The organism is Puniceicoccus vermicola (assembly GCF_014230055.1).
GTDB classification, from domain to species: domain Bacteria; phylum Verrucomicrobiota; class Verrucomicrobiia; order Opitutales; family Puniceicoccaceae; genus Puniceicoccus; species Puniceicoccus vermicola.
Window position 1 is genome coordinate 1 of the sequence record NZ_JACHVA010000126.1, and the last position, 55,038, is coordinate 55,038.

At 54.6% G+C, this 55,038-nt stretch carries 61 protein-coding genes and 1 pseudogene (1 of these 62 only partly in view); 54 read left to right on the top strand and 8 right to left on the bottom strand.

Annotated features, from left to right (window positions below; genetic code table 11):
* The 29 genes and pseudogenes from H5P30_RS15905 to map all read left to right on the top strand — a co-directional run.
* On the top strand, positions 1 to 810 hold an 810-nt coding region (locus H5P30_RS15905), incomplete at its 5' end, for an IS256 family transposase (RefSeq protein ID WP_185690930.1).
* Positions 811 to 1,186: 376 nt separating this feature from the next.
* Positions 1,187 to 2,110 carry a hypothetical protein gene (locus tag H5P30_RS15910; RefSeq protein ID WP_185693899.1) on the top strand — a complete coding sequence of 308 codons (924 nt, stop codon included), beginning with the start codon at positions 1,187 to 1,189 and terminating at the stop codon, positions 2,108 to 2,110.
* 34 nt (positions 2,111 to 2,144) lie between these two features.
* The gene (locus H5P30_RS15915; protein WP_185693900.1) at positions 2,145 to 5,339 is read left to right on the top strand and encodes a hypothetical protein; all 3,195 of its coding nucleotides are present in this window, start codon (positions 2,145 to 2,147) and stop codon (positions 5,337 to 5,339) included.
* A gap of 416 nt (positions 5,340 to 5,755) precedes the next feature.
* The gene (gene rpsL, locus H5P30_RS15920) at positions 5,756 to 6,133 is read left to right on the top strand and encodes a 30S ribosomal protein S12 (protein ID WP_185693901.1); all 378 of its coding nucleotides are present in this window, start codon (positions 5,756 to 5,758) and stop codon (positions 6,131 to 6,133) included.
* A gap of 25 nt (positions 6,134 to 6,158) precedes the next feature.
* Positions 6,159 to 6,632, top strand: a complete 474-nt coding sequence (gene rpsG, locus H5P30_RS15925) for a 30S ribosomal protein S7 (protein ID WP_185693902.1) — start codon at positions 6,159 to 6,161, stop codon at positions 6,630 to 6,632.
* A 54-nt stretch (positions 6,633 to 6,686) separates the two neighbouring features.
* Positions 6,687 to 8,837, top strand: coding sequence for an elongation factor G (gene fusA / locus H5P30_RS15930; protein WP_185693903.1), 2,151 nt, complete (start codon positions 6,687 to 6,689; stop codon positions 8,835 to 8,837).
* A 12-nt stretch (positions 8,838 to 8,849) separates the two neighbouring features.
* Positions 8,850 to 9,158 (top strand): 30S ribosomal protein S10, encoded by a 309-nt coding sequence (rpsJ, locus tag H5P30_RS15935; RefSeq protein WP_185693904.1) that lies wholly within the window; start codon positions 8,850 to 8,852, stop codon positions 9,156 to 9,158.
* Positions 9,159 to 9,289: 131 nt separating this feature from the next.
* Entirely contained in the window at positions 9,290 to 9,940 is a 651-nt protein-coding gene (rplC, locus tag H5P30_RS15940; RefSeq protein WP_185693905.1) for a 50S ribosomal protein L3, read from the top strand.
* A gap of 26 nt (positions 9,941 to 9,966) precedes the next feature.
* Positions 9,967 to 10,602, top strand: a complete 636-nt coding sequence (gene rplD, locus H5P30_RS15945) for a 50S ribosomal protein L4 (protein ID WP_185693906.1) — start codon at positions 9,967 to 9,969, stop codon at positions 10,600 to 10,602.
* On the top strand, positions 10,599 to 10,889 hold the full coding sequence (gene rplW, locus H5P30_RS15950; RefSeq protein ID WP_185693907.1) for a 50S ribosomal protein L23: 291 nt from the start codon (positions 10,599 to 10,601) through the stop codon (positions 10,887 to 10,889). The genes rplD and rplW overlap by 4 nt, the downstream gene beginning before the upstream one ends.
* Positions 10,890 to 10,916: 27 nt before the next feature.
* Positions 10,917 to 11,762 (top strand): 50S ribosomal protein L2, encoded by an 846-nt coding sequence (rplB, locus tag H5P30_RS15955; protein ID WP_185693908.1) that lies wholly within the window; start codon positions 10,917 to 10,919, stop codon positions 11,760 to 11,762.
* Between the two features lie 23 nt (positions 11,763 to 11,785).
* On the top strand, positions 11,786 to 12,055 hold the full coding sequence (gene rpsS / locus H5P30_RS15960) for a 30S ribosomal protein S19 (protein WP_185693909.1): 270 nt from the start codon (positions 11,786 to 11,788) through the stop codon (positions 12,053 to 12,055).
* 9 nt (positions 12,056 to 12,064) lie between these two features.
* The gene (locus H5P30_RS15965; protein WP_185693910.1) at positions 12,065 to 12,436 is read left to right on the top strand and encodes a hypothetical protein; all 372 of its coding nucleotides are present in this window, start codon (positions 12,065 to 12,067) and stop codon (positions 12,434 to 12,436) included.
* 4 nt (positions 12,437 to 12,440) lie between these two features.
* Positions 12,441 to 12,776 (top strand): 50S ribosomal protein L22, encoded by a 336-nt coding sequence (gene rplV, locus H5P30_RS15970; RefSeq protein WP_185693911.1) that lies wholly within the window; start codon positions 12,441 to 12,443, stop codon positions 12,774 to 12,776.
* Positions 12,777 to 12,793: 17 nt separating this feature from the next.
* Positions 12,794 to 13,429, top strand: a complete 636-nt coding sequence (gene rpsC / locus H5P30_RS15975; RefSeq protein WP_185693912.1) for a 30S ribosomal protein S3 — start codon at positions 12,794 to 12,796, stop codon at positions 13,427 to 13,429.
* Between the two features lie 21 nt (positions 13,430 to 13,450).
* Positions 13,451 to 13,870, top strand: a complete 420-nt coding sequence (gene rplP, locus H5P30_RS15980) for a 50S ribosomal protein L16 (protein ID WP_185693913.1) — start codon at positions 13,451 to 13,453, stop codon at positions 13,868 to 13,870.
* A gap of 20 nt (positions 13,871 to 13,890) precedes the next feature.
* Positions 13,891 to 14,100, top strand: a complete 210-nt coding sequence (gene rpmC, locus H5P30_RS15985) for a 50S ribosomal protein L29 (RefSeq protein ID WP_185693914.1) — start codon at positions 13,891 to 13,893, stop codon at positions 14,098 to 14,100.
* Positions 14,101 to 14,119: 19 nt separating this feature from the next.
* Entirely contained in the window at positions 14,120 to 14,383 is a 264-nt protein-coding gene (gene rpsQ, locus H5P30_RS15990) for a 30S ribosomal protein S17 (protein WP_185693915.1), read from the top strand.
* A 26-nt stretch (positions 14,384 to 14,409) separates the two neighbouring features.
* Complete coding sequence (gene rplN / locus H5P30_RS15995; RefSeq protein WP_185693916.1) at positions 14,410 to 14,772, top strand: 50S ribosomal protein L14; 363 nt, start codon at positions 14,410 to 14,412, stop codon at positions 14,770 to 14,772.
* 1 nt (position 14,773) lies between these two features.
* Positions 14,774 to 14,986 (top strand): annotated as a pseudogene (gene rplX / locus H5P30_RS16000) (50S ribosomal protein L24); the annotation flags it as partial.
* 158 nt (positions 14,987 to 15,144) lie between these two features.
* A complete protein-coding gene (gene rplE, locus H5P30_RS16005) occupies positions 15,145 to 15,717 on the top strand; it encodes a 50S ribosomal protein L5 (protein ID WP_185693918.1) in 573 nt (190 codons plus the stop codon).
* Between the two features lie 21 nt (positions 15,718 to 15,738).
* Entirely contained in the window at positions 15,739 to 16,044 is a 306-nt protein-coding gene (gene rpsN / locus H5P30_RS16010; protein ID WP_185693919.1) for a 30S ribosomal protein S14, read from the top strand.
* A 22-nt stretch (positions 16,045 to 16,066) separates the two neighbouring features.
* On the top strand, positions 16,067 to 16,465 hold the full coding sequence (gene rpsH, locus H5P30_RS16015) for a 30S ribosomal protein S8 (RefSeq protein WP_185693920.1): 399 nt from the start codon (positions 16,067 to 16,069) through the stop codon (positions 16,463 to 16,465).
* Between the two features lie 24 nt (positions 16,466 to 16,489).
* The gene (rplF, locus tag H5P30_RS16020; RefSeq protein ID WP_185693921.1) at positions 16,490 to 17,026 is read left to right on the top strand and encodes a 50S ribosomal protein L6; all 537 of its coding nucleotides are present in this window, start codon (positions 16,490 to 16,492) and stop codon (positions 17,024 to 17,026) included.
* Positions 17,027 to 17,049: 23 nt separating this feature from the next.
* Positions 17,050 to 17,406: a 50S ribosomal protein L18 gene (rplR, locus tag H5P30_RS16025; RefSeq protein WP_185693922.1), complete on the top strand. Its 357-nt coding sequence runs from the start codon at positions 17,050 to 17,052 to the stop codon at positions 17,404 to 17,406.
* Between the two features lie 3 nt (positions 17,407 to 17,409).
* Positions 17,410 to 17,925: a 30S ribosomal protein S5 gene (gene rpsE, locus H5P30_RS16030; protein ID WP_185693923.1), complete on the top strand. Its 516-nt coding sequence runs from the start codon at positions 17,410 to 17,412 to the stop codon at positions 17,923 to 17,925.
* Positions 17,926 to 17,946: 21 nt separating this feature from the next.
* A complete protein-coding gene (gene rplO, locus H5P30_RS16035) occupies positions 17,947 to 18,393 on the top strand; it encodes a 50S ribosomal protein L15 (RefSeq protein ID WP_185693924.1) in 447 nt (148 codons plus the stop codon).
* Between the two features lie 47 nt (positions 18,394 to 18,440).
* Positions 18,441 to 19,952: a preprotein translocase subunit SecY gene (gene secY, locus H5P30_RS16040; protein WP_185693925.1), complete on the top strand. Its 1,512-nt coding sequence runs from the start codon at positions 18,441 to 18,443 to the stop codon at positions 19,950 to 19,952.
* A 13-nt stretch (positions 19,953 to 19,965) separates the two neighbouring features.
* Positions 19,966 to 20,718, top strand: coding sequence for a type I methionyl aminopeptidase (gene map / locus H5P30_RS16045; RefSeq protein ID WP_185693926.1), 753 nt, complete (start codon positions 19,966 to 19,968; stop codon positions 20,716 to 20,718).
* 109 nt (positions 20,719 to 20,827) lie between these two features.
* On the opposite strand, the gene H5P30_RS16050 is transcribed toward map, so the two are convergent.
* On the bottom strand, positions 20,828 to 21,622 hold the full coding sequence (locus H5P30_RS16050) for a hypothetical protein (protein WP_185693927.1): 795 nt from the start codon (positions 21,620 to 21,622) through the stop codon (positions 20,828 to 20,830).
* A gap of 124 nt (positions 21,623 to 21,746) precedes the next feature.
* Positions 21,747 to 23,450 (bottom strand): sulfatase-like hydrolase/transferase, encoded by a 1,704-nt coding sequence (locus H5P30_RS16055; RefSeq protein ID WP_185693928.1) that lies wholly within the window; start codon positions 23,448 to 23,450, stop codon positions 21,747 to 21,749.
* A 1,094-nt stretch (positions 23,451 to 24,544) separates the two neighbouring features.
* Between H5P30_RS16055 and rpsM the strand changes: the two genes are divergently transcribed.
* The 7 genes from rpsM to guaA all read left to right on the top strand — a co-directional run bounded on the left by rpsM (position 24,545) and on the right by guaA (position 30,103).
* On the top strand, positions 24,545 to 24,919 hold the full coding sequence (rpsM, locus tag H5P30_RS16060; RefSeq protein ID WP_185693929.1) for a 30S ribosomal protein S13: 375 nt from the start codon (positions 24,545 to 24,547) through the stop codon (positions 24,917 to 24,919).
* 21 nt (positions 24,920 to 24,940) lie between these two features.
* Entirely contained in the window at positions 24,941 to 25,453 is a 513-nt protein-coding gene (gene rpsK, locus H5P30_RS16065; RefSeq protein WP_185693930.1) for a 30S ribosomal protein S11, read from the top strand.
* 35 nt (positions 25,454 to 25,488) lie between these two features.
* Complete coding sequence (gene rpsD / locus H5P30_RS16070) at positions 25,489 to 26,097, top strand: 30S ribosomal protein S4 (RefSeq protein ID WP_185693931.1); 609 nt, start codon at positions 25,489 to 25,491, stop codon at positions 26,095 to 26,097.
* A 41-nt stretch (positions 26,098 to 26,138) separates the two neighbouring features.
* The gene (locus H5P30_RS16075) at positions 26,139 to 27,137 is read left to right on the top strand and encodes a DNA-directed RNA polymerase subunit alpha (RefSeq protein WP_185693932.1); all 999 of its coding nucleotides are present in this window, start codon (positions 26,139 to 26,141) and stop codon (positions 27,135 to 27,137) included.
* A 34-nt stretch (positions 27,138 to 27,171) separates the two neighbouring features.
* Positions 27,172 to 27,747, top strand: coding sequence for a 50S ribosomal protein L17 (gene rplQ / locus H5P30_RS16080; RefSeq protein ID WP_185693933.1), 576 nt, complete (start codon positions 27,172 to 27,174; stop codon positions 27,745 to 27,747).
* A 44-nt stretch (positions 27,748 to 27,791) separates the two neighbouring features.
* Positions 27,792 to 28,022: a hydrogenase nickel incorporation protein HypA gene (locus tag H5P30_RS16085; RefSeq protein ID WP_185693934.1), complete on the top strand. Its 231-nt coding sequence runs from the start codon at positions 27,792 to 27,794 to the stop codon at positions 28,020 to 28,022.
* A 539-nt stretch (positions 28,023 to 28,561) separates the two neighbouring features.
* Positions 28,562 to 30,103 (top strand): glutamine-hydrolyzing GMP synthase, encoded by a 1,542-nt coding sequence (gene guaA / locus H5P30_RS16090; protein WP_185693935.1) that lies wholly within the window; start codon positions 28,562 to 28,564, stop codon positions 30,101 to 30,103.
* Between the two features lie 366 nt (positions 30,104 to 30,469).
* Here the strand turns inward: guaA and H5P30_RS22755 are convergent, their stop codons facing one another.
* On the bottom strand, positions 30,470 to 30,760 hold the full coding sequence (locus H5P30_RS22755) for a helix-turn-helix domain-containing protein (RefSeq protein WP_185693936.1): 291 nt from the start codon (positions 30,758 to 30,760) through the stop codon (positions 30,470 to 30,472).
* Positions 30,761 to 30,949: 189 nt separating this feature from the next.
* On the opposite strand from H5P30_RS22755, the gene H5P30_RS16100 reads away from it, so the two are divergent.
* Genes H5P30_RS16100 through H5P30_RS16110 form a run of 3 tightly spaced genes read left to right on the top strand, consistent with a single transcriptional unit; the run spans position 30,950 to position 35,565 of the window.
* A complete protein-coding gene (locus tag H5P30_RS16100; protein ID WP_185693937.1) occupies positions 30,950 to 31,789 on the top strand; it encodes a hypothetical protein in 840 nt (279 codons plus the stop codon).
* Positions 31,790 to 31,802: 13 nt separating this feature from the next.
* The gene (locus tag H5P30_RS16105) at positions 31,803 to 34,742 is read left to right on the top strand and encodes a thrombospondin type 3 repeat-containing protein (RefSeq protein WP_185693938.1); all 2,940 of its coding nucleotides are present in this window, start codon (positions 31,803 to 31,805) and stop codon (positions 34,740 to 34,742) included.
* A gap of 22 nt (positions 34,743 to 34,764) precedes the next feature.
* Positions 34,765 to 35,565, top strand: a complete 801-nt coding sequence (locus H5P30_RS16110; protein ID WP_185693939.1) for a hypothetical protein — start codon at positions 34,765 to 34,767, stop codon at positions 35,563 to 35,565.
* A gap of 287 nt (positions 35,566 to 35,852) precedes the next feature.
* Here H5P30_RS16110 and H5P30_RS16115 read toward each other — a convergent pair whose 3' ends face one another.
* Genes H5P30_RS16115 through H5P30_RS16125 form a run of 3 tightly spaced genes read right to left on the bottom strand, consistent with a single transcriptional unit; the run spans position 35,853 to position 39,068 of the window.
* Positions 35,853 to 36,863 (bottom strand): glycosyltransferase family 9 protein, encoded by a 1,011-nt coding sequence (locus H5P30_RS16115; protein WP_185693940.1) that lies wholly within the window; start codon positions 36,861 to 36,863, stop codon positions 35,853 to 35,855.
* Positions 36,860 to 38,140 (bottom strand): glycosyltransferase, encoded by a 1,281-nt coding sequence (locus tag H5P30_RS16120; protein ID WP_185693941.1) that lies wholly within the window; start codon positions 38,138 to 38,140, stop codon positions 36,860 to 36,862. The genes H5P30_RS16115 and H5P30_RS16120 overlap by 4 nt, the downstream gene beginning before the upstream one ends.
* Before the next feature lie 28 nt (positions 38,141 to 38,168).
* Positions 38,169 to 39,068 carry an ApeI family dehydratase gene (locus H5P30_RS16125; protein WP_185693942.1) on the bottom strand — a complete coding sequence of 300 codons (900 nt, stop codon included), beginning with the start codon at positions 39,066 to 39,068 and terminating at the stop codon, positions 38,169 to 38,171.
* Positions 39,069 to 39,261: 193 nt separating this feature from the next.
* Here H5P30_RS16125 and trpS point away from each other — a divergent pair, with 193 nt between their 5' ends.
* The 11 genes from trpS to H5P30_RS16180 all read left to right on the top strand — a co-directional run bounded on the left by trpS (position 39,262) and on the right by H5P30_RS16180 (position 50,790).
* Entirely contained in the window at positions 39,262 to 40,344 is a 1,083-nt protein-coding gene (gene trpS / locus H5P30_RS16130) for a tryptophan--tRNA ligase (protein ID WP_185693943.1), read from the top strand.
* Between the two features lie 3 nt (positions 40,345 to 40,347).
* Entirely contained in the window at positions 40,348 to 40,950 is a 603-nt protein-coding gene (locus H5P30_RS16135; RefSeq protein ID WP_185693944.1) for a hypothetical protein, read from the top strand.
* A gap of 48 nt (positions 40,951 to 40,998) precedes the next feature.
* Positions 40,999 to 41,544 (top strand): dihydrofolate reductase, encoded by a 546-nt coding sequence (locus H5P30_RS16140; RefSeq protein ID WP_185693945.1) that lies wholly within the window; start codon positions 40,999 to 41,001, stop codon positions 41,542 to 41,544.
* Complete coding sequence (locus H5P30_RS16145) at positions 41,541 to 42,725, top strand: glycosyltransferase family 4 protein (RefSeq protein WP_185693946.1); 1,185 nt, start codon at positions 41,541 to 41,543, stop codon at positions 42,723 to 42,725. The genes H5P30_RS16140 and H5P30_RS16145 overlap by 4 nt, the downstream gene beginning before the upstream one ends.
* Positions 42,722 to 43,648 carry an SDR family oxidoreductase gene (locus H5P30_RS16150; protein ID WP_185693947.1) on the top strand — a complete coding sequence of 309 codons (927 nt, stop codon included), beginning with the start codon at positions 42,722 to 42,724 and terminating at the stop codon, positions 43,646 to 43,648. The genes H5P30_RS16145 and H5P30_RS16150 overlap by 4 nt, the downstream gene beginning before the upstream one ends.
* Before the next feature lie 978 nt (positions 43,649 to 44,626).
* Positions 44,627 to 45,112: a UvrB/UvrC motif-containing protein gene (locus H5P30_RS16155; RefSeq protein ID WP_185693948.1), complete on the top strand. Its 486-nt coding sequence runs from the start codon at positions 44,627 to 44,629 to the stop codon at positions 45,110 to 45,112.
* On the top strand, positions 45,109 to 45,831 hold the full coding sequence (locus H5P30_RS16160) for a VTT domain-containing protein (RefSeq protein ID WP_185693949.1): 723 nt from the start codon (positions 45,109 to 45,111) through the stop codon (positions 45,829 to 45,831). Before H5P30_RS16155 ends, H5P30_RS16160 begins: the two co-directional genes overlap by 4 nt.
* Entirely contained in the window at positions 45,828 to 47,177 is a 1,350-nt protein-coding gene (gene xseA / locus H5P30_RS16165; protein ID WP_185693950.1) for an exodeoxyribonuclease VII large subunit, read from the top strand. The genes H5P30_RS16160 and xseA overlap by 4 nt, the downstream gene beginning before the upstream one ends.
* Positions 47,178 to 47,240: 63 nt before the next feature.
* A complete protein-coding gene (locus H5P30_RS16170; RefSeq protein WP_185693951.1) occupies positions 47,241 to 48,665 on the top strand; it encodes a phytoene desaturase family protein in 1,425 nt (474 codons plus the stop codon).
* Between the two features lie 101 nt (positions 48,666 to 48,766).
* On the top strand, positions 48,767 to 49,729 hold the full coding sequence (locus tag H5P30_RS16175; protein ID WP_185693952.1) for a transposase: 963 nt from the start codon (positions 48,767 to 48,769) through the stop codon (positions 49,727 to 49,729).
* 92 nt (positions 49,730 to 49,821) lie between these two features.
* Complete coding sequence (locus tag H5P30_RS16180) at positions 49,822 to 50,790, top strand: RluA family pseudouridine synthase (RefSeq protein WP_185693953.1); 969 nt, start codon at positions 49,822 to 49,824, stop codon at positions 50,788 to 50,790.
* An 8-nt stretch (positions 50,791 to 50,798) separates the two neighbouring features.
* Here H5P30_RS16180 and H5P30_RS16185 read toward each other — a convergent pair whose 3' ends face one another.
* Positions 50,799 to 51,143: a phenylpyruvate tautomerase MIF-related protein gene (locus tag H5P30_RS16185; RefSeq protein WP_185693954.1), complete on the bottom strand. Its 345-nt coding sequence runs from the start codon at positions 51,141 to 51,143 to the stop codon at positions 50,799 to 50,801.
* 39 nt (positions 51,144 to 51,182) lie between these two features.
* Here H5P30_RS16185 and H5P30_RS16190 point away from each other — a divergent pair, with 39 nt between their 5' ends.
* The 3 genes from H5P30_RS16190 (at position 51,183) to H5P30_RS16200 (ending at position 53,407) form a co-directional block, all read left to right on the top strand.
* The gene (locus H5P30_RS16190) at positions 51,183 to 51,326 is read left to right on the top strand and encodes a hypothetical protein (RefSeq protein ID WP_185693955.1); all 144 of its coding nucleotides are present in this window, start codon (positions 51,183 to 51,185) and stop codon (positions 51,324 to 51,326) included.
* Positions 51,319 to 52,464, top strand: a complete 1,146-nt coding sequence (gene hemW / locus H5P30_RS16195; protein ID WP_185693956.1) for a radical SAM family heme chaperone HemW — start codon at positions 51,319 to 51,321, stop codon at positions 52,462 to 52,464. The genes H5P30_RS16190 and hemW overlap by 8 nt, the downstream gene beginning before the upstream one ends.
* A 178-nt stretch (positions 52,465 to 52,642) precedes the next feature.
* Positions 52,643 to 53,407: an IPT/TIG domain-containing protein gene (locus tag H5P30_RS16200; RefSeq protein ID WP_185693957.1), complete on the top strand. Its 765-nt coding sequence runs from the start codon at positions 52,643 to 52,645 to the stop codon at positions 53,405 to 53,407.
* A 99-nt stretch (positions 53,408 to 53,506) separates the two neighbouring features.
* On the opposite strand, the gene H5P30_RS16205 is transcribed toward H5P30_RS16200, so the two are convergent.
* Positions 53,507 to 53,788: an acylphosphatase gene (locus tag H5P30_RS16205; RefSeq protein WP_185693958.1), complete on the bottom strand. Its 282-nt coding sequence runs from the start codon at positions 53,786 to 53,788 to the stop codon at positions 53,507 to 53,509.
* A 279-nt stretch (positions 53,789 to 54,067) separates the two neighbouring features.
* Between H5P30_RS16205 and H5P30_RS16210 the strand changes: the two genes are divergently transcribed.
* Positions 54,068 to 55,038, top strand: partial view of a vitamin B12-dependent ribonucleotide reductase gene (locus tag H5P30_RS16210; RefSeq protein WP_185693959.1) — the 5' end (the start) only. Its footprint extends 1,924 nt past the window's final position; 971 of the gene's 2,895 nt are visible here — the first part of the coding sequence; the start codon lies at positions 54,068 to 54,070; the stop codon falls past the right edge of the window.

The window sequence follows — 55,038 nt, forward strand, 5'->3', positions numbered from 1 at the left end:
CGGGTAAGTCCCTCGACGGTCAGTAACCTCAACCAGAAGATTTACGAGCGTATTGAGGAGTGGCGGCAGAGGCCGCTCAGGAATCGCTACGTGTATACCTACCTGGACGGCCTTTGGCTCAAGCGGGCTTGGGGAGGCGAGGTCGAGAACGTCAGTATCCTCGTGGCCATCGGAGTGAACGAGATGGGATTCCGCGAGGTGCTCGGAGTGAGCGAGGGCATGAGCGAAGACAAGGAGAGCTGGAGGAACCTGCTTCGCAACCTATACGGGCGGGGACTGCGCCGGATCGATCTGGCGATCTCCGATAAGGCAGCCGGGTTGATCGAGGCCTTACCGGAGTTTTATCCGCAAGCCAAATGGCAACGATGTGTCTTCCACTTCCATAAAAACATCCTACACAAAGTGCCCAAACAAAAGCGCGAGGAGGTGATCCCTATGCTCAAGGCAATCCATGCCCAGGAAGATGCCCAAAGTGCCCGCGAAAAAGCAATCTCCGTGGCCGCCAAGCTCGAAGACTTGAAGCTCGGTCCTGCAGCCAGCATCCTGCTTCAGGGAATCGACGAATCGCTCACCTACTACCGTTTCCCCAGAGAGCACCACCGCAGCATCCGCACCAACAATATGCTCGAAAGGATCATGAAGGAGATACGTCGCAGAACCCGAGTGGTCGGAAGCTTCCCGGATGGGAAAAGCGCTCTCATGCTCGCCTGTGCCAGACTTAGATACATCGCCACCAAATCGTGGTCCGATACCCGAAAATATATGGATATGACCAAGCTTGAGGAAATCGAACTTCAACAAACTGCCTGAAAATCGCCAGCCCCCCATGGGGGGCTATTGACATCAACATCAACGAAACATCATAAACCAATCACCAACGCCTTGAGGCACTCAGACCTTTTTGCGAAAGATTTTGGACACTAACCGGCTCTCGCCGATCCTCTCCGCGGTGCTGGAGGGATTTGTGCATGACGGAAGTGTGGAGCGGAATGGCGAAAGCCATTTCGATGGGGCTTGGTTGAGAAATTCGAGATTTGGCCGCCTTTCCGTAGAAACGGCTCTCGCCGTTCCTCTCCGCTGGGTTGGGTAAGCGTTCTGGTCGAAGCCTCTCCCGGGTTGATCACTTTCTTTGGCTTGGAAGGATTTTCTGGATTGAGTGATCTTGATTCTGGAGCAAGATGGCGATGTGAAAACTCGCCCCTTTCTCTCGTTCTTTGTTTTATTGTTACTGGCTCCGGTCGCGCGAGCAGATGTCTCGGTGGCGGTCTTGGATTTCGGCTCGAGTGAGTCGGCTCGAGATCTTGCCGAGGATTTCGGGACGCTATTCGAGTTTGCGTTGGGAATGCAGGACGGAATTCTCCTTGTCGAGAGGGGCCAATTGGATTCGGCGTTGGACGAGTTGGCGAGAGGGTCCTCAGGAGTTGTCGGTCCAGAGTATGCGGGGAAAGTGGGTCAATTAACCGGAGCCCAGGTTTTGGTTTCCGGAAAGCTGCTGAAGGCTGGGGACGATTGGGTGGTTATTTCGAAAGTCATGGGAACCGAAACCATGCGGTTGTTTCCCGCGAAAGTGACTTTTTCTGACGAGGAGGAGATTGGTGATGCGGTAGAGTCTCTTGCGGTCCAAGTTGCTGCGGAGATCCGTGATCATCGCCACGAATTGTTGGCGGGTTCGGGTGAAGATAGTGGCAGCCTCAATGCTCTGATCGAGATGGCGGAGGGAGTTGAATTGCCGACTCTTCGCGTAATCATCCCGGAGGTGCATATCGGTACCCGTGTTCCCGATCCGGCGGCACAGACGGAGGTGATTCGGGTGCTGCGCGAGATAGGATTTACGGTGTTGGATGGAGGTTCCGAAGAGGAGGCTGAGGTCCTGGTCACCGGAGAGGCATTCAGCGAGGCCGGATTGAGGATCCGGGACTTGGTTTCCTGTCGGGCCCGAGTCGAGGTGAAAGCGGTCGAGGAAGCTTCGGGCAACATCGTGTTCAGTGATGCCGAGAACGCGGCAGCGGTCGATACGGCCGAGTTTATTGCTGGAAAGAGTGCTCTGCAAAGGGCCGGAGGCAAGGTGGCTCCAGAGCTTGCCGAAAAACTGATCGATCTTTCGCGGTAGTTGAATGTTTTACTTTCGTGAGAGAATAGGTCCGATGAGAATCTATTTTTCAGGACTCGCGTTATTTCTTCTGTGTGGGGCGGTCCTGGGAAACGGGAAAGAGTCGGAGGATGTCGTTCTGGCTATCATTTCTTCTGAAAAAGAGAGGAATGTCGCTGATATGCTTCTCGCGGATTTGTCGGGGAGGTCAGGGCTTGCGTTTGTCGAGCGCGATGAAATGGACCGAATTCGTGAGGAGCTCGAGATGCGCGATTGGTCTTTTTCGTCTGGGATCGACAGATCTCAGTTTGCCGGAGCGGATGTTCTGGTTCTCTTGAGGCGGCCAGTAGCGAAGGCTCCGCCTCTTTTGCGGTTGATTTCGACCCATACCGGGGGAGTTCTGGGAGCTACCGAGATCCCGGAGAAGGTTTCTCCCGAATGGTCCGAGCTCACCGCTGAGTGGATCGCGAAGCATTGCCGTCTGGATCGGGTGGAAGGCGTGCCTCTCGTCATGATGCAACTACAGTCGGCCCGAGGGGATTCCGCAAATGAGTTGCTTGTGAGCGCGAAACTGGGGCGCGAGTTGTATTTTCGGCCGGAGATTGCGGTTCTGGAGAGATGGAGGCTGAGGGATGCGGTTTTCGAGAAGTTGCTAAAAGACTCGGGAGAAAACTTTGATCGGGCGGGATGGATTCTGGAAGGAAGGATTTTCGATCAAACCGATCCGATGGTGGTCGAGATTGTTCTGCGACAAGCGGGGACCGATTCGCCCGTCCTCGAGAAAAAATTCGAGATCGATGAAGCGGGGAGGGTATTTAACAAGATCGCAGTCGAGATATCCGCTGGATTGAATGTTTCAGAAGGGGAGATCGAAGAATCGATCAACGACCGGGGTGAGGTCTCTGAGCAGCTTGATCGGGGGAAATGGGCGATGGAGTGGGGCGATTACGATCAGGCGATTCGTTCGTTTGAGAACGGGATCGCTCTAGCGCCTCGAACCTATGCCACATTCGAGGCATACTTGGCTGCCGCCTACTTCAAGAGAGGGTCATGGCAAACGGTGATTCACTCGGGGGTTAATGATGCAGACACATTTCAAAGCGGACTTCTCGATCTTTGCATGGCCTTCGCACTGCTCAGGAACGCAACGGACGATCCTCTCGAATTCGGTCCGAGAGTTCATGGGCTGGCCTGCGACATGTTGATTGGATTGAATCGTCCTTTGACTTCCGGAGCCGCGTTGGAAACCGATATTGCTGAGGTCCGCCGGTCTCTCGCCGAACTGCGTCGGAATGCGCGTCAGGTTTACCGCAAACTTCTCATCGTTGAAGACCTGGATCCGCGTTATTTCAAACAATTGGTGGAAGTGGATTGGATCAGCGGCAGTCCTGTCGGGCATGAGTATTTCACCTCGGTGATGGCTGGACTGACATCCGGAGGGTTGTGGGAGGAGACGCGGGAGGATGCGATTGAGACGTTGATCGAGGCCTCGAAACGGCTCGAACGGATGCCGGAAGAAGGACAGGCGGCGGTTTTTGAGGCATCGGTCGGGGCGCGGGGCTTCGACTTATCCTGGATTGGGCGTTGGCCGGGAGGATTCGATCTCCCCGGGGATATGGAACTCTGGTCGGACGAAGCGAGTGGAGAAGGGGGATTGGTCGAAATGATTCCTGCGTTGGCTGCTGTCTGGGCTGCAACTTCGGTCCAAGGTTCTCCTTTTAGCAAAAACGACCCAAACGCCTGGGAGTCTGCCGCTCGCGATCTGGCAGCGGTCATTCGGGATGAGATGGAAAATTTGCTCGACCAAGAGAATCCGGAGCTTTTGGCGCCGATCTCTGAGGTGATTGAGAGCTCCTGGCGAGTTTCGGTGTCCAGTGAATCCTACGCGGGGGCTCGAGAAGCCTTGGAGTCGGCTTGGCTGGCGGCGAACGAGGAGGTCCTCGATTCCGGCGATGACGTTCACTACATGGTTTACAACTTGTTCAATCGTCCGGAGATGGTCCCTCTCCGGGAGCGAAAGCAATTGGAGGCGCGGGTGCGCGACCTTCTGGACTCTGCGGAAGGGGGCGAACGATTTGCGTTGGAAAGAATGTTGGAAGGCTTGGCGTCTGTTCAGCCTCCCCCTCCGAGTCAGGGACTGCCCTCCAGCGGGTTCGCTTCTTGGCGTCCGCGTTTAGAGGTTCGTGAACCCATCCGTGAGGAATCGGAAAATCCAAGGCAGAATATCACCCATTCGGCCGATTTTGGGTTCAGTTTGAGCCCCGGGCCCGAAACGAAGATCATTGGAGAGGGGCGGGAGCCGTCGCGTTGGCTCTTCCGTGCGCGCGCCGACGAACTTCGACACCCGACTGTGGAGCACCGTATTGTGTATGGAGGAGGACGCATGTGGATTGCGTGGGCGTACCCGGGCCGACTGGTGGTGGAGCATTTCGACCTCGATGGCGATTCTTCCACGCTTTGGTATCCACCTTCCCCGCGCGACGAGGTCCATTTCGGGGTCAACCTCGCGGTCCTGGGCGGCAATCTTTTCATCTACAGTCAAAGGAGTCTGCTCTGGACACCGCTCGAGAAGGAGGATTGGCATCTGTGGAAGTTCGAGCCGGGGTTCCTTCAGCAGATGAAACTGTCTGGCGGGGAGCTGTATGTGGTGGGTGGGGACTCCATTCAGCGGATCGATCCCGAGTCCGAGTCCCTCTCGATCATTTGGTCGGAACGCCTTGGGATTGAGGAGGCGGATGCGCCGGGGGCAAACGGATTGAAGTTTATCGCTTTTCCGAAGGAAGGGACTCGTGCTCCCACCTATGAGCTGCAAATCAAAAGTTCGGAGGATCGTCAGGATATTTGGCAAATGGCCAAGCAGGGAGAGTTGAGGACAAACTTTGATCCTGCTGCAGCGTTCTGGGCCATTTATCAAATGCGGGGGCCCCAGATTCCCCCGGATCGATTCAATCGGTGGAGTTACGGATCGGCTATCGAAGGGCTTTCACCCATGGACGAAGAATCGGTCATCGCGGCGGGAGCGGACTCTGAGGCGATTTGGTTGCTTTATGGAGGTGGCGGTCGAGAGGATCAGCGCTATTTTCTGGGCATGGTTCCTTGGGACCGACGTGAGCCGGCGCGGGAATTGCCCATCCAAATGCCGGAATTTTCAGACACGCTTTTGGTCGCTCCCGACGCTGTGCTTGTATTCTATCAGGAATCTCTGCCGGTCGCTGTCTATTCAAAAGTGGATTGGGAGTCGGGGAACTGAGATAGAGTCCGCAAAGTTTCTATCGTTTTCGATCCCGGAGCGATGGATGGGGCTTGTCCGGATACTCAGAAACGGCTCTCGCCGTTCCTCTCCGCGGTGTTGGAGGGATTTGTGCATGACGGAATTGTGGAGCGGAATGGCGAGGGCCATTTCGATGGAGCTTGGTTGAGAAATTCGAGATTTGGCCGCCTTTCCGTAGAAACGGCTCTTGCCGATACTTCCCGCAGGGTTGGAGGGAAAGACCGCTTCGGGGGCTTGTGGGTTTGTCGACTTCTCGGCGAGATTCTCGCGCGCATTTTCACCCCGAATTCGGTGACAGAATTTTTTCCAAAAAATTAGGGAAATATTTCTTGCGTGGGGGACTCTCAGGGGTATTCTCCTCCGTTTTCGCTAAATCCGAACCATTTGAGAATTTCATGCCAACGATCAACCAGCTAGTCCGCAAGCCTCGCCAATTGGTGAAGGCGAAGACGAAGTCTCCTGCGCTGAAGAATAATCCCTTCCGTCGTGGAGTCTGCGTTCAGGTCATGACCCGTACCCCGAAAAAGCCGAACTCTGCCATCCGTAAGGTTGCCAAGGTGCGTCTCACCACCGGGATTGAAGTCATTGCCTACATCCCTGACGAAGGCCACAACCTCCAGGAGCACAGCATCGTGCTCGTGCGTGGTGGTCGTGTAAAGGACCTTCCAGGTGTCCGTTACCACATCGTTCGCGGAACTTTGGACTGCCGGGGAGTCGAAAAGCGTCGTCGGAGCCGCTCCAAGTATGGAGTGAAGCGTCCGAAGGAATCCTAATCAACTTCGAACCTATTTCCGAATCATGTCGCGTCGTCGCCAAGCCGAAAAACGGGAGTTCATTCCCGATCCCCGTTATCAAAGCCAGCTGGTCAGCCAACTGATCAACATGGTCATGAGCTGCGGCAAGAAGTCTCTTGCTCAGCGCATCGTTTACTCCGCTTTTGAGCGTGCCAGCGAAAAGCTGGAAAAGGGTGATCCAGTGGATCTCCTTCTCGGTGCTCTCGAAAACGCCCGCCCGAAGCTGGAGGTCAAGAGCCGCCGCGTCGGGGGTGCTACCTATCAGGTGCCGGTCGAGCTTAGCTACGAACGTCAGCAGGGCCTCGCCCTTCGCTGGATGGTAGCTTCTGCCCGTGCTCGTAAGGGAATTTCGATGGGGGAAGCCCTCGCTAACGAAATCATTGATGCCTACAACGGCACTGGAACGGTGGTCCGTAAAAAGGAAGAAACCCACCGCATGGCTCAGGCGAACCGCGCGTTTGCTCACCTTCGCTGGTAAGAGTTCTTTTCGAACCTTGTTCCTTTTATTGGAGTCCCCGTCATGTCCGCCGCAATGGAAATTCTCGATGTCAACGCCAAGGAGCGCCTGTGCCCCTTGGAGCGGACTCGGAATATCGGCATTGCTGCGCACATCGATGCGGGGAAGACCACCACGACCGAGCGCATGCTCTACTACACTGGCGTCGTTCATAAGATCGGCGAGGTGCATGAGGGTACTGCGGTAACGGATTGGATGGAACAAGAGCGCGAGCGGGGGATTACGATTACCTCGGCCGCGATTTCCTGTGAATGGACTGCCGAATGGGGCCCTTTCACCGGAGAAAAGCACCGGATCAACATTATCGATACTCCGGGGCACGTCGATTTCACCGCCGAGGTCGAACGTTCTTTGCGAGTCCTCGATGGGGCCGTCGGGGTGTTTTGCGCCGTCGCCGGTGTGCAGCCTCAGTCCGAAACGGTCTGGCGGCAGATGGATAAATACAGCGTCCCGCGGATCGCTTTCATCAATAAGATGGATCGCACCGGGGCCGATTTTCACGCTGCCATTGAGAGCATGCGCGACCGCCTTCGTGCCAATGCGCATCCGCTTTATTTGCCGATCGGTGCCGAGGAAAACTTTAAGGGTCTGATTGACCTCGTGGCCAACCAGGCCCTGATGTATGACGAAACCGACCCTCTCGGTGTCCGTTTCGATCTCATCGACATTCCTGCTGATTATCGCGAGGAAGCAGCCGAGTATCGCGAAAAGCTCATCGAAGCGCTCGCTGATTTCGACGACGAACTCGCCAATCGCTACTTGGAAGGGGAGGATCTCTCCGAAGATCTGCTTCGCCGGGCTGTCCGCAAAGCGACCCTTTCCCGCGAATTTGTCGGAGTCATTCCCGGTTCTGCATTCAAGAACAAAGGTGTGCAGCGTCTCCTCGACGCCATCATCGACTACCTGCCTTCTCCTGTTGACGTTCCCGCAATTCGCGGTGAGAGCGAAAAGGGGGAGGAAGTGACCGTTCACGCCGACGATCACAGTAAAGTGGCTGGCCTCGCATTTAAGCTGATGACCGACCCGTTTGTCGGGAAGCTTGTCTTTTTCCGCGTCTATTGTGGCCAGCTCCGTAAAGGGATGTCGGTTTACAACCCGCGCACCCGGAAGACCGAACGCATCAGTCGCCTCATGATTATGAAAGCGGATACCCGTGAAGACATCGACGTTGCCTTCTCTGGAGACATCTGTGCGATCATCGGGGCAAAAGACGTCGTCACTGGCGACACCCTTACTGACAAGGCTCTCGACATCCGTCTGGAGCCTCCGTCGTTCCCTGAGCCTGTGATTTCCATGTCGATCGAGCCGCACTCCCGCGCCGATTCGGAAAAAATGTCTCTCGGGCTCCAGCGCCTCGCTGAAGAGGATCCGACCTTCGTCGTTTCCTCCGATTCCGAAACCGGGCAGACATTGATCGCCGGAATGGGCGAGCTGCACCTCGAAATCATCCGTGACCGCCTTTTCCGCGAGTTCAAGGTTGAGGCCGATGCCGGGCGTCCGCAAATCGCTTACCGCGAAACCATCATCGGGACCTCCGAAGCCGAGGGCAAATTCATCCGCCAGTCGGGTGGACGTGGTCAGTATGGCCACTGCGTCATCCGCATCGAGCCGAATGAAAAAGGGAAGGGGATTGAGCTCATCAACGAGATTGTGGGCGGCACCATTCCCAAAGAATTTATCAAGCCGACTTTCGACGGGATTAAAGAAGCCTCAAATAATGGGGTCACTGCGGGATATCCTGTGATTGACTTCAAGGTTCATCTCGTGGACGGTTCTTTCCACGACGTCGATTCTTCGGAAATGGCCTTCAAAATGGCCGGGATCTTCGCTTTCAAGGAAGCGATGCGCACCGCCAGCCCGGTTCTTCTTGAGCCAATCATGAAGGTCGACGTTGAGTGTCCCGAAGAGTTCCAAGGGGATGTGGTGGGTGACTTGAACCGTCGCCGTGGCCAGATCCAGAGCATGACCACCCGCAATCAGCTCACCTCGGTTCATTCTTTCGTTCCACTCGAAACCATGTTTGGTTACGCGACCGATGTTCGCTCTTTGAGCAAAGGCCGCGCGACCTACACCATGGAGCCCTCTCATTTTGAGCAGGTTCCCAATAGTGTCCTCTCCAAAATTGTCGAAACCACTCCCCAAACCTTCCGCGGTGGGGATAACTAATTTTTGCCTACGATGACAAAGCCACGCATACGCATTAAACTGAAGGGCTTCGATTACCGAATCGTCGACCAGTCCACCAACGACATTGTCGACACGGCCAAGCGCTCCGGCGCACGGGTGTCCGGACCCATTCCGCTTCCTACGCGGATTGAGAAGTTCACCGTGAACCGTTCGCCGCACGTGGACAAGAAGGCCATGGACCAGTTCGAACTCCGTTCGCACTGCCGTCTGCTCGACATCATTGAGCCGACCGCGAATACCGTGGACGACCTCAAGAAACTAAATCTTCCCGCCGGGGTAGAGATCACGATCAACGTCTGATCTCACAACCCATTTCGCCCGCCAACTCTCTCGTTTTGAGATAAGCAAAAACCAGTAAACAATAAACGCTAACGCAGGGCCCTTAGGGTTCAATGGAGGAATCTTTCCAACAACCCCCCTGCCTCTTGCATATGAGCTTCTTACTGATCGGAAAAAAGATCGGCATGACACAGGTGTTTGATGAAAACAACCAGTTGTTGCCGGTAACTGTTTTGGAAGCTGGACCTTGTCCAGTAACCCAAGTAAAGACCGTCGAAAATGACGGCTATAACGCTGTGCAGATCGGATACGGCCCCCAAAAGGAAAGCCGTCTATCCAATCCACAACTCGGCCACCTCAAGAAGGCTGGCGTGGACGCAGTTCGCGTCCTCCAGGAGTTCCGCCTGAACGGCGATGAAACTTACGACCTGGGCCAAACCCTCACCGTCGAGAAATTCGAAGGTTGCGAAAAGGTTGACGTCATTGGCGTCAGCAAAGGGCAGGGCTTCCAAGGGGTTGTTAAACGCCACGGATTTAGCGGAGGTCCCGCCTCTCACGGTTCGATGACCCACCGTCGCGGGGGTTCTTACGGTTTCTGTCAGGATCCCGGTCACGTGATCAAGGGCAAGAAAATGCCGGGTCACATGGGGAGCCGTCGTCGTACGGTTCAAAACCTGAAAATCGTCAAGGTCGACACCGAGCGCAACCTGATCCTGGTCAAGGGAAGTCTTCCCGGCCCGAACGGTAGCCTCATCACGGTTCGCCCTGCGAAAAAGCAGCGCACCAAGAAGGCTGCCGCCTAAGACCCAGTAGTTGAAGGAGTAAAACGATGAATTTGAAATACTATTCCGCAGACGGAACCGGGGGTGACGAGCGCGAGTTCGCTGGCTTCCCCGTTTTCGAAGGCTCGAAGGGCCGGATGGCTCTTCGCCAAGCGATTATCGCCGTGCAGGCCAACCTGCGCCAAGGCAATGCCTCGACCAAAACTCGTGGTGAAGTGTCTGGTTCCGGTAAAAAGATGTTCCGCCAGAAGGGTACAGGCATGGCCCGCCGCGGTCCCAAGCGTACGCCTCTCCTCCGTGGAGGTGGTGTTGCCTTCGGCCCGAAGCCACGCAGCTACTCGCAGAAGGTCAACCGCAAGATGCGCCGTTTGGCACTTGCCCGCGCTCTCTTCGAGCAGGGTCAATCCGGTTCGATCAACGTGATCGAGAAGTGGGAAGCCGCCGAAGTGAAGACCAAGCCCTTCGACGCCCTCGTATCCAAGATCCAGCCGAACCGCCGGGTTCTGATCGTGGACGACGAGATTTCCACCAACGTCGCCCTTTCCGGACGTAACATCGCCCGCCTCCACTTTGCTGAAACCAGCAACGTGAACGCTTACGACATCGTCCGTTTCGACACCATTATTTTCAGCGAGCGAGCCATCGACACTCTTCTCGCCCGCGTCAACGGAGGAGAGTCATGATCGAACCATCGAAAGTTTTGAAAGAAAGCCGGGTAACGGAAAAGGCCACGAACCTGACCGCCAACCTGAACCAATACACCTTTGAAGTATTCCCCGACGCTACGCGGACTCAGGTCAAGCAAGCTGTCGAGCAAGTCTTCAAGGTCGATGTGGCCAAGGTGAATGTCCTCAACGTGAAACCCCGGGTTCGTCCGGACCGGATGCGCCGCAACCGCGCGGGTCGCGTCTCCGGAATGAAGAAGGCGATCGTTACCCTGAAAGAGGGTAGCTCGATCGAAATGATCTGAACGGCCGCCTAATCAGGAGATAAGAAAATGCCGAATATTGAATTTAATCCAACTACGCCAGGTCAACGCCACTACGTGCGTAACCACCAGGAGCTTTCCCGGAAGCGCCCGGAGCGTCGCCTGACCAACTCGAACCACAACCCGAAGGGTCGTAACGTTTACGGTCGTATCACTTCGCGTCGTCGGGGTGGGGGACACAAGCGCCTTTACCGTCAGATCGATTTCCGTCGTGATAAGCTCGACATCCCCGCAACCGTTCGGGAGATCGAGTACGATCCCAATCGTTCCGCACACCTCGCGCTGCTTTTCTACGCAGACGGCGAAAAGCGCTACATCCTTTGCCCGAACAAGGTGAATGTCGGCGACACCATCGTTTCCTCGATGAAGTCGGACGGCGAATTTCACCCCGGTCATTCCTACCCGCTGTCGGAGATCCCTCCTGCCACTCGCGTTCATTGCATTGAACTCGAACCCGGTAAAGGGGCTCAGATCGCTCGTGGTGCCGGAGCCGGTGCTCAGCTGATCTCCATCGACGGAGACCGCGCGACCTTGAAGATGCCCAGCGGAGAAATCCGCCTCGTGCATTCCCGCTGCCGGGCCACGATTGGCCAAGTCGGCAATCTGGGCCACTCCAACCAGTCGATCGGGAAAGCCGGTCGTAACCGTTGGAAGGGTCGTCGCCCCCGCGTCCGCGGTGTGGCTATGAACCCGGTCGACCACCCAATGGGTGGTGGTGAAGGCCGCACCTCCGGTGGTGGTCACCCGGTCTCTCCTTGGGGTCAATTGTCGAAGGGTTATCCGACCCGCCGCAAGTCCAAGCCGTCCAACTCGATGATTCTTGTCCGCCGTAACGGCCGGAAGATGAAGCGCTAACCCGTTAATTACTTTATCGCACCATGGCACGTTCCATTAAAAAAGGTTTCTTCGTCGACCCGAGCCTGATGAAAAAGATCGAGGAGGCTCAACGGGCAAGTTCCCGTAAGCCCATCCAGACTTGGTCACGTCGCTCGACGATCACTCCCGACTTCGTCGGTCTGAATCTCAACGTCCACAACGGCCGTTCCTTTGTTCCCGTGTATGTCACGGAAAACATGGTCGGTCACAAGCTGGGTGAGTTCGCACTGACCCGGGCGTTTAAAGCACACAATCCTCGCACCCAACGCTAATCCTTTTCGATGCACCTTCTTTCTTCCATTCGCGCTCTCGTGGCACTTCCGCTTTTTGCGGCAGTGGCTGTGGCAGTGCCGGCGGACAAGCCGTCCCGCCCTGGATTTGTCGACTCTTTGGAGCCGTCAAACCGGGCGCAGATCGCTCGTGTCGTCGTGGGGAGTGAAGCGGACCTCGTGGTCCTCTCCTCCGGATGGTTGGAAGGGTTTCGCACCGGAATGGCCTGCATTGTTTCCGAAGGTAACGTGCGGACAGGGGAGATCCTCCTCGTCGACGTACGCCTGAACCACGCGGTAGGCCTTATCCTCAACCGTCCCGATGATGCTGGTATCAATGCCGGCAATCTCGTTACCATCAAAACCTTTTCCGTTTCCAGCTAGAGCCATGCAAATCCAAGCTTACACGAAATACGCGAGAATGTCCCCGAAGAAGGTTCGGGAAGTCGCTCGCGAAATCCAGGGTCGCAACGCCGCAGAGGCGCTTGACCTCCTTAAATTCATCCCGCGCAAATCGGCGCGTCTCCTGCGCAAAACGCTGGAGTCGGCTATCGCCAATGCGGAAAACAACAACAATCTGGTTGCCGACAACCTCACCGTTGCCCGCGCCGTGATTGAAGAGGGGCCCGCCCTCAAGCGTTTCCGCCCGGCATCGCGCGGATCCGCACACCCTTACGCCAAGAGAACCAGTCACATCCGCATCGTCCTCAGCGACGAAGCTTGAACCACCTTCACTAAATCATGGGTCAAAAAGTAAATCCAATCGGTTTCCGTCTCTCCGTCCGCCGCAACTGGCGTGCGCGTTGGTATGCTCGGAAGAAAGAGTTCGCCCCGCAGCTGAAGGAGGACATCGATATCCGCACCTTTTTGGAAAAACGTCTGCGCACCGCTTCGGTGCCCCACGTTTTCATTGAGCGCGCATCCAACCGCATTCGTGTGACCATCTACACTGCCCGTCCAGGGATGGTGATCGGTCGCCGCGGGCAGGACCTCGAGCGCATGAAGGCCGACCTCAACAAGAAGATCGGCAAGGACATCATCCTCGAAGTGCAGGAAATCAAGAAGCCCGACCTCGTGGCCCGTCTCGTTGCCGAGAACGTCGCCCTCCAGCTCGAGCGTCGCATTTCTTTCCGCCGCGCCATGAAGCGCGCCGTCCAGACCACGATGGCAATGGGTGCCGAAGGCATTCGTATCCAGGTCAGCGGACGTCTCGGCGGTTCGGACATCGCCCGCACCGAGCAACAGCGCAACGGTCGTGTGCCTCTTCACACCCTTCGCGAAAACATTGATTACGGGTTCGCAGAAGCCCAAACCGTCTACGGTAAGATCGGCATCAAGTGCTGGCTCTGCCTCAAGGCGGAAGACATGCAGTTCTAACCAACTTAGGGAGACTCAAAAATGCCTCTTTTACCATCAAGAACCAAATACCGGAAGGTCCAGAAGGGCCGCGTCCGCGGGAAAGCCAAGGGTGGGGATTACCTCGCTTTCGGTGAATTCGGAATCCAAACCCTTGACCGGGGCCGGATGACCGCCCGTCAGATCGAAGCTGCTCGTGTGGCCATTAACCGCCACCTGAAGAGAAAAGGGAAGGTCTGGATTCGCGTATTTCCTCACCTGCCGGTAACCAAGAAGCCCGCCGAAACCCGTCAGGGTAAAGGGAAGGGTAGTGTTGAATACTGGGCTGCCGTTATTAAGCCGGGCACGATCCTCTTCGAGGTCTCCGGTTGCAGCATCTCTGCCGCTCGCGAAGCCTTCCGTAAGGCCGACGGCAAACTCCCATTCCGCTGCCGCTTTGTGAGCCGCGAAGTACTGGATTGATCCAAGGAGGTCCCACAGTCATGAAAAGCAAAGAAGCCCGAGAATTATCCGTCGCCGAGATCGAAAAGAAGATCCGCGACTCCCGCACCGAACTGGTTAACCTGCGTCTCCGCAAGCAGACCGGTCAGGTCGAAAAACCGCACCTGCTGCGGGAGATCCGTCGTGATCTCGCCCGTCTGCAGACCATCTTGAACGAAAAGAAGGCCGCTGAGTCCACCTCGGCCGCCTAAGTAGACAGAGGATTTCACAATGAGCGAACGCAACAGCCGTAAGGATTTGATTGGCATCGTCAGTTCCCGTTCCGGGGACAAGACGATCAAGGTCACCTATTTCTACAAGATCCCGCATCCTCTCTATAAGAAGGAAATTAAGCGGAAAACCGTGCTCCATGTGCACGACGATAAGAACGAATGTAAGGTCGGCGACAAAGTTGAGGTGATGGAAACCCGTCCCCTCAGCAAACTGAAGCGCTGGCGTGTCGTACGTGTCGTTGAGACGGCACCGACGATTTAACCAATTTTGAAACGGAGGATTCATCCATGATTCAAATGCAATCCAGAGTTGATGTTGCGGACAACAGCGGGGCGAAAGTCGCGCAAATGATCCGCCGCATTGGCCAGAGCAAAAAGACCGCGTCTGTCGGTGATATTATCATCTGCAACGTCAAGGAAAGTTCCACCGACGCTACGGTGAAAAAGGGCGAAGTGGTCCGTGCGGTTGTCGTGCGCACCAAGGCCCCGATTCGTCGTGCCGACGGTAGCTATCTTCGTTTCGACGGAAACGCGGTTGTCATCATTAACAAAGACGGAAACCCACGGGGAACCCGTATCTTCGGACCGGTTGCACGCGAATTGCGCGCCAAGTTCATGAAGATCATCTCATTGGCTCCGGAGGTACTCTAATATGGCAAAAAGTATTAAAAAGGGCGACGACGTCGTAATCATCGCGGGCGAGCACAAGGGTGCCCGCGGCAAGATTCTTCAGGTCATTCCGGCCAAGGATCGTGTACTCGTAGAGGGTGTGAACATGCGTAAGCGTCACGAAAAACGTACGCAGGACTCCGAAGGGGGAATCGTGGAGCGCGAAGCCGCTCTGCACATCTCCAACGTGATGCTCCAGGAAAAATGGGAGGCACGTTCCAAAAACTGATCCGTTTCGGACCAGTTGAGAAAACGGAATTTTAGGAATTTTCTTGCTTTAGGCGAATCTGCGGGCATTCTCGCCCGCTTTTTTCCAAGCAAGCTTTAACACCGGGTCGGAAATCCGGAAAAACCATGAGCAAACCAAAATTACAGTCTGTCTATCAGGAAACCATTCTCCCCGATTTGATGAAGGAGAAGGGTTACAAGAACACACTTCAGGCCCCACGCCTGACCAAGGTGGTCATTAACACTGGCGTGAGCGCAAGCCTGGATAAGGCCGCAGTCGAAGAGGCTGCTCGCGACGTCAGCTCGATCGCCGGTCAGAAGGCCGTCATCACCCGTGCTCGCAAGAGCATCTCGAACTTTAAGCTTCGGGAAGGCATGCCGATCGGGGCGAAGGTCACTCTCCGCGGTGCACGCATGTGGGAATTTGTTTACCGCTGCCTGAATATCGCTCTTCCGAACATTCGCGATTTCCGCGGAGTTCCCAACAAGCTGGACGGTTCCGGCAACTATACTCTCGGGGTGTCCGATCACACGATCTTCCCGGAAATCTCCACCGACGGCAGCCGCCGCAACATGGGGATGGACATCACCTTCGTGACTTCGGCCGACAACGACGCCGATGGTCACAATTTATTGAGCCGCCTCGGAATGCCGTTCCGTAAGAACCAATCGGCTGAATCCGACGCACAAGCAGCCTAACTCCAGCGAATTACCAGTACCATGGCAAAGAAGTCAGCTATCCAAAGAAATTTGAAACGCATCCGTCTCGTCGAGAAATACCAGAAGAAGCGGATCGAACTGAAAAAGAAGCTCCTCGACCCGGATCTTTCCGACGAAGAATTTTTCAAGGCGCAGAAGCAGCTCTCAAAGCTGCCGCGTAACTCCTCACCGGCCCGCGTTCGCAACCGCTGCTCGGTCACCGGTCGTCCACGCGCTTACCTGCGCAAGTTCGGTCTCTCCCGGATCACCTTCCGGGAACTCGCCAATGAAGGGAAAATCCCTGGCGTGACCAAGTCGTCCTGGTAAACCCTAGAAGGATCGAAACAACATGGCTATTCACGATACAATTGGAGATTTCCTGACCGCTATCCGCAACGGAAGCAGCGCTGGTCGCGAAACGATCGAAACCCCCTTTTCCAAGATGCGCCTCGCCATTGGTGAGATTCTCGTCAAGGAAGGCTACCTCGCAAAGTGCGAGAAGGTTGAAGCTCGTAAGAACGTTCCCGCGATTCGGATTGATTTGAAGTACGTTAACAACACTCCGGCGATTACCGACCTGCAACGGTTGAGCCGCCCCGGATGCCGTCGTTACACTTCTTCAACTGAAATGCCGAAGGTTCTCGGAGGATTGGGATTCTCCATCATTTCCACCCCTAAGGGTGTTCTTAAGGATTCCGAAGCCCGCCGACAGAAGGTCGGAGGCGAGGTTGTCTGCGAAGTCTGGTAATCCGCCGAATAAGAGGACACAGCAATGAGTAGAATTGGAAAACTTCCGGTAGCTATCCCGGAAAAAGTTAAAGCCGAGATCACCGACAATACGGTCAAGATCGAGGGCCCGAAGGGCTCCCTTTCGCAGACCTTTGATTCATCGGTCTCGATCGAGTTTGCCGACGGCGAAATCCGTGTTTCTCCGAATGGGGAAAACCGCCGCGCCCGTGCCATGTATGGCACTGCCCGTTCGATTATCTCGAATATGGTTGAAGGTGTGGTCAATGGTTTCAGCAAGAAGCTGTTCATCGAAGGTGTGGGTTTCCGCGCTTCGGTCAGTGGCACTAACCTGAACCTCGCCTTGGGGTATTCCCACCCGATCGACTTTACGATCCCGGAAGGCGTGACAGTTACCGTCGCCGATAACACCAAGGTCACCGTAGAAGGGGCTGACAAACAAGCCGTGGGCGCCTGCGCCGCTCGGATAAAGAGCTTTTATCCGGCCGAGCCTTACAAGGGCAAGGGTGTCCGGATCGAAGGTGAGTTTGTCCGCCGTAAGGAAGGGAAGAAGACTGCCTAAGGCAACGTCCGAGGAAACTAGTTATGAAACTTGCAAAGAAAAAGAAGCTCGCTCAGAACCGCCGCTGGAGAATCCGCAAAAAGATTCGTGGCACCGCCGAGCGCCCGCGCCTGACCGTCTGCTTTACCAACAAGCATGTCTATGCCCAGTGCATCGACGACGTCGCTGGCAACACACTCGTTTACGCCTCTTCCCTCGACAAAAATGGGGAAGGCACCAAGCCCAATGTTGAAGGGGCTACGGCTCTCGGTGGTAAGGTCGCAGACCTCGCCAAAGAGAAGGGCATCGAAACGGTCGTCTTCGACCGTGCCGGGCGTCTCTACCATGGCTGCGTGAAGGCTTTCGCCAACGCGGCCCGCGAAAACGGACTCAAATTTTAAGGCATGAGAAATCCATCCAACAACCGCTCCCCGGCACCTGAGCCGGAAGAATCAGAATTTGTCGAAAAGGTCGTCCACATTAACCGTTGCGCGAAAGTCGTAAAGGGTGGTCGCCGTTTCAGCTTTGCCGCTCTCGTCGTCGTTGGCGACCGTAAGGGCAAGGTCGGATTTGGTTATGGTAAGGCCAAGGAAGTTCCCGAAGCGATTCGCAAGGGCACTGAGCAGGCACATAAGCACATGCAACCGATCCAACTCAAGGGTGACACCATTCCTCATCCGGTCATGGGTGAAGCCGATGGAGGCCAAGTCCTCCTCCGCCCGGCCAGTGAGGGTACCGGTATTATCGCCGGTGGTGGGGTCCGCGCCGTTCTCGAAGCCTCTGGCATCAAGAATGTTCTTTCTAAATCACTCGGATCCAACAATCAGCTCGCCATGGTCAACGCGACCATGGAAGGTCTGCTTCGACTCCGCACGGCTGAAAGCCGTAAGGAACTGCACGAAGCACCGGCAGGAGTCTGATTCTAACGGAGACTACATATAATGCGACTGCACGAATTGATTAACAGCAACGGTTCCAACCGTCCGAAGCGCCGCCTGGGTAAGGGTGAGGGCAACGGTCATGGAAAAACTTGCGGACGTGGACACAAGGGAAGCAAATCCCGCTCCGGTTACAGCATTCAGCCCGGCTTCGAAGGTGGGCAGATGCCGATGTATCGCCGCCTCCCGCACCGTGGATTCAGCAATTTCAAGTTCCACAAGGGTTATGCGATCGTCAACCTTGGCGACCTCGAGCGCTTGGCCGACGACGTGAAGGAAGTAAATCGTGAGGTTCTGGTGAAGGCCGGTCTCGTTCGCGACAACTCTCTTCCGCTCAAGGTTCTTGGCAATGGCGAGATCAAGTCCGCTCTCAAGGTGAGCGCTGCGGCTTTCTCCGCTTCGGCCAAGTCCAAGATTGAGGCCGCCGGTGGTGAAGCTCTGACCGATTGATATTGAAAACCTCCGCTCGCTGAGCGGATTGGAAGGTCCCCTGGAACATGTTGTCAGCCTTTACTAATTGTTTAAAGATCCCGGAACTGCGCCAGAGGATTTTCTTCACTCTCGCGCTGCTTTTCATCGCCCGTGTCGGGGCCAATATCCCTCTGCCGGGTATTGACCCTGGGCCGATCAAAGCCTTCTTCGCAGACCAAGCGTCTGCGGGTGGAGGCTTGATTGGGTTCTACAACATGTTCACCGGGGGCGCGCTTCTCAATGGCGCGATCTTCGCGTTGGGAGTGATGCCTTACATTAGTGCCTCCATCATCATGCAGTTGATGGGGGCGGTTTTCCCGGCCTTGGCCCGCCTTCAGCAGGAAGGGGAGGTCGGTCGCCAGAAGATCAGTCAGTATACGCGCTACCTGACCATCGTTATTTGTGTGGTCCAGGCTGTACTGCTGATTACCGCGTTGGAGAAAAACCCGGCTACATTGATCGGGCAGAACTTCAATCCGGCGATTTATGGGAGTATCGTCATTTCGGGCCACTTATGGTTCCTGATCTCCGCAACGGTCATTTTGACCTGCGGAACGGTGATCTTGATGTGGCTCGGTGAGCAGATTACCCAGCGCGGAATCGGGAATGGGATTTCCCTTTTGATTACGGTCGGGATTATTGCCGACCTTCCGGGGGCCGTGATTACGGCTTTCCGTATGTTCAACGCTCCTCCGGGGAGTGAGACGGCTAACCTGGGTCTGCCGCACGCCATTTTGATGATCGTCCTTCTTCTCGCGGTGACCGCGGGGATCGTGGCCGTGACTCAGGCACAACGAAAGATTCCGGTCCAATACGCAAAGCGCGTTGTGGGCCGTAAGGTCTATGGAGGACAGAATTCCTTCCTGCCCCTCAAGGTTAACTATTCCGGAGTGATGCCGGTTATTTTCGCCAGTGCGATCCTTCTTTTCCCTGCACAGATTTTGCAGACGTTGGAAGGTGCCACCGGAATGACTTTCTTCGGGGATATGGCAAGTTTCCTCGCCCGTGGTACTTGGTTCTACTACCTGACTTACGGGATGTTGATTCTCGTCTTCAGCTATTTCTGGGTTTCGCTGATGTTCAAGCCGATTCAGATTGCCGATGACCTGAAGAAAAATGGTGGGTTTATTCCCGGTGTTCGTCCCGGCGAGCCTACGGCCCGCTTCCTTGACTTCGTGATGACGCGCCTGACTTTGGCTGGAGCTTTGTTCCTGACCATTATCGCCGTCTTCCCGGACCTTCTCCTGTTTGTCTATCGGGTTCCCGGTAATGTCGCCGTTTTCTTCGGTGGCACCGGAATGCTGATTACCGTAGGGGTCGTTCTCGACACCATGCGTCAAGTGGAGACTTTCCTCCTGCAGCGTCACTACGACGGTTTCCTCAAGAAGGGCCGTATCCGCGGTCGCAGCCAGCAGGCACGTAATCGTCAAATGATGGAATCCCTCGAGATTCGCGATTTCTGGCGGGTCTGGCGTCCACTTTTGATTCTATCGTCCCTTCTTTTCATCCTGGGCTTTGTCGCCTGGTTGATCCGCTAACACACTTCGCGCGGTGCTTTCCGAAAAAGAAATCCCAGTCCTCCGGGAGGCTTGCCAAATCGCGGCCCGAGTTCTCGAAGAGATGTGTGAATTCGTCGAGGCGGGGATGAATACCTACGACCTCGACCAGTTCGGAAAAAAACGACTTGCGGAGTATGGTGCGGAGAGCGCCTGCTACCAGTATAGGGTGCGCGATCTCGTCTTTCCTTCCCACACCTGTCTCTCGGTCAATGATGAGATCGTCCATGGCATTGGGCGGTTGGATAGGCAGATCAGTGAAGGGGATATCATTGCAGTCGACGTCTGTGTTCGGTATCGCGGCATGATCGGCGATAACGCCCGCACGGTTCTGATCGGGAAGGGCAAACCGGAAGACGAGAAACTCTTGGCGGTCACCCGCACCGCTTTGGAGCGAGGCATTGCCGAGGCGATAGTCGGGAATCGGGTCGGAGAAATTTCCCACGCGGTTCAGACCTACGTCGAAAAGAACGGCTTCAGCGTGGTTCGCGATTTTGTCGGCCATGGCGTCGGTGAGAGTATGCACGAAGAGCCGCAGATCCCCAATTTCGGGCGTCGCCGCTCGGGTCCCAAGCTCGTTCCAGGAATGGCTTTGGCGATTGAGCCGATGGTCAACGCAGGCACTCACAAAGTGGAGATGCTCGGTGATGGATGGACGGCGGTGACCAAGGATCGTAAGCGTTCCGCCCATTTTGAGCACACCGTCCTCGTCACTCCGGAAGGTCCGGAGATTTTGACGGTCGCCTAACGCGGCGATTCTTCTTGGTCTTTGCCCGAGACTAGCGGGCGTCGGAAGGGGCCTGCTTGAGGCCTCCCTCTTTCCTTGTCAGTCTCCCTCTCGATCGTGGGCCGGTTGATCAGTATTGGAGATTCAGACCGGCAAAAAGCTGCCATTGGGCGAAAGAGGATCCTCGATCGGCCACCGAGTATTGAGGCTCAACAAAGAGGTTGTAGACGATCGATTTAGTCGGGATGACTTTTCCCACTCCGAGTCCGACAGGGATCGTGTAGTCATCACTCTCGAAATCGTAGACCATAATCGGGGCACTGCGGAGATACCAACCCTCGCCCATTTGCAGAAAGAGGAATGGCTGAAAGGCCCCACTGTTGACGTCCTTCACATCGCTGGGGCCAGCAAAACTTGCCTGCCAGGTCAGGAGGTAGCCGTATTGAAACCGTTTGGATCGGGCGTCGAAAAGGACGTTGGCAAATCCTGCAGACCATTTTTCGGATCCGAGAACTGAATCAGTGGCAGTGGGCATGGTGAGCTGTGGACCCGCTCCAAAGCTGATTGCGGGATCGCCGGTATCGATAAGGTAGGCGGCAAAGATATTAAAATCACCGAGGCCGGTTGTGTGGCCGCCGCTATCGGGGAAGGTATTCACCGGAAGGGTAGCCCGAGCCAGCCAGTCTCCTTTGAAATGGAAGGGCTGAGCATAGCGGATATCGACTTGGTTGCCGTAGTCAGCGTCATTATCTCCGGTAAACTCACCAATGTAGTAATTCTGAAAATTCAGGGCCGTGGTATTGGCGAGGGGGTTGTTGGCCTGGGCCGAGGCGGAGGGCTGACCGGCTTCGGCATTCGCCGACGCGATGCCGAGTGAGAGGGCGACGAGGGAAAGGCAGGATGAGATGGATTTGGTATTGTACATGGTTTGTCGGAAAAACTCTGAAAAGTATGGTGTTCTGGTTTCGCTTTTAATCGCATGGATGCTGAAGTCGTGGGCCGACACCTGACTGATGGCGGCCCACGCGTTTCAGAATCGACGCTGCAAGTTACTTGATCCGTCCTGGCATAACCACCTGGATATTCGGTGGATACTTGGCGAGGACCTTGTTGTAGCGGGTCGCTTCATCTCCGAGCGGGATGGTGATCGGGAGATGGCGGATGCCGTCGGAAATGTCCTCTCCGGGATTCGTGTAGAGGTTGGTCGCGGTGGCTCCACCAGTCTCAGTGACTACGGATCCGCTGAAGCCCCCGGTGAATCCTCGTGAGAAGATGGCATCCTGCAGCTCAACGACAAAGTGCATCTTGAACTCATCCACTCGAACGGCCGATACGTGGGCGTTCAGCGTATAGATCCGGCTCTTGCGAGTCGATTGACCTTCATCCGCAAAGATGAAGGGGACTTGGTCCACTCCATCCGTGTAGCGATCTTCCGGCAGGAAGGAAGCGACCTCGGCTCCGGGTTTTCCGGCGACGGAGATGCAGGTGTTGAAGATGTCGGCATAGTCAAAGAGGCCGTCACTCTTGCGAGGTTCGATTACGTCCTTCCAGTAAACGAAGGTGGGGACCCGGACGCCGCCTTCCCATGAGGAACCTTTGCCTCCGCGGAAGGGGGAGCGACCGTGTGGCGGAACTTCCATCTCCGGTCCGTTGTCCGAGCCAAAGATGATCAGTGTGTTGTCCAGCTGTCCGTTTTCTTCGAGCTTCTTGACCAAGCGGCCGAAAATGTCGTCGATTTCAACGATGCCGTCCGAAAACACCGTGCGTGCCGGGGACTTTCCAGCAAACTCGTGGTTTGGATAGTTGTCGAAGTGAGCGGCGCGGGTGGCGTGATAGAGGAAAAACGGCTGATCGCTGCCCTTCATCTCGTCGAGGAAGTTCTCGCTGTAGGCGGCCCAGTCCTGATCGAGGTTCTGAATCGATTCGAGATCGATCTCGTAGAGGTTCTCGGCCCCTTTTTCGGGAGTGCAGTGCACGTTGTAGTGATTGAAGCCGAGCTTTTCCATCATCTTGAACCGTTCGGGGCTCAGAGCGACTTCCGGGTTGAAGTAAACGTCCCGCCATTCCGTGTACATGTCGGAGACGCCCAGGAAGCCGTAGTAGTCATCGAAACCGACATTTTGAGGAAGAGACCCTTTGTTTTCTCCCATATGCCATTTGCCAACGCCTTGGGTGCGGTAGCCGAGTTTCTTCAAAATATTGGCGAGGGTGGTTTTCCCGTCGAGTCCTCCAGGTTCCCCGTACATGGGCGGCCGGAGAACCCCGTGGTGGAGAGGGTTTTGTCCGGTCATGATCGTTACGCGTGTCGGCGAGCAGGAGGGGGTGGAGTAGGCGGAAGTGAGGATTAGGCCCTGGTTGGCGATTTTATCGATGTTCGGTGTCGGGTTTCCGACAGCGACCCCACCGCCGTTAAATCCGTAGTCGAGCCACCCGACATCGTCGGTCAGGAAGATGAGAATGTTTGGCTTCTTGCCCGTTTTCTTCTCCATGGCAGCCAATTTCTCCTGCGCGTTTTTGACCTCGCTCGAGTGAACGATCACAGGCTCCATATTGTCGGCTATCTCCGTCGCTTGTAGATGGAGGTATTGGTTGGGATGATCGTATCCGGGTGCGTCGGTTGGACCGGTGGTGCTTCCCCGCGGATTTTTGACTTGGTTCTGGTAATCAGTCTGCTGGGCGCCCGCAGGCAATCCGAGAGTAATCAGCAGGGCTGCGGCGAGTAGGGTTCGCCGGATGAATGGTTTTTGCTTCATAATGACTTTTCGGCTGAATGCCGTCGTGTTGTTCTTGGGGATGATCTTTGCCAGCTATTCCGCCTCCCTTGCCAAGATAGCAAAGGCGCGACTCGAATCGGTCGAAAGATTGTGGAGGACGCTGATGGCGTTTTGAGCAAGGGATGAGTATATCGATCTGAAACTGGATCTACAATAGGTCCTACGTGCACCAACCTTTGCTCAAAAGGGTAGGGACGGATTCGCCAGCCGAAGTGGCGTCGTCGCGCGTCTATAATAGGGGGACTGGATTAGAGTCCTTGAGGCTCGTTCCGAAACGGTCTGAGGTATTTTCTATCAAACAGTGTTCGAGGTTCCGGTGCTCTCCTAGTACGTATGTCGAAGTGGGGGAGTGTCGGCGGGAATTTTACCGGAATTGCACTAGTTTAAGACGCTGTATGGAACGGGAACCACCCCTCCCCCTCCTACTCGTAGGAGGGAGTTAGAAAATTACAGAAAGACTCCTCCCCTGCTACAGGGCATACCATTGCACACAAGACTATGGCTCTGGACGGTCTCGCAAACGCAAGAACATGGGAGCGCGGAATTCATTCCGCCCCGCATGCCTCTCAGGCCTTTCGCCTTAGATTCTGAGGGAAACTTTTCATGCGCAGCCAATCTGACGGGGCGGAATGAATTCCGCGCTCCATTTTAGGCATGCTCCTAAAGGACAACTCGAAGATTTTACCGAAAAACGTTAGTCTAGGAATTTGTGTGTAAGGATATGCTAGAGGGGAGGGGGATCCCGGGGACGCGGGATGGAGGGTTCCTCTTCAGAAGTCGCCAATATCAAAATTTCCTCGCTAAAACCCTTAAACTGGTGCCATTTGGGAGTATTACCGAGCTTCTGTCTCATAGGCATTAGCCGTTGAGTCGCTGAAAGGCGGTGAGTCGCTAAACTTCGAGGGGCCGATGCATTTGGAGCGAATTCGGTGAGAAAAGGAGTTGCCCTGAGAAAGGAAAAAAGCATCGTTCTAGCTCCCCGAAAAAAACTTAACTTTTTCGTATTTTTTTCTGTTCAACCGCGGAAAAAATCTTCAACCTCATCGTTTTTCTTTACGCAAACCTGTCTGACCATGCCACGAATTTTAGGAGTAGATATTCCCGGGAACAAGAAGCTTCCGTTCGCCCTTCGCTACATCTACGGAATTGGACCCACCCGGGCCGATCAAGTTGTTGCCGAATCTGGGCTGGACGCTGATATGCGAGCTCATGAGCTTTCCGAGGAACAGTTGAACAGCTTGGCTTCAATCGTTGCAGACAAGCAGTTCATTGTGGAAGGTGATCTTCGTCGCGAAGTAGCCGGAAACATCAAGCGTTTACAGGCCATCCGGTCAAACCGGGGCATCCGTCACCAGCGTGGGCTGCCCGTTCGTGGTCAGCGCACCAGCACCAATGCACGCACCCGCAAGGGCGGTCCGAAGACCGTCGGCGTGGTTCGCAAGAAGTAATAATATTAGGAATTTTCCGCTATGAGCGAAGAGGAAGTCAAAGAAGAATCCACCGAAGAGCTTTCCGCTACGGCAGCTACTGACGAAGCGCAGGAAGAAAAGCCCGTTAAGCAGGAAGAGACGGCCGCCGATCTCTTGAAGAGCGATCTCGGTGATCTCAAAATCCGCAAGGCCAAGGGCAGCAAGAACATCACCGTCGGCGTTTGCAACGTTCTCGCCACCTTTAACAACACTAAGGTCTCTTTCGCTGACACCAAGGGGAACGTGATTTCCTGGTCCAGCGCCGGTAAGTGCAACTTCCGCGGTTCGCGTAAGTCGACTGCCTATGCTTCTCAGGTCGTAACTCAGACCGCTGGCCGCGTCGCAATGTCGCACGGTCTCAAGGAAGTCGTGGTAAAACTTAAGGGACCAGGCATGGGTCGTGACTCTGCCGTTCGTGCCCTCCAAGCTCTCGGGCTCATCGTGACGGAAATCATCGACGTCACTCCCGTCCCCCACAACGGCTGCCGCGCACCGAAGCGCCGCCGCGTCTGATTCACTCTCAATCCTAAAGACAGGAACTTTTTTCAATGGCTCGATACACAGGACCCTCGACCCGCATTAACCGTCGCTTTGGGATGGCTCTTTTCCCTTCGAACCGTGCGTTCGAAAATAAGCCTTACCCTCCCGGCCAGCATGGACCTCGCCTCCGCCGCAAGAAGAGTGAGTACGCCATCGGTCTCGACGAGAAGCAGAAGCTGCGCTTTCTCTTCGGTCTTACCGAGAAGCAATTCCGCATCACCTTCGAAAAGGCGAAAAACCGTCGTGGGGTTACCGGTGAGATCTTCCTCCAACTCCTCGAGACTCGTCTCGATAGCGTGGTTTACACCATGGGAATGGCTCGCACTCGTCGCGCCGCCCGCCAGTTTGTCAACCACGGTCACGTCCTCGTGAATGGTCACAAAGTTGACATCCCGAGCTACCAAGTTGCTCCGGGAGACAAGATTTCTGTGCGTGAGGCTACTTCCTCCCGCGCCCTGGCAACTCAGAACCTCGCCGACAATCAGTTCCGCGCCGTTCCGCAGTGGATCACCGTCAACGCAGATTTGCTGGAAGCGACCACCAATCGCGTCCCGACTCGTGACGAGATGGATCACTCCGTCAACGAACAGTTGATCGTTGAGTTTTACAGCCGATAAGCCGAACCGCCGCATCCCGAGAAACGGAAACTATTACCATCATGCCCAAGAGACTTGCCAAATTCGAGCTGCCTAAGCGCCTTACCAAGGTCGAGGAATCTGCGACTGAGACTTACTCAATGTTCGTAGCCGAGCCTTTTGAAACGGGTTACGGCCACACGATCGGAAACTCTCTGCGGCGCGTCCTCCTGAGCTCGATCGAAGGGGCTGCGATTTCGTCCGTGAAGATCGACGGAGTTCAACACGAATTCCAGACGATCGAAGGCGTGGTCGAAGACGTTACCGACATCGTCCTCAACCTGAAGCGCATCCTGATCATGTCCCACTCGAAAGAGCCGGTTAACCTGATCATCAGCGCCGACAAGGAAGGCCAAATCACCGCTGCCGATATCCAAGAAGACTCGAACATCGAGATCTTGAATCCCGATCAGGTGATTTGCACCTTGGACCACAAGATGGCCTTCCGTGCGGAGATCGAAGTTAAAGTCGGTCGCGGTTACTGCACCGGTGAGGAGAACAAGAAGGATGACCAACCGATTGGCGTCATTCCGATCGACTCCCTCTTCAGCCCAGTTCGCCTGGTGAAGTATTCGGTTGAGAATACTCGCGTCGGCCAAATGACCGATTACGACAAGCTCATCCTCGAGATCACGACCGATGGCCGTGTCACTCCAGATGACGCCCTCAAGCAGACCGCTGCGATTCTCCGCCACCACCTCGACGTCTTCGACGAAGTTTCCGAGGAGGAAATCGAATTCGAGAACGAAGCCAGCGAAGTCAGCGAAGAGCAAAACCGTCTCCGTAAGCTGCTCAACATGAGCGTTAACGAGATCGAGCTTTCAGTTCGGGCAGCTAACTGCCTGAACAACGCGAATATCACCACTGTTGGTGAACTTTCGATGAAGAATGAGCAAGAAATGCTCAAATACCGTAATTTTGGTAAGAAGTCGCTCAACGAGATCAAAGCCAAGCTCGAGCAGCTCGGTCTTTCCCTCGGAATGAAGATCGATGAGCGTCTTCTTGATAAGAAAAAGGACTGATTAGCCGGAACACGCCGGATAAGGAGAATCTCCCATGCGTCATTTAAAGCACCGTCACAAGCTTGGAGTTAAGACCGCCCACCGCGGCGCTCTCCTCGCAAACCTCACTGCCAGTTTGATCCTGCACAAACGGATCCAAACGACCCTTGCGAAGGCTAAGGCTCTCCGTCCGTTCGCGGAACAGGTGATCACCCTCGCGAAGAAGGCTCACGCCGCCGAAGATCCGGCTCGCAAGCTGCACTATCGTCGCTTGGCCGTCTCGAAGGTTCGGGATCAGGAAGCCGTTGCGCTTCTTTTCTCGGAACGCGTTGAAGAGTTTTTGAATCGTCCCGGTGGATACACTCGTATCTACAAGCTCGTTCCCCGTCAGGGTGACGCGGCAAACGTTGCGATCATCGAATTGATCGACGCCGACGACGAAGGCTACACCAAGCCCAAGAAGACCCGCAAGCGCTCACGTCGCTCTTCCAAGAAGGCAGAAGCCTCCGCTGAAGAATCGACGAAAGAAGAAGCACCCGCAGCAGAATCGGCTGAAGCTCCCGCAACGGAAGCAACTGCTGAAGAATCTGCGGAAGCGACTTCTGAAGAGTCCGGTTCGGAAAAGAAATAGCCCGGGGCCGTCGCGCCTTTCGGGGGTAGTGGAACGATACGGCAATGTTCGACGTTCCGCTTCCGATCTTTTTCACCGTTTTCGTCACGACTGGCGTCGTCTTGATCTTTGCCCTTTGGATCTATTATGATCGGATGGGGGTCAGACGACACGATCGGCTGAACCAAACCGTCTTCCACTGCGTTCGTTGTGGGAAGCTCTACGGGGTTCACGGCGAGGTAAAACAGGCCGAGTGCCCGGATTGTAATTTAAAAAATATTCCACTGCGGTTTTAAGAACCGCGTGGAATTTTTTTTTGGTTAAATGGGGCGGTTCGAGAGGCCGCGGCCCAGTCTGATTCTCTGCAATCAGGGATCGTAACGTGGTTTCAACTAGGGCCATTCGAGTCTGTCGCCGGTTCATCAATGCTTCGAAGAATCCACTGCTACCGGAATCAGCTAGATCGGGTTCCTCGGTGTTTCATGCCGAGAGAGCCCCGTAGGCCCGCGGGAAACGAGGACCGTAGTCCGACGATTTGATTTCTTTGCTCCCGGGAATTGGTGGATCGGGTGTGTGGATCACGGAGAAACGGGAATAGGGAGAGCTTCGCGCCATGAAAGGTCTGACAGGGGAGTCGAGGAGGGGCCGGGTGCGAAAGTCGAAATCCTCTGGCGCTGATTTTGCCCTCAGAATAGACTCGATAGCTGGGTGATCCGGAGAAGCGATAGGGTTCTGGGAAGAGTTTCGCTAGCTGAGGAGGCGGATTCCTCGGTTTTTCGGCAAATGCGAAGAACTTCCGCTTGCCTGACGCTTTTTGAGGGGTTCAAATCTTATGATGAAGTCGCAGAAGATCGCCGTCCTGGATTTTGGGTCACAGTACACCCAGGTCATTGCCCGCCGCATTCGGGAATGTAATGTTTATTCGAAGATTTTTCCGTACAACGTTTCGGCGGAAACTCTTCGCGAGGAGGGGATCCAAGGGCTGATTTTGTCAGGAGGGCCTGCGAGTGTCTTGCGTGAAGATTCTCCCCGTCCCGATCCAGCAATCTTTGAGCTCGGGGTGCCGATCCTCGGCATTTGCTACGGGGTCCAGTTGATTGCCTTCATGATGGGGGGTGAGGTCAAGCGGAGTGATCGGCGTGAGTATGGTCATGGCACCCTTCGCACCGTTCGCGAGAGCCGCTTGCTGGCTTCCTTGCCGGGGGAAATCCGAGTCTGGAATTCTCACGGAGACCGGATTATCCGTCTTCCGGAGGGATTCGAGACGGTCGCGGAGACAGAGAACTCCGAGTTCGCTGGCATCGAGCATCCAGAGAAGGAAATTTTCGGACTTCAGTTCCACCCGGAAGTATCGCACACCGAATGCGGATCCGAGATCCTTCGCAATTTCCTATTCAAGGTCTGCGGGTGCACCGGAGATTGGTCGATGGCCAACTTTATCGAACGCTCGGTCGAAGATATCCGTAAATTTGTTGGCAAGGAACACGTGGTTCTCGGCCTCAGTGGTGGGGTGGATTCCTCGGTCGCTGCCGCTCTGATCCACAAGGCGATCGGCGACCAGCTGACCTGTGTCTTTGTCGACAATGGCCTCCTGCGCCTTCATGAGCGTGAACAGGTCGAATTGCTCTTCCGTGAGAATTTCTCCATGGACCTTCGCGTAGAGTCCCAGGCGGACCTTTTCCTTGATCGTCTGAAGGGAATTGAGGATCCGGAAGAAAAGCGGAAGAAGATCGGGAATGCTTTTGTCGAGGTCTTCGAGATGGCGATCAAGAAGATCGGCGATGTGACTTTCCTGGCCCAAGGAACGCTTTATCCGGATGTGATTGAGAGCGTTTCGATCGATGGGAATCCAGCTGCCTTGATCAAGAGCCACCACAATGTGGGAGGCTTGCCGGAAAAGATGCGTCTGAAGCTTTTGGAACCTCTCCGGAACCTTTTCAAAGACGAAGTCCGCCTCCTCGGCCGCGAATTGGGCCTGCCGAAAGATGTTCTTTGGCGCCAGCCATTCCCTGGTCCTGGACTCGGGGTGCGGGTGCTCGGTGAGGTGAAGGAAGAGTATCTGGAGATCCTCCGTCGCGCGGATGCGATTCTTCAGGAAGAGATGGTTACTGCTGATTTCTACTACAAGGTATGGCAGAGCTTCTGCGTATTCCTGCCCGTCCGGACCGTCGGGGTTATGGGAGACGAACGCACGTATGATTACGTCGTCGCCCTTCGTATTGTCGAAAGTGCCGATGCCATGACTGCAGATTGGGCGCGTATGCCTCACGATTTGATCCGGAAGATTTCCAATCGTATCATCAATGAGGTCGATGGCGTGAACCGAGTCGTTCTCGATGTGAGCTCCAAGCCACCGAGCACGATCGAGTGGGAGTAAGGCTGTTTGGGGGGTAGTCGCGTAGCTTCAGCTGCGTGCTTCCGGTTTTCCGGCGAATTTGGCTGTAGGGATTTTTGGGCTTTAGTGAGAAGCTTTTCTCAATTTACAGGGCAGGGCTAAAGGCCATTCTCCACAGTGGGTGGGGTGCTTGAGCGCCCACCTCGTGAGAGCTGGTGGCTTACGGGGGAGAAGAAAGATCTTTTCGGAAGGACCGAGAAGGTCGTTCGGGAAGCGGTCGAAATTTTAACAGGCTTGGTTGCGTAGTATGAATAGGTTCGCGGGCCTTTCTTGATACAAGGGCAAGAAACGGAAGGTGCGTTTTTATCGGAACTGCGTCGTATTCAGACCGAAAATTAATGGATTTTCTCAATCTCTTTTTTGACGAGATCGATTGTTTTTCAGATTTCGAATGCTCCGATGAAACGCGGGAGAGAGGACTGGTTTCTGGGAATAGAGCAGTTCCCATGGTTCAACCTGATAGGCCTTGGCTATCATGCACAGCGACGAAAGTCGTACGTCAGATTTTCGACCCGCTTCTAAAGCTTGATAGTGCTTGTAGCTAAGTCCGGACAATTCGGAAACCGCTTCTTGCGTCAAATTGGCGTCATGGCGCAATTCCCGCAAGCGATTCTGTAGTTCTTTGTGGCAGTCTTCCAAGCGAACAAGAATAGTCGTGATTCTTTTCTATGGACACCGCCTAAAGAAGGTGTTTAGTTGCTTGCCGTATCCTACCGCAATTTCATTCGAAATTAATGTCCTCTGCAATTACCTCTCATTAATCATAGGTTTCTCGGCATACTCTTGACACCTCATCCCGATGATTCCAAAACCAGAACAAATGCTCCAATGAAGGCTTTTCTGCTATCTTCGACTCTGTTTCTGTTGGTTTCCTCGGCATTTGGAAGCGTAGAGAGTTTAACGCCCAGCGAGGCTATCCTTCAGGTGGAGTCGGAAATGGCTTTCAAGAAGGTGAGAGATGAAGAAAAACGTTCGGAGTTACTTTTGGTCCCCGCCGAATCGGAAAGGAAAAAGAGTTTGGAGGATGGCGGAATACTTCGACTCCGCAGGGTATCTCCACCGTCACCCTCACTGGTTCGTCAAGAGGTTGCCTCCCGGCAGCTCGATTGGACAGGAGGCGAGATCGGCGAATTTCTCTTTTGGGAAGCCGGGCGAAAAGCCCCGCAAAACATTTCCCTTTCGGTGACGGTGTATGACGGCGAAGTTTCAGAGATACGTCTCTGGCATGAAGGAGAAGTCTACATGGTTCTGAGCAATGTCCCCTTTTCCCATCTGCAGGCATTGGCTTGGTTCGAAGACGACCAAGCCCGATGGAATCTTTTTGCGATAGTGGAGGAGGTGAACGAAGAGGAGGAGCAACAAAAGAGCGTACAGGCTCGGCTTTTCGTTGCGGAATTCCACCCGCGAGAACGTCCCGATACCGATGTTTTTACTTCGTCGGACGAACCCGAATATATCGTCCTCCCTGTTGAAGAACAAACGGTTCCTGAGCCAGTGTTCGCGAAGCTCGATGCGTTACACACCTATTACTTGGTAAACGAAAAGGAGTTGGCGGTAGAGCATCAACATCGAGAGGCATTGGCGGAGGCTCGCCGTCGTTACCGGGAGGAACATCCGCCCGTCGCTCAGGACGTTATCATTAACTTTTGGCGGGAAAGTGAAGAATAGGCATTCCATTTCAATGAGGGCGTGGCTAGCCTGGAGCGTGGCGGGGATCGGAAGTCTCGTGTTCTTTCAAGCTGCGAGTGGTTTGGATGAAGACAATGATGGCATGTCGGACGTATTTTCGGATTACTACGAACTGGAAACGGGATCGGCTGGCGATGACTCCGATGGCGACGGACAAACGAATGCGGTTGAGTCCGAATGGGGAACCGATCCGCATGATCCATTTGAATATGGAATTTCCAAAGTCGAGAGGATGGATGAGGAAACGGTGCGGGTAACGATTCCGACGGTCATCGGAAAGAGATACCGGTTCTCGATTTCTCTGGATCTGGAGGAATGGGAGCCCATCGGTGAAGAGTTTGTTGGTTCCGGCGGATTGGAGCATTTGTTGATCGATTTTCCGGTAGCCGGAACGAACCGGCTGTTTTGGCGGGGCGTATCGCTGGGAGAGGTTGATAACGATCTGGATGGGCTCGGAGGCTATGAGGAAAGTTTGATGGGGACCTCGGACGAACTGGAGGACAGCGACGACGACGAATTGAGCGATCTCGACGAGTTTTTGGCAGCTCTTGATCCTCTGGGAGGATTTGTCGACAGCGATTTGGACGGATTCTCGGATGATTTTGAAATCGCCAATAACATGGATAAGGATTCGCCGGATGGAACGGCCCCAACGGTTCGTTTCCTGAACGCCTCGCAATCTATGAATTTTTTGGAAGGAGAGAGTTACGAATTCAGGGTTGAGGCCAGTGAATCGGATCTCGGGGGCATCGAGACGGTAGAGGTTCGGATGGGGTCGAAGCATTCCCCAGCGGCTTCCATTTCTGTCGATAATCAGTTCTCGGCGCTTCTTTCGGAAATTGATTCTAGTGAAGAAACGCAGGTTCTGACTGCGAGGGCATATGGAGAGGACGGTTCGCGTGGAGAGAGTAATGACGTTTCCGTCGATGTGGCAGAAGTTGAGCGTTGGCTATCGGTTGTCCGATCTCGATCAATTTCTTGGTACTTTGCTCGACGCTTGAACGGAGAAGAGACTGACGTTTACAATCAGCAATATTACAGGGGGGATGGAATTTTAAAATTGAAAAGCCGTGATGGATCCGAAATGGCTTCGGTTCCACTCCAGAATTACGATGAGGATGTCCTGATTATTTTCGACGACGTTGAGGAGAATTCATTGATCTTGCAGAACTCACTCTCTGGATTTCCCCTTCATTCGACAATGATTTGGAATCATTTCGGTCGAGATATTTACGGGACAATCTCATACGATGACGATGAAGTTGAGTTTGCCATACCCAACGGAGAATATCGAATTGTCGAACCCCTACGCCCGTATCCCCAAAACGACGAGTCTTGGAAAGAGGATATGGAGATTATGATCGAGATATCCGGGAGCGAACACATTTCATACGCAAAAGAGAGGGATCGATTTCTCGGTGAGAGAACGCTTGTCTTTGTCTATGAACCGGCACGACCAGGGTCGATTCGAGCGGGAGTCGGAATATGGAGAGTCCCAGACGGTCCCAGAATCATCGCCACACCATTTCGTCAAGGAACCTATTCTTCTCCGGGAGCACGTCGGCATTTTCTGCAAAATCAAGACGAGGGAAATTTACCTCTTCGGGTTAATGACGATTTCGATGACGAACTTTCGGTGCCTGACTTCAACGACACTGTCCTCGGAGAGGAGGACGACGATATTCTCACGATCAATGTGAAACTCAATCTTCGCGGTTTGACGGAGTGGGATCATTTCGAGATCACCCCGTCTTCGGATAAGATCCGACTCTATTACCGGGACAATGCCGGAAATCCCGTGCTCATGCCATTGGACGACGGTTCTTACGTTTCCACCTTGATCGACGGCAACTACGTTGCCAGCCAGTTGAAGAGTGAATCCGGACTGGATTTCTTCGTCGAGGGCATGGAGCCCTCCGATTCCGAGACGGTCGAATTTCGTGCGGCAGAAGATGACGGGGAATACGCCGTGGGCGGGTCAGAAACCGTGAAAATCGGGCCGATCTTCAAGGTGGAACTAGAGTTCGTGGAACCTCAACCATTCTTTGAGAATTCAGACAGGGTCTTTGTTGGAAACGACTTCCAAGGATTGTTCCAGCAGCCACCGGACAAAGAGAATTCAGTGACCCTCGATCTAGTAATGGATAGTGCGGTGAAGCAGTCACTATTGAGTGGATTGAGCTTCGAGGTTCGAGTTGCTGAAAACAGCGATGGCGATGACGCAGCCGACAAAGGAGCGATTGATACAACCGACTTTATGGCATCCAACGGGGCTGATCCCGTTCTCTACCTTACTCCGGACGAAGAGCCCGAAGATCACTGTGAAGATTTAGAAATATTAAGCCCTCGCCGTTTCTTTGAAATCGTCGCGAAATACAACGGCATCGAGTTGGCAACGAGCGACAAGATATGGGTAAACTCGCGGTTCGAATACATTGTAAATTACAGCGAGCCTGAGAATCAGCGCTATGACCGGCCAATTGCCTTAGTTCGTGCTAAGTATGACATGCCAGACAATCTGCCTCGATATAATGAGAGCCTGTCCGATGATGGTTTTGTAGGGACTCATCCGTTTCTTCCGATACCTGTGGTGCTATTTATCGAATTAGGTCCGTCTGCATATGAAAATGAAAACCGCTTGGCATCTACATGGATACACGAGAACGTTCATTTAAACCAAGGTAGGGATATCATAAGGAAGATCGCGGCAGGTAGGACACTTTACGAACAGCATGTTGCGGATGGGAGTAATTTATCGACAATCCCACAAGCAGACAAAGATTCGATCACTGAATGGATCGTGGGTGAAAGCGAAGCTTACTTTACCGAACAAGACAATTACGATGAAACGTGTTTAAATGCTTTTGATCGTAGCACAGTTCAAGATCAACTGGATGAGTTCAGCAGTATCTATCACGCAATGAACCCATAAATACCATATTTCGGCACTAATCATGATTCGAGGAATATATCTTGCTGTTTTTCTTCCAGTGTTGCTGGTAGCCTCTGAACCTGAGCTTACGGACCAAGAAAAGCGAGAAGCATTTGAAGGTCGGAAAGAGGCAATTGAGCGTCGCTTAGTTGATCACTGGAAGACGGTTCCAGAGGAAAAAAAAGCACTTATAAATGAAGTCCTTGCCTACAACTCGGGGCGAACCAATGAGTTAACATTGGTCACCGAACTTATGTCTCCTGACTCAGATCCCATTGATCAGTTATACCCTATCCAGAGCCTTAGAATCGACTCTCGAACAATGCCGATGTTTGAAACGCTCCTTCGAGATAGTAGCAATGACACGATAAAAACGAAAATTATTTGGCGAGTTCGCAGTGAAGTCTTGAGCGGCAATCTAATCGTACGCGATGAAACTAGCTCTCTTCTTGAATCTTTTTTGGCGGATGAGACTGTCGATCCAGATATACGAAGAGCGTCGGAAATCACGCTGAGACAAGTTCGTGAAATGGAAACGAATGGAGAGCTTGCGATTCAGAACCTCGATGCCGATGTGGGTCGTGTTGTCGAGATTCCGGTCACTTCCTCCGAATCGATAGAAGGCGTTAAAGACATCGAAGAGGGTGCTTCACCCGAGCCGGTCATCGAAGAATCCGTGGCAATAGTTGACCCAGAAGAATCTCAGCACGAAGCGGTTGAAGTCGTTGAAGAATCCTCCCCCGCCTGGCCATGGATCGTCGGAGCCCTGATCCTCTTAACCGCTCTCGGACTCGTTCTTTTCCGCAAGAAATCCTCCCCCTGACTCGCCTCCGATCCTGGCCCGAATCCGCAACTCGAGGTCCGTCCCGACCGCCCCCCGCCCGTGCACCCCTTTTTGATCCTTGGGTGGCCTTCGCGTTTGGCCAAAGACTTTATTTCCAATTCCGCCTGTATTCTTCTTGCCAGTCACTGGAAGTGGGGAGAGCTTGATGGGGCTGGGGGAAGCTCGCTCGTGCGGGCTCTGCTGTTTTCGATTCGGCAACTTCTTTGCGTCGCCGCAATATTCCCTCCTCTCCGCGTCCGCAGGATTAGTCGAGTCGGAGTAGGAATTTATCGAGTCAACTCGCGGATTGCTGAGAGAACTTGCTCGGCGGAAATCGCGTCAAAGCATCGCGCCCATCGATCTTGGCGGGATTCTCCTTTTTGCGGCGGTAGGTCGGAAATGATCGTCCGCGCGCGAGGACCGATCGGGGCCCAGCGGGTAGGGGAATGGATGGGGTCGCATTGGCCCATGAGGCACACCAAAGGGGCTCCGACGGCTGCCGCCAAGTGGGCGGGTCCGCTGTCGCGGGATACGACCATGGCGGCTCCTTTGAGGAGCGAGGCGGTCTCGAGGAGAGAATCTTTTCCGCCGCGGTCTTCCCATTTGGAGTCGGGGATGCCGTGGGCAAGAAAGGCTTCTGCGGTGGCTGGGGAAGGCTCCGAGCCGATCAATATGAGATTCCAGTCGAATTCTTGGATCAGCTTTTCGGCAAGCTCCGCGTACTTTTGAGCCGACCATCGCGGCTTGTTTCCGAAGGCAGCGGGGTGGAATAAGGCGTATGGCTTCCGAGTGATCTCTCCCGCATCCTTTTGAAAATCTTCAACGTGAAGGAAAGGCTGAATCGGGTCGGGAAGCGCGCAGCCAATTTTTTGGAGGAGATCGAAATTGCAAACGGCTTCGTGCTTTTGGCCCAAGTGGCGGGTGTAGGGAATGCTCTCGTTGAGTGCGAATCGTCCGAGTTGCTTGCCGTATCCGAGTCGGCGAGGAATTTTTGCGGCGGCGGCGGCAAACTGAAGGTCGTTGTCGGGATGTAGAAAAACGATGCAGTCGGCGGGGTTGTTCCGAAAGTAGTCCCGCCACTCTCGGAAGCGATGGCGATGAAAGCCTTTGGCTCCGGCTCCGGGAGGGCAGGGGACGGCTTCGATCTCGGGGGTATTTGCGAAGAGCGGAACGAGCTCGGGTCGCACGAGAATCCGGATCGAGGCGTCGGGAAACGTTTTTCTCAACGGCCCAAAAGCCGCCGAGGTGAGGATGACGTCGCCGATACGATCGGTACGGGAAATGATGATCCGCTTCATCGCTGAGGGCCTTTCGGAGGAGGGCTTTGTGAGGAGAGAATCTTTTCCGCGAGCAGGCTCGTGTTGTTTTGCGAGAGGAAGTTTTCTTCGACCCATCGACGACCGGTCTCCGAAAGCTTCACTCGTTTGGGGTGATCTTCCCAGACTTCGAGAAGTTGGTCGGCCCAATCCGACGGGGTTTCTTCCTCGAATACCACTCCGGTTTCTTCGTGCGTGATCGCCTCCAGAACGCCTAGTGCCGGTCTCACCATCACGGGCAGACCGTGAGCGAGCGCCTCGGGAACGACGTTGGGCAGTCCATCCCGGTCTCCGTCCTTGGAAACGACGCCGGTGAAGACAAAGAGATCAGAGTTTTGGAAATAGGGTTCGACCTCAGGGCGGGGAAGGGCTCCGGTGAGCTGAATGAAGGAGCCGAGTTGTCGCTCGACGATCTTGCGCTGTAGTTCTTCGCGGAGAGGACCGTCTCCGATGATGATGGCGTTGAAGGGGACTCCTCGTTTCCGCAACTCGTCGCAGAGTTCGATAAACTCCGAATAGCCTTTTTTCGCGACGAGTCGCCCGATGGAGAGTAGCCTTACTTTTCCGGTCGCCGGACGGGGAGTTTGCCGGTCGGGCAATTCCTGTAATCCTCTCCGAATCAGGACAATCTTGTCGGGTGTCGCTCCCCGGGCGATGAGTTCCTGCTTCGAGGCTAGGGTGGAAGTGCGAATCCAAGAGGCGGCTCGAATCTTTTCGCGGAGAAGGCAGTCGCCCCCATCCTGAAAGAGGTCGTAGGCATGGGCGCCAAACGAAAAAGAAACTCCGGTCAGTTTGTGCAGGGTCAAGGCGGCGGTGGTGGGTGCGGTGGCCCAGATCGCGTGAATCCAGGCGGGGCGATTTTTCCGAACTTGATCGGCGAGGATCATCCCCATTCCCATTCCCAAGAGGGTCTCCTCCAGATTCAGGAAGGAACGGGGAAACCGGTGAAAGAACAATTGCAGGAGCGAGAGAAGTCCGGAAGGCTTGCGAAGCAGCCAGAACGGGATGCGCCCGAATAAGGTGAGCAACGCCAGAAGGGGGATCTTCTGCACGGGGAGGTCCGGTGCCTCACCGCCTTTCCAGATGGAGACAATCCGGAGGGGAAGGGTTTTGTGAAGGTGCCTCACTTCCCGCTCGACAAAAGTTTCCGATAGACGCGGAAACGTCGTGCAGAGGTAGAGAACCTCCGGTGCTTGCCCTTTTGTGTGCGCCTCCGATCGGAGGCCCAATCCCTCGGTTGGCTGGGGAGAGGAGCCCAACGCTCGTGTGGAACCGCCTCTCGAGCGGTTAGGAGGAATGAACGGAGGCGTGAGCCGAACCATTCACCTTGGCCGCTGCGGGCTCTTCACAAGGTTTCTCTTTTGCGCAGTCGAAGGCGAGAGCGATCTCCTCGGCAAAAGCGGCTTTTTCGTTTCCGACCGTGATCAATCCTTCGAAGATCGCGATGGGGCGACGGATCCGCTTCAGCTTCACTTCCATCGTGAAAAGGTCGCCAGGACGGCAAATCCGGTGGCAGCGAACTCCGTCGCAGCTCTTGAAAAAGACCGTTTCCGAAAATACGGAGGGGGGAACCTGCTTGCCTTCAGATTTGAGAAGGAAGAGGACCGCGAGCTGTCCGAGGGCTTCGATCATGATCGAGGCGGGGACAACCGGGTTGTTTTTAAAGTGTCCTTCCAAGAAGAATTCACCTCCGTCGACGCGATATTCGCCCTTGGCGGTTTCTTCTCCGACGGTGGCGCGGTTGAGGAAGAGGAATGGAGGCTGCTGCGGGAGAACCGAGGCAATCTCTTCGAACCCTAGGGAAGCGGCGCGCTTCGGTGTCGGGGATCCAGTTGCCTTACTGTCCATGTAGGCTTGGATGTCTTCGAAGGTGCGAAGTTCCCGCAATTCGTTGTTGTCGAACGAAATATTGAGCGTCTCTTCAACGAGGATGACAATTTCCATCATCGTCAGGGAGTCGATACCCAGATCCTCAAAGAGGCGGATGTCGGTCTTCCCTGAGTGGAGAAGAGGTTTGGCCTCGGGTTCGAGGAAGCGTTCAATGATCCCCGACACGATGACGGGTATCAATTTCGGATTTGAGTTCTCCCGATACTCGACTGCTGCCTCGAAGGTGCCTTCCGGGCACCGTTTGAGGGATTCTTTCAATTTGAGAGTATCTTCTGGAGATAAGGTTACTGTAGCCACTGTGGAAAAATTGATTCAAACGGCCTCCGAATGCGAACGAAATTCAGAGTCCTTTGGATAAAAAAGGTTAAGCCGAAGATTTTGTTTGAATGTCGAGAATTATTGAAGCTCCTAATGGTTCCTGCAATAGAAATATTTGCATGCGATTGGGGGGTAAGACTCCTATAGTCGTCATAACGTTCATGATTTTTTAATGAAAAAAGAAGAAAAGCCCGAAAAACCCGTAATTCTCACCTGTGCACAGCCTTCAGGAGTCCTGACTCTGGGCAATTATCTGGGGGCTCTTCGCAATTGGGCGACCCTTTTGGATGGTGCGGAATGTTTCTTTGGGATCGTGGACATGCACTCGATCACAGCAAAAAACGTTCCAGCGGAATTGCGAAAGAATTCTATCTCCTGCTTGGCTCAATACATTGCCTGTGGAATGGACCCGGAGAAGAGTCACCTCTTTATTCAGTCCCATGTCATTGGTCATGCGGAACTTGCGTGGGTTTTGAGCTGTCAGACGCCGATTGGGGATCTGCAGCGAATGACACAATTTAAGGAAAAGGCAGCTCGGCTCGGTTTTGCAGTCGCTGACACCGAGGAGGGGGATAGCCTCCGGTTTAGTCACGAAGGGGCCCGTGCCCAGGCCTCGGTGAATTCGGGGCTGCTTTTTTACCCGGTCTTGATGGCGGCGGATATTCTTCTCTACAACGCCGATCAGGTTCCGGTGGGGGAGGATCAGCGGCAGCACCTGGAGCTTTGCCGGGATTTGGCCCGTCGCTTCAACCACAATTACTCGGATACGTTTACTGTGCCCGATGCCCTGATTCCGAAAGAGGGGGCCCGCATTCGCTCCCTGCAGGACCCGGAAAAGAAGATGTCAAAATCGGACGACGATCCGCTCGCGACGATCTATCTCCTCGATCCTCCGAAGCTGATTCGGAAAAAAATCATGTCGGCGGTCACGGATTCGGATACCGAGATTCGCTTTGGGGACGACAAGCCAGGTGTTTCGAATCTCCTCCAGATTCTCGCGACCACCGGGGGTGAGTCCATTGAAGATCTGGTCCAATCCTTTGAAGGGAAGGGCTACGCGGATTTGAAGAGCGCGACCGCCGATTCGGTAATCGCTCTTCTCGAGCCGGTGCAAAAACGCTATGAAGAGTTGATGGCGGATAAATCGTATCTCGAATCGGTTCTCAAAGAAGGGGCAGAAGCCGCTCAAAAGCGGGCCTATAAGACACTCGCCAAAGTTTATCGGAAGGTCGGCTTTTATCCCCGGGCGCGGTAGAGGATGAGCGGACGATTTGAAAGCCGTTCTTTTCGTGCGGAGTCTTTGCCACCTTGGCGTTCTTGGGTCTCACGCCTTTCGGGCGTGGCCTGTTTTCTCTCGGCGGGTATGTCCGGGATCGCCATTTGGCGGGAACCCACGGCCCTGGGGGTCGTTGTCTTTGGGGTCTGCACGATTGCCGGAGCGATCCTGATCGCTCTTCCCGAGTATTTTCGTTATTACGCGGCTTTGAAGGAGACGCAGCCCCTGCCGGATCGGGTCGAGGAGGCGTTCGAAGAGACTTATGATAATCTACGGGAGATCCGGGACGCTTTGGAACGTCTGGGGGAGGTCGTCGCTGTCCAGGAAAAGGAATTGCAGGAGAAGCACGATTCTGCCCCGGGGTCAGCCGCGATTTCGGACGAGTGGAAGGAGGAAATTGAGGAGGCTGTGACTCGGTTGCGGTTGGATTGCGATTCGATCGAGGATCGCCTGCGGCCCATTCTTCCCGACGACGAGAAGAGTCCCTCCAGAACCCTGCCGGCAGGAATGTTGGCTCGCGCTTTGTCAGGGGCGGGAAAAGGAAAAGGGTTTCCCATTTCGAGGAACTCCGAGGAGAAGGATTGAGGCAAATGGACCGGATAGGCGTCGATTCACCAAATTCTCGGGACAACGATGGGCAATGATTTTCAGGCGGCTCGGCTCGCATCGGGCCTGGACGTTCGGGCGATTGCCGCAGTGGCCCGCAATCGGGTGATCGGGAGAGACGGGCAACTGCCCTGGAACCTTCCTGAAGACCGGCAATACTTGGAGGATTGCGTCCGCGGTGGCATCGTCATCGAGGGGCGGCGGTGCTATGAATCGCGAGGGAAGGCTTTCCCGGGAGCTGAGCGCACGGTCGTGTTGAGCAGCCGGGAAGATTGGTCTCCGGAGGACGCATCTGTGTGTTCTTCTCTGGAGGATGCCTATCAGCTTCTCCAAGGAGAGACTCGACCGGTATGGATTCTGGGAGGCGAGCGTCTCTACCACGAAAGTCTAACCCATTGGCGGCGGTTGTTCCTGACTTTGATTCACGAAGATTTTGAGGGGGATACTCTTTTTCCTGACTGGAAACAGCGCTTTGTGAAACAGATTCGTCGCAATGACTCACATCAGGGCGATTTGCGCTATTCCTTCCTTGTCCTCGCTCCGGTTGAGGATGAGAAGGAATGCGCACCATGAAGATTGTCCTGATTACGGAGACGTTTCCTCCCGAAGTGAACGGCGTCGCGATGACCAATCAGCGACTGGTTCGGGGTCTTTTGGCCAAGGGCCACGAGGTCGTTCTGGTCAAGCCGGGTAAGAAAAAGGAAGCCGGGGAGCAGGAATCCGGGTGGTCGGTGGTGCCGATCTTCGGCGTGCCGATCCCCAACTATCAGGGTTTGCGATTTGGTCTGCCGCGTCCCGGTAAGTTGAAAGGTCTCCTGCGGAGGGTGCAGCCTAGTGTTGTTCATGTTGCGACGGAGGGCCCCCTCGGTGTGTCGGCGATGCGGGCGGCGCGCAAGTTGGGGATTCCGGTCACTTCCACCTTCCATACGAATTTTCAGGACTATTGTGCGGATTATGGGTTTCCCTTCCTGGAGAAATGGGCGATGCGCTACCTGCGCTGGTTTCACAATTCCTGTGTCCTGACCACGGTTCCAGACCCCGGATTGATAGAGCGCCTGAGGACGAATGGGGTGAAGCACTTGGAATTGTTGGGGCGCGGTGCCGATACGGCTCTTTTTGCTCCGTCGCGCCGGGATGAAGGCCTTCGGCGGGAGTGGGGGGCCTCACCGGAAGATCCCGTTGCCATCTATGTCGGTCGCGCTGCAGCCGAAAAGAACATCCCGCTGGCGTTGGAGGCGTGGCAACGGGCCCGGGTAAAGTGTCCGGCCCTGAAGATGGTCGTGGTCGGTGATGGGCCAGTTCGCCGGAAATTGGCGAAGCGTTGGCCGGATGTTGTTTTTGCCGGGATGCGGTACGATGAAGATCTCGCCCGCCACTACGCGTCGGCGGATTTGTTCATTTTCGGAAGCACTTCTGAGACTTTTGGCAATGTTGTGATTGAGGCTTTGTCCAGTGGATTGGTCGTGCTGACCTACGACTACGCGGCCGGCCATCAGTTCATTGATTCGGGAGAGAATGGCTATCTTGCCCCCCTGGATGATCGGGAAGCCTTTTGCGGGCAGACTGTGGAGCTGGTCGAGGGCCGGGATGACTGGTCGAAGATCCGGGAAGAGGCTCGATCGACCGCGGAGTCCTATCCCTGGCAGAATACTATCGACCGATTTGAAGGAATGCTCGTCCGTGCGGCCCAAGGAGGAATTCCGGAAGAAGATTCCTTGAGCGCAGCGTATGCCACCCCTACGGTGGGGGAATGAAGGTATTTGTCTTCGGAGCGTCGGGCCTGGTGGGGTCGGCAATAGCCCGGGCCTGTGTAAGGCGCCGGATCGATACGTTTACGTTTGTCGGAAGCCGTGGATCCGGAGTGTCGGGTGTGGTTTCGGAGAGATCGGTCGATATTACGGATCGGGAAACCATCGAGCGGCTCATCTTGGAGGAGTGGCCGGATGTTGTCATCAACGCGGCCGCTGTCAGTAGCCCCGGCGATGTTGATCAGAATCCGGCTCTGGCGGAGAAGATCAACGTGGCTTTCCCCCGTCAGTTGGCCATGTTGACGCGCCACCTCGGCGCCCAGTTTATTCACTTTTCGACCGATATGGTTTTCGATGGCGATGTCGGAGGATATCGCTCCACTGCTACCCCGAATCCACTCAGCCTCTACGGCCAGCTGAAATTGATGGCGGAGCGTGAGATCTTAAAGTTTAACGACGAGCGCCCAGTCGTTCTCAGAATCACTATCGTCAACGGCAATAGCGTGAGCGGACAGCGTAGTGTCCACGAAAAGTTGCTGGGGATGGTGGCTGCAGGCGAAAAGCCTCGGCTTTTTACCGATGAAATTCGGCAGCCATGTTCCGCGAGCAATGTTGCCGAGGTCGCGGTCGAACTCGCGGAGCGTAACGATCTTCATGGGATCTTTCACTGGGCGGGAAGCGATCCTGTGTCCCGTGCCGATCTGGGACGAGCGGTGATGAGGCGTTTTGGACTCTCGGAAGATCATATAGAGGCGGTCGAGGCCGCTTCTTTGGAAGGGAATAGCAAACGTCCGGCGAATCTAACCCTGGAACTCGAGCCCTTGGCAGGGAAATTGAAGACCCAGCCCGCCTCCTTGGCGGCTCAAATGGAAGAACTTCAGCCTCCTGCTCACCTCTATCGCTGGATTCGCGAGAACGGGAAGCTCTGATATAGTTTTTTCAGATTGCGGATGGGTAAATATCCGCAATGGTCCGCCATCCCTCTCGAACGCTTCCACAGGTTTGGAAGGGCCGGGCTCATTGTGCAGCGGGCATCGGTGCTGAAGGTTGGATGGGTTCCTGATCGCTTGGTGACATCTCTGGATGGAGGGAGAGCTGCGGATTTCTCGATAAAGGACCATTCTGAAAAGAGCGCGGGGAAAAGCTTTCTGTTGGAGCGCGGAATTCATTCCGCCCCGATCGAGTGGCCGCGAAAGGAGTGTGCTTTCTCGAAATGGTTGGCAAGGCGGAGAGGGGCCGTGGGAGCTAGAATGAACTTTGTTCACCATAATGCGACATCCCGAAGAGGTCTCGTAGAAGAGATCTGTCTCGAGGGGTCCCAATCATAGTGGGACTCAAAATCCCAACCTATTCAGTGGGACACTTGAGTATCGCTGCAGGCGCGTGGAGTTCATGGGGCAGTCGTAGCCGATTCGTAGGATAATCACGGAAAGGAGGGTGGGGGCGCGGTGCTTCAGCCCGCGTTTCCGATAGGTGTTTCCGGTATGTTTTGTACCTATGCAGGCAGGCTCAATCGCTGCGCTTCCGGAAGCTTGAAGAAAGTGGGTTCGTCTCGTTCCAAAAAACTCCCGCCCTAAAAATGTACACTCAAGGCACTCTTTTGAGGGCGACCGGAATTGACACCGAGGGGAGGCTCTCCGAGAATCCTTGGAATTTGGGTAAAAAAGAGGGGCGCGGTCTACCCCAAAACCGCGCCCCATTTAGCTTTCTGCTTTATTGTTACCCCAATCTCCCTTTACGGGAGAAAGTTTTAAACTTGTTATGATGCAGAGAATGCTGATCCCGGTTGTTGATGCAAGAGAAAAAATCCAAAAAAATCATTTTTTTTCGAAAACCGGGAAAAGACCCTTTGAATCAGGGCTTTCTGCTGGTTGACAGGGGGAGGCTTTTGGCCGATTTTTTGTGCAATGGAGCAGCAGCCGCACGATTCGAAGACCGATCCGAAGATTTTCCTCACGAAAATCATCGGAGGGAAGGTGTTTACTTCGGTAGTAGATAAGGCCGATGCGGAGGATTCTATCCTCAAGGCCCCGGGGTATTCCCTGATTGCGGATGGAGAGAACTTGGGCCGGGTGAAGAATCGGATCACGATTGAGTGTCCGGCCTGTGGATGCTCGAAGGAGAAGTTTGAGGAGACGGGCCGTTTCGGATGCCCGGAGTGTTATAAGGCATTTGGCCCATTTTTGTCTCCAGTCTTGCGGAAAATGCATAAAGGGCTGCGACACGTCGGGAAGATACCACGGCGTCGGCTGAGTCCTCCGGTCATTGAGGAGCGGGTTCGCCTGCTGACTCTCGACCTCGAACAGGCCGTAAAGATTGAAAATTACGAGGGTGCCGCGGAATTGCGGGACGAAATCCGATCCTTGCAGTCACTCTTGAACTCGGATTCGTGAATCGAGGTATTCGCACCGCGATCCTTTTGGCGATCGCCTTCGTTTTAGCTTTCGCAGCCCTGATTCTGTGGATGCCGGAGTCGTTTATGCACGATGCAATCCGGATCGGGAAAGATCTTTGGAGTCAACTGGGCGATCACCCAGTTCTCTTATACTCTCTCATTGTGGTCCTCCCGGCATTTCCTATCCCGCAGACTCCGTTTCTGATATTGGCCGGGATGGTGTTCTCGGAGGCGCTGGGGGAAGGCTTCGGTGCCGCGGTCGCCGCCAGCGCGGTGGCCCTCAATATTCTCTGGTCCTATTTCCTCACCGTGGGGCCCCTTCATTCCCTCGCTGAGAAGATTCTCGCCCGTTTTGAATACAGTGTGCCGAAAATTCCGCCCGAGGATCATTTGAAATTTTCCTTTCTGGTCCGGGTGACCCCGGTTTTCCCTCTCTGCGTGCAGAACTACCTTTTGGGGCTATTAAAGGTGCCCCTCGCCAAATACTTATTGGCGAGCTGGACGACTCAGGTTCCGTTGGCTTTTGCCGTCGCTCTCACTGCCGGAGCGATTCTGGAAGGAAATCTGGCGGTGGTCCTGGTCGCGGTCGCGGTTCTCCTTTTCCTCGTGATTGGTCTCAAGTGGGTGCGCCGTCGGTTGCGGAAAGACCCGGAACTGGAAGGGCTCGACGAAGAAATGGGAGTCGAAGATCACTCGAGCCAGCCCCTGGAATCATGAGCCGTGGACCGGAGAGCGCAATCGGCGTAACCGAGTTGACCCGTTCCCTGAAACGAGTGATCGAGGATGGGTTTCCGGCGGTTTGGGTTCGTGGGGAGATTTCCAATCTGCGGAAACAGCCGAGTGGGCATTGTTATTTTTCCCTGAAGGATTCGGGGAGTCAGATTTCGGCGGTTCTCTTCCGCGGGAATGCCTTGCGGGTGGAATGCGAACCGGGCGATGGGCGTCAGGTCTTGGCCTTTGGGGAACTTTCGGTCTACGAGCCGCGGGGGACCTACCAGATCATCATCCGTGAAATGATCGAGGACGGGATTGGCCGACTGCAGCGGGAGTTCGAGCGCCTGAAGGAAAAAATGCGGCGCGAGGGGTTGTTTGACGATTCACGGAAAAAGGCGCTTCCGGCGCTGCCCTTGAAGGTCGGCGTTGTGACCTCGGCCAGTGGAGCTGCCATTCGCGACATGATCAGTGTTTTCCGCCGGATGGACTGGCCGGGCAGTCTCCGGATTTTCCCCTCATCCGTGCAAGGGTCAGCGGCGATTCCCTCTCTGGTCCGGCAGATCGAGCGGGCGGGGCAGATGAAGGATCTCGATCTCCTCGTGGTCGCCCGGGGAGGGGGGAGTCTCGAGGATCTCTGGTGCTTTAATGATGAGAAAGTGGCGCGAGCCTTGGGGGATTGCCCGATTCCGACGATTTCAGCCATTGGACACGAAACCGATGTGGTCTTGACCGATTTTATTGCCGATCTCCGTAAAGAAACCCCGACAGGGGCAGCCGAGTGGATCAGTAGCGTTGTCGCCCGGGTCGTTCGCGATCTTGAGGCGACGGGAGTCGATTTGGTCCGGGCGGGGAGAGAATTGTTGCGATCCCGGTTGGCCGACCTGGAACAAATCCGAACCCGAACGGTGGCGAGGCCGTTTCTCAGGCAAATTGAAAGCAACTCCCAGAGACTCGACGAATGGCGGGACCGGATTCTCCGGACGGTCGAGCAGGGATTTGCCCAGAAGTGGAATGAGAAGGATCAGTTGAAGAACCGCCTGAAATTGCGAAGCCCCGACCGAATGCTAGCCCTGCGGAAGACGGATTTCGCAACGATCCGGAAGCGGCTGCAGCTGGTGGTGGATCGGAGGGCCAAGGAGAAGAAGGAAAAGGTGGAACACCTGATCCCAGCTCTCCGTGCCGGCGGTTTGGATCATACCCTTCGTCGGGGATTTGCAGTGGTCCGGGACGAAAAAGGTGAACCGCACAAGAAAGCGGCGGATTGGAAGGTCGGGGATACGCTCTCGATCCAGTTCCAGGATGGTCGGGTCGAGGCCCGAGCAGAAAAGATCGATCCGAAGGCGAAATAGCTTTCGGAGAATGGTTCGTAATTCCGCGCTTGCCCTCGTCCCGTTTGATCGTTGGTTCAAGGCATGGCTTTGGATCGCTTAAAAGGTATCAAAGATCAATACGATGTGATCGTCATTGGTAGCGGGCTCGGTGGGCTCACTGCCGCGAACACGCTGGCAAAGGCGGGACGGGCGGTATTGGTCTTGGAGCATCATTACCAGCTCGGTGGGCTGGCCACATGGTTTAAGCGGCCCCGCGGGCATATTTTCGATATCTCCCTGCACGGATTTCCTTTCGGCATGCTCAAATCCTGCCGGAAGTATTGGACCAAGGAAATTGCCGATTCGATCGTTCAGTTGAAGGACGTCCGCTTCATCAATCCTCAGTTTGATGTTTGGACGACTTTTGATCGTCAGGATTTTAGCCGGATTCTTGAGGAGGAATTCAAGGTGCCCCGGGCCACCGTTGAAGCCTTCTTCGAACACCTTCGTGCGATGAACTACTACGACCGGGATAATCGCACCACCGGCGAAATGTTCGAGGAATTTTTCCCCGGTCGGTCGGATGTGAAGCGACTCCTCATGGAGCCCATCGCATATGCCAATGGTTCTTCGGAAAATGATCCCGCGATTACCTTTGGCATTGTCTTCTCGAATTTCATGAGCAAAGGCGTCTTCACCTTCCAAGGAGGAACGGACGTCTTGGTCGGGAAGATGGAAGAAGAATTGAAGGCCAACGGCGTCGACATCCGGAAAAAGGTCCTCGTGGAAAAAATCGAAGTCGAGGAGGTCGACGGACTTCCGCAGGTGAGGGGAGTGACGGCCAACGGTAGATTCATCCCCGCCAAAGCAGTGGTTTCCAATGCCAACGTAAAGAACACGACCCAACGGTTGGTCGGAACTGAACACCTCGATCCCGAATACGCCAAAGCCGTGGATGCCGTACGGGTTAACACCAGCTCTTGCCAAGTCTACATGGGGCTCCGCAAAGGTGAGTCGATCGAGAACATCGGTGACCTGGTCTTCACTTCGGCCGCAGAAAAATTCTCAAGCGACGAGTTGACCGACCTCCACACCACCAGCCGGACCTTTTCCGTCTACTACCCGGACATGCGCCCGCACCTGGACCCTCCTCGCTACTCGGTAGTCGCCTCACTCAATGCCAAATGGTCAGACTGGGCCGACCTCGACGACGAAAGTTACGAACGGGAGAAAACGAGACTCTGCGAAGAATCCATTCAATCCCTGGAAACCTACCTCCCGGGAATCCGCCAAAAACTCGACCACGTAGAAGCCGCCACCCCCCGCACGGTCAATCACTATACCCGACACATCGGCGGAACCTCCTTCGGCACCAAATTCGAAGGTCTCCAAGTCTCCATGGACCTCCCCGAAAAAGTCCCCGGTCTCTATCACGCCGGGAGTGTAGGCATCATCATGTCCGGTTGGCTGGGAACAATCAATTACGGGGTCATCGTCTCCAGTAAAGTCGACCGCTTCCTCGGATAGAACTAAGTGACACGAAGTCTATGCCAGAAGCTAAATAGGATAAAATAGGGGTCAGGGTTAAAATGATTGACTGACTGATTCGAATCCTATCTTTTTGAGGTATGAGGCGTAGGAGACAGGTTGAGCAGGAGGGTGCGAATGGGTACTATCACTTGATGAGCCGGACCGTGAATGGGGAGGCTCTCTTTGGGGATCGGGAGAGAGAGGTTCTTCGGAAGATGATTTGGCAGGTCGCTGAGTTTTCCGGTGTTCGAGTGGTGACTTATGCGGTCATGAAAAATCATTTTCATCTCTTAGTTGAGGTTTCTGGGGTGGAGAGCGCGATTTCTGATAAAGAATTGGTTCGTCGTTACCAGATTCTCTATCCCGGGCCCACCCCTTGGCAGGGGATGTCACCGGAGGTTTTTCGGTCTCATTTGGCCGAGGGCACGCGAGAAGGGCAAGATATGAGGGCGTCGTTGATTCGCCGGATGAATGATGTTTCGGAAATGATGAAGACCCTGAAGCAGCGGTTTTCGCTCTGGTATAATCGTTCTCATGAGAGGTTTGGACCGCTCTGGTCGGATCGGTTTAAGAGCGTCCTGGTCGAGGGAGATCGTTGGGCTCTGCGAACGGTTGCAGCCTACATTGATTTAAATGCGGTGCGTGCGGGGCTGGTCGAGGATCCGAAAGATTATCGATTTTGTGGATATGGCGAGGCGATTGGAGGCGGGAAGCTGGCTCGCCAAGGTCTTGCGGTGATTGAGAAGGATCTCGCTGGGTATCGGCAGACGCTTTACGGTGCCGGATCGGAAGAGAGGTTGGACAAAGTTTCGATCAGTCGAGAGGAAGCCTTGCGGGTTCTGGAGGAGGAGAAGGGGAAGCTGCCTTTGGCCGTGGTTCTTCGCTGCCGGGTGCGTTATTTTACCGATGGCATGATTCTGGGTTCGCCGGATTTTGTGGAGCGGCAGCTGAAGCATAGTCCGGATGATCGGAAGAGGGCGCGAAAGCCCCATGCGATGAAGGGGGCAGAATGGTCAGGATTGTCGGTCGGCACGGGGTTGCGGAAGAATCTGTTCGGATAGAGTTTGGCAGGTCAGGAGCTCTTCGAGATCTGGGATTCCGGCGTTGCCGTCTCGATGCCGATCCGATTCTGTCTTCTTGGATGGATGAACCAGTGGGAAGCGAAGTAGCGAGTATGCAGGGCGGTCGCCGCTTTGAGGTGACGACTCAGGAAAATGTTCGTTTGGATCGCTGGTTGTCTGGTCAATTACCCGGTTTTTCCCGGTCCCGATGGCAGAAAGCGATTCGTAGTGGCGAGGTGAAGGTCGACGGTCAAAAGGTATCCCCACGGGAGATGCTTTCTACGGGCCGGATTGTCGAGATTGCCGCAAGCGCGCTTTCTATGGAAGATGACTCGGAGCATCCTCCCGAGCCTCAGCGTTTACCATTGGACGTGCTTTGGGAAGACGACGATATTTTGGTTATCAACAAGGCCCCAGGGATGGTGGTGCATCCGGGCAATGGTTGTCGGGATGGCACGGTGGCCAATGCCGCGTTGGCCCACTGTGGCTCCTTGCCGAATCTTGGAGATCCTCTGAGACCCGGGATTGTTCATCGCTTGGACAAGGAAACTTCGGGGGTGTTGATCCTGGCGAAGTCGGTTCGTGGTGGGGCCGGACTCTTCGAGCAGTTCAAGGAGCGCAATCTTGAAAAAGAGTATCTGGCAGTCATCCAAGGAGTCCCGCTGGATGATGAAGGAACCTGTGAAGGGAAAATTGGGAGGCACCCCGTGCGTCGAACGCGGATGGCCGTCACCGAGGATGGTCGACCTGCCGTTTCCCACTGGACGGTCATGGGTGCTTCGATGGCCGATAATTGGGCCTGCGTCCGAGTGAAAATCGAGACGGGTCGTACCCATCAAATTCGGGTTCATCTTTCCGAAGCGGGTTTTCCTCTCGTTGGAGATCCCTTATACGGGTATCGTAAGAATCGATCCGGTGGATTGTCACGAAAGGCGGAACGAGTTCTCCTTCACGCAGCCCGATTGACTTTTCATCATCCGGTCGACGAGCGGAAACTCACAGTGGAAGCGTCGATCCCGATGGACATGCAGCCCTTCTGGGAGGAGGTCTGTGGAGGATAGTTCCGAGATTATTGCCACAATCGCCCATTCCAGGCGGTTTTCGTGGGATCCATATTCTCGAAGCGAATGTAGGTGGTCGGGGGGGGCGAACCAATCAGCCTCTCCAGCATTTTGGACAAAGGGGGAGTGAGGCTTTTGATTTGCTCGCGACTGATATCTGGACTGGATAGGGTGACGAGTGTCGATGGCCCAGTTTGATTCCCCAGTGCGATTTGAGAATAGCAGTAGACGATTTGGATAAACGAGCTGTTGCGGTTGAGCGTTTTCGAGAGTAACTCGGTAACCTTGATTGAGAATTCAGCAAAGCTGGTCTCATCTTGGGGAATATTGCTATGGATATGGAGAATCGACATCTCTCAAAAGTAAGTAATTTGTAATCATTTTGTTAATTTATGGACGATGACTCAAACTTAAAATCTGACGAAAATGCATCGCCGGAGAAGAAGGGGATTCCGCTGCGTTGGATTCTCTATGCAATTCTGACCTATGCCTTCTTTCAGACTCTTTACATCTGGTGGCAGGTGAGAGGTGCGTGAGGGAGATCCCAGCTTCATTCCGGCCGGAGGGGCGCTGTACTTGCACGTCCCGTTCTGCTCGTCGATCTGTGATTTCTGTGCCTTTGACAAGGCTCTTCCCTCTCCGGGAGATTGGGATCTGTATCGAGACAGTCTGAGCCGGGAGTGGGAATCGGTCCAGTTCGAGGGAGGAATGAGTAGTGCCTTCTGGGGCGGGGGCACTCCTGGGCTTTTAAAGGCTTCGGACATTCGGAAGATTGGGGCGAAGTTCCAGGAAGTCCTCGAACCGGGGGCGGAGTGGACGGTTGAGCTTACCCCCCTTTGTCCAACTGCGGAAAAACTCGCAGCTTGGCGGGAAGTAGGGGTTAACCGGCTCTCTCTCGGAGTTCAGTCCTTTTCGCCGCGATTGTTGGAGGCCATGGGACGCCCGTATTCGACCGAAAAGATTCCCCAGATCGTCGAGAAGATCCGGTCGGCCGGATTTCGAAAGCTGAATATCGACCTGATTATCGCATTCCCTGGTCAAACGCGGGAAGAATTGCAGATGGATCTCGAGAGAACGGTTTCTCTGCAGCCCGATCATATCTCGGTCTACTGTCTTACCTTGGAGGAGGATACAGCCCTTTATACTCGATTGACGCGATCGGGGCACAGGCCGGATGCCGAGGAAGAGGCGGAGCTTTACGAAATGGCTTGGGGATTTTTGGAGGAAAAAGGTTACGCTCAGTACGAGGTGTCGAATTTCGCCCGAGAAGGTTCTCAGTGTGAGCACCATCTAAATGTCTGGAGGATGGGAAATTGGCGTGGATTTGGACCTTCGGCAGCGTCTCAGCTCGGGGAGTATCGATTCCACAATCCTCACGAACTCCAGCGGTGGGCCGATTTTGTTCCCTGCGACAAAATGGAGGACTACCCTGGAAGGCAGCGAACGGTGGGAGACGACCGGGTTCGCGAGAGAATCGTATTCGGGTTGAGGATGAATGAAGGAATTCCTTCGCAGGCGATTGAAGCGCTCTCAGAGGAAGGTCAGCAGTCGCTGAAAATTTTTCTGCAGCAGATTGAAAACGAGGGGTATTTGAACCGTTCTGGAGGACGGATTTCGCTGACTTTGGCGGGTCGTCTTGTCGCGGATGAAATTTCTCGTTGGATACTCTCCTAACTTTTACTTGCACGCGACTTTAGGAGGGGGTAAAGCCTGAAAGTAGTTTATGAACCGCCTTTCTTTTTTGTTCCCCGTTTTTGGGATAATTTTGCTGATAACCGGTTGCGGTGTCACAGTTGAAAATCTCACTCCGGCTCGTGTTCCTCAAAACCCATCGGGAATCTACACGATTACCATGCAAGCCGAAGCGAAGGGGGGCGCGGTGCGCAAGAGCACTCTTCAAGGGAATATTGTTATCGATGGGGAAACCCTCCCCATGGAGCGCAATCCGGCGGACCCGAACCTCTTCGATTTTGATTACGTAATGCCGGACGACCAATCCGAGGCAGCCTTCTACTTCATCTTGAACTACAACGTTCTCGGTGGCTCCAAAGAAAAACCGAAGCAATCGATTTCCAAGCTCTACACCTTCCAGCTCGTAAACAAATACGTGATTCAATTGCAGGTAGACCGAGCTCCTGTGGGTCGACCTGTTACGGTTTTGGGCCGTCGTTTCTTCCGGTCGGACAAAATTGTCATCGGGGGTGTCGAAGCGGAAACTCGTTTTAAGTCGGACAACGAAATCGAATTCTTGGTTCCTCCGCTTCCAGCGGGTGAATCCTATTTCGTGCAGTTGCAGACCGATGGACGTATGGTCCCGATTGGGAACTTCATGATCGACCTCTCCCTCCTGAAGGTTGCGCCGAAGAGTCTGGCCTTTGCATCCGGGGAAACGGCCGTTCTCGTCTTCTCGGTGGACTTTGATGCACCTGCTGGTGGTTTGGCCGTCCGTATCACGACCGATATTCCTCAGTCGGTGATCATGCCTGAAGTCATCATCCCCGGAGGCAGCCGTTCGGTGAGCGTCGCTATCGAGGGTGGACGTCCGGGGCAAGGGGCACTGTTTGCAGACGTGCCGGGCATGAAGGAAGTTACGATCCCGATTTCGGTCACCGAGTAATCGGAGACCGGATGCGGGCCTCCGTCCGGGGGCGAGTAGACCTTTTCTTCACTAGCGGCTCGGCCGCAGGGGAAGGAGTTCAGGCTTAGTGAAAATCCTCTAGCGTCGGATCTGGAAAGATCCGAGAGAGGATTCGCAGGGGTGGGATTGCTGCTGGGTATCCCGAATATAATCGGAGAGTCGTTCACCCACCGCTTCGACGAATTCCTTTGTTTCGGTGGGATCTCCTTGGGCAAGTAGATGGACTCGGCCATCGGAAAGATTTTCGACGAATCCGGTGACCTCGTATCCTTTCGCGACCTTGAGCGTCTCGTAGCGGAAGCCGACTCCTTGGACCAACCCGGAGAACCATACCTCGGTCTCTATCTTTTGTTCAGACATGACTCCATGATTTGTCCGGAATCCGACTCTGAGACCAGCGAATCTTTTGAAATTAGGAAAATAGGGGTCAGGGATAAAATAATTGACTTGGTGGAATGGTCATATGGATCGAGAAGGGGAACTTTTCGCGAGGATTAGGAGGGGTGAAAACCGAAGCATTTTGCGTTTTGGTCGTGCGGGCATCTGAGAATAAGAGATACAAGATATAGTGTTATTAAGCAGCTAGATTTCTATATCTGGTGGTTTTGACGCCAATTCATCTTATTTTAGCCCTTTTCTATGAAGACAAAAGCATCACAAGATTCCTCACAAACTCCGTACCACACGGCTCTTAGCGTCGATCGCTATTTCTCCTCGGAAGACTGTCACCCCTACGACGAAATAAAATGGGATTCCCGCGAAGCGGTCATCACCGGAGATCGGGGGGAGGAGATCTTCAAACAAGCGGGAATCGAGGTTCCGGCTGAGTTTTCCGACCTGGCGACGAAGATTCTCGCCTCCAAGTATTTCTACGGAGATATCGACATGGGTCGGGATCCTTCGGCAGGAGGACGGGAATCGTCCCTGAAACAGGTTCTGGACCGGGTCTGCGGGACGATCGCTCAATGGGGGCGCGAGGATGGCTATTTTGCTGACGAGAAGGCTACGCGGGTTTTCCGGGAGGAATTGACGGCTCTCTGCGTCACGCAGAAGGGTGCCTTCAATTCTCCGGTATGGTTCAACCTCGGTCTCTACCAAGCGTATGGGATCGGAAAGGATTCGGCGAAGGGCAATTTTTACTGGAATCCCGAGTTGGAGGCCGTAGCACGGGCCGAGAGTCAGTATGAGTATCCGCAGTGTTCGGCCTGCTTTATCCAGAAAGTGGATGATAATCTTGAGTCGATCATGGATCTGGCTCGCGCCGAAGCGATGCTCTTCAAGTTCGGCAGTGGAAGTGGCACCGACCTCTCCTCCATCCGTTCGAGTCGGGAAAAGCTCTCCGGCGGGGGCCATCCGAGCGGGCCACTCAGTTTCCTCGCGGTCTACGATTCGGTGGCCGGGGTGGTCAAAAGTGGGGGAAAGACCCGGCGTGCGGCTAAGATGAACGTCCTCAAGGACTGGCATCCGGATGTTGAGGAGTTCATCGACGCAAAGATGAATGAGGAAAAGAAGGCCTGGGCGTTAATCGAGCAGGGCTACGATCCAAGTTTCAACGGCGAAGCCTACGGATCGATTCGTTTCCAGAACGAGAACCTCTCGATCCGCGTCTC

What these genes read in the sequence shown, in the direction of transcription:
- H5P30_RS15915 (WP_185693900.1), top strand. Translation starts at nt 2,145, where the DNA reads ATGAGAATCTATTTTTCAGGACTCGCGTTATTTCTTCTGTGTGGGGCG.
- rpsL (WP_185693901.1), top strand. Translation starts at nt 5,756, where the DNA reads ATGCCAACGATCAACCAGCTAGTCCGCAAGCCTCGCCAATTGGTGAAG.
- rpsG (WP_185693902.1), top strand. Translation starts at nt 6,159, where the DNA reads ATGTCGCGTCGTCGCCAAGCCGAAAAACGGGAGTTCATTCCCGATCCC.
- fusA (WP_185693903.1), top strand. Translation starts at nt 6,687, where the DNA reads ATGGAAATTCTCGATGTCAACGCCAAGGAGCGCCTGTGCCCCTTGGAG.
- rpsJ (WP_185693904.1), top strand. Translation starts at nt 8,850, where the DNA reads ATGACAAAGCCACGCATACGCATTAAACTGAAGGGCTTCGATTACCGA.
- rplC (WP_185693905.1), top strand. Translation starts at nt 9,290, where the DNA reads ATGAGCTTCTTACTGATCGGAAAAAAGATCGGCATGACACAGGTGTTT.
- rplD (WP_185693906.1), top strand. Translation starts at nt 9,967, where the DNA reads ATGAATTTGAAATACTATTCCGCAGACGGAACCGGGGGTGACGAGCGC.
- rplW (WP_185693907.1), top strand. Translation starts at nt 10,599, where the DNA reads ATGATCGAACCATCGAAAGTTTTGAAAGAAAGCCGGGTAACGGAAAAG.
- rplB (WP_185693908.1), top strand. Translation starts at nt 10,917, where the DNA reads ATGCCGAATATTGAATTTAATCCAACTACGCCAGGTCAACGCCACTAC.
- rpsS (WP_185693909.1), top strand. Translation starts at nt 11,786, where the DNA reads ATGGCACGTTCCATTAAAAAAGGTTTCTTCGTCGACCCGAGCCTGATG.
- H5P30_RS15965 (WP_185693910.1), top strand. Translation starts at nt 12,065, where the DNA reads ATGCACCTTCTTTCTTCCATTCGCGCTCTCGTGGCACTTCCGCTTTTT.
- rplV (WP_185693911.1), top strand. Translation starts at nt 12,441, where the DNA reads ATGCAAATCCAAGCTTACACGAAATACGCGAGAATGTCCCCGAAGAAG.
- rpsC (WP_185693912.1), top strand. Translation starts at nt 12,794, where the DNA reads ATGGGTCAAAAAGTAAATCCAATCGGTTTCCGTCTCTCCGTCCGCCGC.
- rplP (WP_185693913.1), top strand. Translation starts at nt 13,451, where the DNA reads ATGCCTCTTTTACCATCAAGAACCAAATACCGGAAGGTCCAGAAGGGC.
- rpmC (WP_185693914.1), top strand. Translation starts at nt 13,891, where the DNA reads ATGAAAAGCAAAGAAGCCCGAGAATTATCCGTCGCCGAGATCGAAAAG.
- rpsQ (WP_185693915.1), top strand. Translation starts at nt 14,120, where the DNA reads ATGAGCGAACGCAACAGCCGTAAGGATTTGATTGGCATCGTCAGTTCC.
- rplN (WP_185693916.1), top strand. Translation starts at nt 14,410, where the DNA reads ATGATTCAAATGCAATCCAGAGTTGATGTTGCGGACAACAGCGGGGCG.
- rplE (WP_185693918.1), top strand. Translation starts at nt 15,145, where the DNA reads ATGAGCAAACCAAAATTACAGTCTGTCTATCAGGAAACCATTCTCCCC.
- rpsN (WP_185693919.1), top strand. Translation starts at nt 15,739, where the DNA reads ATGGCAAAGAAGTCAGCTATCCAAAGAAATTTGAAACGCATCCGTCTC.
- rpsH (WP_185693920.1), top strand. Translation starts at nt 16,067, where the DNA reads ATGGCTATTCACGATACAATTGGAGATTTCCTGACCGCTATCCGCAAC.
- rplF (WP_185693921.1), top strand. Translation starts at nt 16,490, where the DNA reads ATGAGTAGAATTGGAAAACTTCCGGTAGCTATCCCGGAAAAAGTTAAA.
- rplR (WP_185693922.1), top strand. Translation starts at nt 17,050, where the DNA reads ATGAAACTTGCAAAGAAAAAGAAGCTCGCTCAGAACCGCCGCTGGAGA.
- rpsE (WP_185693923.1), top strand. Translation starts at nt 17,410, where the DNA reads ATGAGAAATCCATCCAACAACCGCTCCCCGGCACCTGAGCCGGAAGAA.
- rplO (WP_185693924.1), top strand. Translation starts at nt 17,947, where the DNA reads ATGCGACTGCACGAATTGATTAACAGCAACGGTTCCAACCGTCCGAAG.
- secY (WP_185693925.1), top strand. Translation starts at nt 18,441, where the DNA reads ATGTTGTCAGCCTTTACTAATTGTTTAAAGATCCCGGAACTGCGCCAG.
- H5P30_RS16050 (WP_185693927.1), bottom strand. Translation starts at nt 21,622, where the DNA reads ATGTACAATACCAAATCCATCTCATCCTGCCTTTCCCTCGTCGCCCTC.
- H5P30_RS16055 (WP_185693928.1), bottom strand. Translation starts at nt 23,450, where the DNA reads ATGAAGCAAAAACCATTCATCCGGCGAACCCTACTCGCCGCAGCCCTG.
- rpsM (WP_185693929.1), top strand. Translation starts at nt 24,545, where the DNA reads ATGCCACGAATTTTAGGAGTAGATATTCCCGGGAACAAGAAGCTTCCG.
- rpsK (WP_185693930.1), top strand. Translation starts at nt 24,941, where the DNA reads ATGAGCGAAGAGGAAGTCAAAGAAGAATCCACCGAAGAGCTTTCCGCT.
- rpsD (WP_185693931.1), top strand. Translation starts at nt 25,489, where the DNA reads ATGGCTCGATACACAGGACCCTCGACCCGCATTAACCGTCGCTTTGGG.
- H5P30_RS16075 (WP_185693932.1), top strand. Translation starts at nt 26,139, where the DNA reads ATGCCCAAGAGACTTGCCAAATTCGAGCTGCCTAAGCGCCTTACCAAG.
- rplQ (WP_185693933.1), top strand. Translation starts at nt 27,172, where the DNA reads ATGCGTCATTTAAAGCACCGTCACAAGCTTGGAGTTAAGACCGCCCAC.
- H5P30_RS16085 (WP_185693934.1), top strand. Translation starts at nt 27,792, where the DNA reads ATGTTCGACGTTCCGCTTCCGATCTTTTTCACCGTTTTCGTCACGACT.
- guaA (WP_185693935.1), top strand. Translation starts at nt 28,562, where the DNA reads ATGAAGTCGCAGAAGATCGCCGTCCTGGATTTTGGGTCACAGTACACC.
- H5P30_RS16100 (WP_185693937.1), top strand. Translation starts at nt 30,950, where the DNA reads ATGAAGGCTTTTCTGCTATCTTCGACTCTGTTTCTGTTGGTTTCCTCG.
- H5P30_RS16105 (WP_185693938.1), top strand. Translation starts at nt 31,803, where the DNA reads ATGAGGGCGTGGCTAGCCTGGAGCGTGGCGGGGATCGGAAGTCTCGTG.
- H5P30_RS16110 (WP_185693939.1), top strand. Translation starts at nt 34,765, where the DNA reads ATGATTCGAGGAATATATCTTGCTGTTTTTCTTCCAGTGTTGCTGGTA.
- H5P30_RS16115 (WP_185693940.1), bottom strand. Translation starts at nt 36,863, where the DNA reads ATGAAGCGGATCATCATTTCCCGTACCGATCGTATCGGCGACGTCATC.
- trpS (WP_185693943.1), top strand. Translation starts at nt 39,262, where the DNA reads ATGAAAAAAGAAGAAAAGCCCGAAAAACCCGTAATTCTCACCTGTGCA.
- H5P30_RS16135 (WP_185693944.1), top strand. Translation starts at nt 40,348, where the DNA reads ATGAGCGGACGATTTGAAAGCCGTTCTTTTCGTGCGGAGTCTTTGCCA.
- H5P30_RS16140 (WP_185693945.1), top strand. Translation starts at nt 40,999, where the DNA reads ATGGGCAATGATTTTCAGGCGGCTCGGCTCGCATCGGGCCTGGACGTT.
- H5P30_RS16145 (WP_185693946.1), top strand. Translation starts at nt 41,541, where the DNA reads ATGAAGATTGTCCTGATTACGGAGACGTTTCCTCCCGAAGTGAACGGC.
- H5P30_RS16150 (WP_185693947.1), top strand. Translation starts at nt 42,722, where the DNA reads ATGAAGGTATTTGTCTTCGGAGCGTCGGGCCTGGTGGGGTCGGCAATA.
- H5P30_RS16155 (WP_185693948.1), top strand. Translation starts at nt 44,627, where the DNA reads ATGGAGCAGCAGCCGCACGATTCGAAGACCGATCCGAAGATTTTCCTC.
- xseA (WP_185693950.1), top strand. Translation starts at nt 45,828, where the DNA reads ATGAGCCGTGGACCGGAGAGCGCAATCGGCGTAACCGAGTTGACCCGT.
- H5P30_RS16170 (WP_185693951.1), top strand. Translation starts at nt 47,241, where the DNA reads ATGGCTTTGGATCGCTTAAAAGGTATCAAAGATCAATACGATGTGATC.
- H5P30_RS16175 (WP_185693952.1), top strand. Translation starts at nt 48,767, where the DNA reads ATGAGGCGTAGGAGACAGGTTGAGCAGGAGGGTGCGAATGGGTACTAT.
- H5P30_RS16185 (WP_185693954.1), bottom strand. Translation starts at nt 51,143, where the DNA reads ATGTCGATTCTCCATATCCATAGCAATATTCCCCAAGATGAGACCAGC.
- H5P30_RS16190 (WP_185693955.1), top strand. Translation starts at nt 51,183, where the DNA reads ATGGACGATGACTCAAACTTAAAATCTGACGAAAATGCATCGCCGGAG.
- H5P30_RS16200 (WP_185693957.1), top strand. Translation starts at nt 52,643, where the DNA reads ATGCAAGCCGAAGCGAAGGGGGGCGCGGTGCGCAAGAGCACTCTTCAA.
- H5P30_RS16205 (WP_185693958.1), bottom strand. Translation starts at nt 53,788, where the DNA reads ATGTCTGAACAAAAGATAGAGACCGAGGTATGGTTCTCCGGGTTGGTC.